At 69.3% G+C, this 55,559-nt stretch carries 60 protein-coding genes and 1 pseudogene (1 of these 61 running past the window's edge); 32 read left to right on the top strand and 29 right to left on the bottom strand.

Annotated elements, in window-relative coordinates:
* Nucleotides 1–2,152 carry the 3' portion of a glycoside hydrolase family 65 protein gene (locus tag Pth03_RS36310; protein ID WP_203949017.1) on the top strand. Its footprint begins 236 nt before the window's first position, so the window shows 2,152 of its 2,388 coding nt (coding positions 237–2,388); its start codon lies off the left edge, out of view; it ends in the stop codon at nt 2,150–2,152.
* Between the two features lie 216 nt (nt 2,153–2,368).
* On the opposite strand, the gene Pth03_RS36305 is transcribed toward Pth03_RS36310, so the two are convergent.
* Nucleotides 2,369–3,262 carry an SDR family oxidoreductase gene (locus Pth03_RS36305; protein ID WP_203949016.1) on the bottom strand — a complete coding sequence of 298 codons (894 nt, stop codon included), beginning with the start codon at nt 3,260–3,262 and terminating at the stop codon, nt 2,369–2,371.
* 206 nt (nt 3,263–3,468) lie between these two features.
* Between Pth03_RS36305 and Pth03_RS36300 the strand changes: the two genes are divergently transcribed.
* A complete protein-coding gene (locus Pth03_RS36300; RefSeq protein WP_203949015.1) occupies nt 3,469–4,527 on the top strand; it encodes an NAD(P)H-dependent amine dehydrogenase family protein in 1,059 nt (352 codons plus the stop codon).
* Between the two features lie 11 nt (nt 4,528–4,538).
* On the opposite strand, the gene Pth03_RS36295 is transcribed toward Pth03_RS36300, so the two are convergent.
* The 7 genes from Pth03_RS36295 to Pth03_RS36265 form a co-directional block, all read right to left on the bottom strand.
* Nucleotides 4,539–5,201, bottom strand: a complete 663-nt coding sequence (locus Pth03_RS36295; RefSeq protein ID WP_308442411.1) for a flavin reductase family protein — start codon at nt 5,199–5,201, stop codon at nt 4,539–4,541.
* 22 nt (nt 5,202–5,223) lie between these two features.
* The gene (locus Pth03_RS36290) at nt 5,224–5,787 is read right to left on the bottom strand and encodes an NADPH-dependent FMN reductase (protein ID WP_203949014.1); all 564 of its coding nucleotides are present in this window, start codon (nt 5,785–5,787) and stop codon (nt 5,224–5,226) included.
* A 17-nt stretch (nt 5,788–5,804) separates the two neighbouring features.
* A complete protein-coding gene (locus Pth03_RS41825; protein ID WP_239119635.1) occupies nt 5,805–6,110 on the bottom strand; it encodes a hypothetical protein in 306 nt (101 codons plus the stop codon).
* 143 nt (nt 6,111–6,253) lie between these two features.
* On the bottom strand, nt 6,254–7,333 hold the full coding sequence (locus tag Pth03_RS36280) for an MBL fold metallo-hydrolase (RefSeq protein ID WP_203949013.1): 1,080 nt from the start codon (nt 7,331–7,333) through the stop codon (nt 6,254–6,256).
* Between the two features lie 53 nt (nt 7,334–7,386).
* The gene (locus Pth03_RS36275; RefSeq protein WP_203949012.1) at nt 7,387–8,661 is read right to left on the bottom strand and encodes an MFS transporter; all 1,275 of its coding nucleotides are present in this window, start codon (nt 8,659–8,661) and stop codon (nt 7,387–7,389) included.
* Between the two features lie 545 nt (nt 8,662–9,206).
* A complete protein-coding gene (locus tag Pth03_RS36270) occupies nt 9,207–9,761 on the bottom strand; it encodes a winged helix-turn-helix domain-containing protein (RefSeq protein WP_203949011.1) in 555 nt (184 codons plus the stop codon).
* Nucleotides 9,762–9,812: 51 nt separating this feature from the next.
* Nucleotides 9,813–10,574 carry an SDR family oxidoreductase gene (locus Pth03_RS36265; protein WP_203949010.1) on the bottom strand — a complete coding sequence of 254 codons (762 nt, stop codon included), beginning with the start codon at nt 10,572–10,574 and terminating at the stop codon, nt 9,813–9,815.
* A 65-nt stretch (nt 10,575–10,639) separates the two neighbouring features.
* Between Pth03_RS36265 and Pth03_RS36260 the strand changes: the two genes are divergently transcribed.
* The 7 genes from Pth03_RS36260 (at nt 10,640) to Pth03_RS36230 (ending at nt 18,141) form a co-directional block, all read left to right on the top strand.
* On the top strand, nt 10,640–11,215 hold the full coding sequence (locus Pth03_RS36260; protein WP_203949009.1) for a TetR/AcrR family transcriptional regulator: 576 nt from the start codon (nt 10,640–10,642) through the stop codon (nt 11,213–11,215).
* 10 nt (nt 11,216–11,225) lie between these two features.
* A complete protein-coding gene (locus Pth03_RS36255) occupies nt 11,226–11,867 on the top strand; it encodes a B3/B4 domain-containing protein (protein WP_203949008.1) in 642 nt (213 codons plus the stop codon).
* A gap of 280 nt (nt 11,868–12,147) precedes the next feature.
* Nucleotides 12,148–15,846 carry a multifunctional oxoglutarate decarboxylase/oxoglutarate dehydrogenase thiamine pyrophosphate-binding subunit/dihydrolipoyllysine-residue succinyltransferase subunit gene (locus Pth03_RS36250; RefSeq protein WP_203949007.1) on the top strand — a complete coding sequence of 1,233 codons (3,699 nt, stop codon included), beginning with the start codon at nt 12,148–12,150 and terminating at the stop codon, nt 15,844–15,846.
* 78 nt (nt 15,847–15,924) lie between these two features.
* A complete protein-coding gene (locus Pth03_RS36245) occupies nt 15,925–16,101 on the top strand; it encodes a DUF6104 family protein (RefSeq protein ID WP_203949006.1) in 177 nt (58 codons plus the stop codon).
* A 290-nt stretch (nt 16,102–16,391) separates the two neighbouring features.
* Nucleotides 16,392–17,213 carry a DUF4097 family beta strand repeat-containing protein gene (locus Pth03_RS36240; protein ID WP_203949005.1) on the top strand — a complete coding sequence of 274 codons (822 nt, stop codon included), beginning with the start codon at nt 16,392–16,394 and terminating at the stop codon, nt 17,211–17,213.
* Nucleotides 17,210–17,974 carry a PadR family transcriptional regulator gene (locus Pth03_RS36235; protein ID WP_203949004.1) on the top strand — a complete coding sequence of 255 codons (765 nt, stop codon included), beginning with the start codon at nt 17,210–17,212 and terminating at the stop codon, nt 17,972–17,974. Before Pth03_RS36240 ends, Pth03_RS36235 begins: the two co-directional genes overlap by 4 nt.
* The gene (locus tag Pth03_RS36230) at nt 17,971–18,141 is read left to right on the top strand and encodes a hypothetical protein (RefSeq protein WP_203949003.1); all 171 of its coding nucleotides are present in this window, start codon (nt 17,971–17,973) and stop codon (nt 18,139–18,141) included. Before Pth03_RS36235 ends, Pth03_RS36230 begins: the two co-directional genes overlap by 4 nt.
* Here Pth03_RS36230 and Pth03_RS36225 read toward each other — a convergent pair.
* From Pth03_RS36225 to Pth03_RS36210, 4 genes are all read right to left on the bottom strand, one after another.
* Nucleotides 18,131–19,093 carry a zinc-binding dehydrogenase gene (locus tag Pth03_RS36225; RefSeq protein ID WP_203949002.1) on the bottom strand — a complete coding sequence of 321 codons (963 nt, stop codon included), beginning with the start codon at nt 19,091–19,093 and terminating at the stop codon, nt 18,131–18,133. The two genes, Pth03_RS36230 and Pth03_RS36225, sit on opposite strands and share 11 nt — an antisense overlap.
* Nucleotides 19,094–19,204: 111 nt before the next feature.
* The gene (locus tag Pth03_RS36220; protein ID WP_203949001.1) at nt 19,205–19,735 is read right to left on the bottom strand and encodes an SSI family serine proteinase inhibitor; all 531 of its coding nucleotides are present in this window, start codon (nt 19,733–19,735) and stop codon (nt 19,205–19,207) included.
* Nucleotides 19,736–20,120: 385 nt separating this feature from the next.
* Nucleotides 20,121–21,473 (bottom strand): NsdA family TPR-like regulatory protein, encoded by a 1,353-nt coding sequence (locus tag Pth03_RS36215; RefSeq protein WP_203949000.1) that lies wholly within the window; start codon nt 21,471–21,473, stop codon nt 20,121–20,123.
* A gap of 388 nt (nt 21,474–21,861) precedes the next feature.
* Nucleotides 21,862–23,025, bottom strand: coding sequence for an NAD(P)-dependent malic enzyme (locus Pth03_RS36210; RefSeq protein ID WP_239119634.1), 1,164 nt, complete (start codon nt 23,023–23,025; stop codon nt 21,862–21,864).
* Nucleotides 23,026–23,317: 292 nt separating this feature from the next.
* On the opposite strand from Pth03_RS36210, the gene Pth03_RS36205 reads away from it, so the two are divergent.
* Nucleotides 23,318–23,860: a CGNR zinc finger domain-containing protein gene (locus Pth03_RS36205; protein ID WP_203948998.1), complete on the top strand. Its 543-nt coding sequence runs from the start codon at nt 23,318–23,320 to the stop codon at nt 23,858–23,860.
* On the opposite strand, the pseudogene Pth03_RS36200 reads toward Pth03_RS36205, so the two are convergent.
* Nucleotides 23,830–24,147 (bottom strand): annotated as a pseudogene (locus Pth03_RS36200) (S24 family peptidase); the annotation flags it as partial. The gene Pth03_RS36205 and the pseudogene Pth03_RS36200 overlap by 31 nt on opposite strands.
* Before the next feature lie 60 nt (nt 24,148–24,207).
* Between Pth03_RS36200 and sodN the strand changes: the two are divergent.
* The 3 genes from sodN (at nt 24,208) to Pth03_RS36185 (ending at nt 26,058) form a co-directional block, all read left to right on the top strand.
* Nucleotides 24,208–24,612, top strand: a complete 405-nt coding sequence (gene sodN / locus Pth03_RS36195) for a superoxide dismutase, Ni (RefSeq protein WP_203948996.1) — start codon at nt 24,208–24,210, stop codon at nt 24,610–24,612.
* A gap of 223 nt (nt 24,613–24,835) precedes the next feature.
* Nucleotides 24,836–25,261 carry an ATP-binding protein gene (locus tag Pth03_RS36190; RefSeq protein WP_203948995.1) on the top strand — a complete coding sequence of 142 codons (426 nt, stop codon included), beginning with the start codon at nt 24,836–24,838 and terminating at the stop codon, nt 25,259–25,261.
* A gap of 17 nt (nt 25,262–25,278) precedes the next feature.
* Nucleotides 25,279–26,058, top strand: coding sequence for an RNA polymerase sigma factor SigF (locus Pth03_RS36185; RefSeq protein WP_203949026.1), 780 nt, complete (start codon nt 25,279–25,281; stop codon nt 26,056–26,058).
* 177 nt (nt 26,059–26,235) lie between these two features.
* Here the strand turns inward: Pth03_RS36185 and Pth03_RS36180 are convergent, their stop codons facing one another.
* Nucleotides 26,236–26,655 (bottom strand): hypothetical protein, encoded by a 420-nt coding sequence (locus Pth03_RS36180; protein WP_239119633.1) that lies wholly within the window; start codon nt 26,653–26,655, stop codon nt 26,236–26,238.
* Between the two features lie 100 nt (nt 26,656–26,755).
* On the opposite strand from Pth03_RS36180, the gene Pth03_RS36175 reads away from it, so the two are divergent.
* A complete protein-coding gene (locus tag Pth03_RS36175) occupies nt 26,756–27,742 on the top strand; it encodes a diacylglycerol/lipid kinase family protein (RefSeq protein ID WP_203948994.1) in 987 nt (328 codons plus the stop codon).
* Between the two features lie 285 nt (nt 27,743–28,027).
* Entirely contained in the window at nt 28,028–28,282 is a 255-nt protein-coding gene (locus tag Pth03_RS36170; protein ID WP_203948993.1) for a WhiB family transcriptional regulator, read from the top strand.
* A 20-nt stretch (nt 28,283–28,302) separates the two neighbouring features.
* Here the strand turns inward: Pth03_RS36170 and Pth03_RS36165 are convergent, their stop codons facing one another.
* Nucleotides 28,303–29,793 carry a PAS domain-containing sensor histidine kinase gene (locus tag Pth03_RS36165; protein ID WP_203948992.1) on the bottom strand — a complete coding sequence of 497 codons (1,491 nt, stop codon included), beginning with the start codon at nt 29,791–29,793 and terminating at the stop codon, nt 28,303–28,305.
* A gap of 69 nt (nt 29,794–29,862) precedes the next feature.
* Here Pth03_RS36165 and Pth03_RS36160 point away from each other — a divergent pair, with 69 nt between their 5' ends.
* From Pth03_RS36160 to Pth03_RS36140, 5 genes are all read left to right on the top strand, one after another.
* Nucleotides 29,863–31,014, top strand: coding sequence for an 8-amino-7-oxononanoate synthase (locus tag Pth03_RS36160; protein WP_203948991.1), 1,152 nt, complete (start codon nt 29,863–29,865; stop codon nt 31,012–31,014).
* Nucleotides 31,011–31,739, top strand: coding sequence for a GntR family transcriptional regulator (locus Pth03_RS36155; RefSeq protein ID WP_203948990.1), 729 nt, complete (start codon nt 31,011–31,013; stop codon nt 31,737–31,739). Before Pth03_RS36160 ends, Pth03_RS36155 begins: the two co-directional genes overlap by 4 nt.
* Before the next feature lie 8 nt (nt 31,740–31,747).
* Entirely contained in the window at nt 31,748–32,470 is a 723-nt protein-coding gene (gene bioD / locus Pth03_RS36150) for a dethiobiotin synthase (RefSeq protein WP_203948989.1), read from the top strand.
* 50 nt (nt 32,471–32,520) lie between these two features.
* Entirely contained in the window at nt 32,521–33,519 is a 999-nt protein-coding gene (gene bioB, locus Pth03_RS36145) for a biotin synthase BioB (RefSeq protein WP_203948988.1), read from the top strand.
* Between the two features lie 101 nt (nt 33,520–33,620).
* Nucleotides 33,621–35,267 (top strand): acetolactate synthase, encoded by a 1,647-nt coding sequence (locus tag Pth03_RS36140; protein ID WP_203948987.1) that lies wholly within the window; start codon nt 33,621–33,623, stop codon nt 35,265–35,267.
* 38 nt (nt 35,268–35,305) lie between these two features.
* On the opposite strand, the gene bsaP is transcribed toward Pth03_RS36140, so the two are convergent.
* The gene (gene bsaP, locus Pth03_RS42775; RefSeq protein WP_444544184.1) at nt 35,306–35,488 is read right to left on the bottom strand and encodes a biotin synthase auxiliary protein BsaP; all 183 of its coding nucleotides are present in this window, start codon (nt 35,486–35,488) and stop codon (nt 35,306–35,308) included.
* Nucleotides 35,489–35,527: 39 nt separating this feature from the next.
* Between bsaP and Pth03_RS36135 the strand changes: the two genes are divergently transcribed.
* Nucleotides 35,528–35,905 carry a thioesterase family protein gene (locus tag Pth03_RS36135; protein WP_239119632.1) on the top strand — a complete coding sequence of 126 codons (378 nt, stop codon included), beginning with the start codon at nt 35,528–35,530 and terminating at the stop codon, nt 35,903–35,905.
* Between the two features lie 10 nt (nt 35,906–35,915).
* Here Pth03_RS36135 and Pth03_RS36130 read toward each other — a convergent pair whose 3' ends face one another.
* The 8 genes from Pth03_RS36130 to Pth03_RS36100 all read right to left on the bottom strand — a co-directional run bounded on the left by Pth03_RS36130 (nt 35,916) and on the right by Pth03_RS36100 (nt 41,730).
* On the bottom strand, nt 35,916–36,128 hold the full coding sequence (locus Pth03_RS36130; RefSeq protein WP_203948986.1) for a biotin/lipoyl-binding carrier protein: 213 nt from the start codon (nt 36,126–36,128) through the stop codon (nt 35,916–35,918).
* 26 nt (nt 36,129–36,154) lie between these two features.
* Nucleotides 36,155–36,406 carry a hypothetical protein gene (locus tag Pth03_RS41820; RefSeq protein WP_239119631.1) on the bottom strand — a complete coding sequence of 84 codons (252 nt, stop codon included), beginning with the start codon at nt 36,404–36,406 and terminating at the stop codon, nt 36,155–36,157.
* On the bottom strand, nt 36,346–36,801 hold the full coding sequence (locus Pth03_RS36125; protein ID WP_239119630.1) for a biotin carboxylase N-terminal domain-containing protein: 456 nt from the start codon (nt 36,799–36,801) through the stop codon (nt 36,346–36,348). The genes Pth03_RS41820 and Pth03_RS36125 overlap by 61 nt, the downstream gene beginning before the upstream one ends.
* Before the next feature lie 133 nt (nt 36,802–36,934).
* Nucleotides 36,935–38,194: an HD-GYP domain-containing protein gene (locus tag Pth03_RS36120; RefSeq protein ID WP_203949023.1), complete on the bottom strand. Its 1,260-nt coding sequence runs from the start codon at nt 38,192–38,194 to the stop codon at nt 36,935–36,937.
* A gap of 11 nt (nt 38,195–38,205) precedes the next feature.
* Nucleotides 38,206–39,558 carry an HD-GYP domain-containing protein gene (locus Pth03_RS36115; RefSeq protein ID WP_203948985.1) on the bottom strand — a complete coding sequence of 451 codons (1,353 nt, stop codon included), beginning with the start codon at nt 39,556–39,558 and terminating at the stop codon, nt 38,206–38,208.
* A 324-nt stretch (nt 39,559–39,882) separates the two neighbouring features.
* Nucleotides 39,883–40,794 (bottom strand): NAD-dependent epimerase/dehydratase family protein, encoded by a 912-nt coding sequence (locus tag Pth03_RS36110; protein WP_203948984.1) that lies wholly within the window; start codon nt 40,792–40,794, stop codon nt 39,883–39,885.
* 31 nt (nt 40,795–40,825) lie between these two features.
* Nucleotides 40,826–41,092, bottom strand: coding sequence for a mycothiol system anti-sigma-R factor (rsrA, locus tag Pth03_RS36105; RefSeq protein WP_203948983.1), 267 nt, complete (start codon nt 41,090–41,092; stop codon nt 40,826–40,828).
* The gene (locus tag Pth03_RS36100) at nt 41,089–41,730 is read right to left on the bottom strand and encodes a sigma-70 family RNA polymerase sigma factor (protein WP_203949022.1); all 642 of its coding nucleotides are present in this window, start codon (nt 41,728–41,730) and stop codon (nt 41,089–41,091) included. The genes rsrA and Pth03_RS36100 overlap by 4 nt, the downstream gene beginning before the upstream one ends.
* A 212-nt stretch (nt 41,731–41,942) precedes the next feature.
* On the opposite strand from Pth03_RS36100, the gene Pth03_RS36095 reads away from it, so the two are divergent.
* Nucleotides 41,943–42,683 carry a class I SAM-dependent methyltransferase gene (locus Pth03_RS36095; RefSeq protein ID WP_203948982.1) on the top strand — a complete coding sequence of 247 codons (741 nt, stop codon included), beginning with the start codon at nt 41,943–41,945 and terminating at the stop codon, nt 42,681–42,683.
* Here Pth03_RS36095 and Pth03_RS36090 read toward each other — a convergent pair.
* Nucleotides 42,680–43,012: a TraR/DksA family transcriptional regulator gene (locus Pth03_RS36090; protein WP_203948981.1), complete on the bottom strand. Its 333-nt coding sequence runs from the start codon at nt 43,010–43,012 to the stop codon at nt 42,680–42,682. The genes Pth03_RS36095 and Pth03_RS36090 overlap by 4 nt on opposite strands.
* A 136-nt stretch (nt 43,013–43,148) precedes the next feature.
* Nucleotides 43,149–43,907, bottom strand: a complete 759-nt coding sequence (locus tag Pth03_RS36085; RefSeq protein WP_203948980.1) for an SOS response-associated peptidase — start codon at nt 43,905–43,907, stop codon at nt 43,149–43,151.
* Nucleotides 43,908–44,009: 102 nt separating this feature from the next.
* On the opposite strand from Pth03_RS36085, the gene aroA reads away from it, so the two are divergent.
* Nucleotides 44,010–45,326 carry a 3-phosphoshikimate 1-carboxyvinyltransferase gene (gene aroA, locus Pth03_RS36080; protein WP_203948979.1) on the top strand — a complete coding sequence of 439 codons (1,317 nt, stop codon included), beginning with the start codon at nt 44,010–44,012 and terminating at the stop codon, nt 45,324–45,326.
* Between the two features lie 43 nt (nt 45,327–45,369).
* The gene (rsgA, locus tag Pth03_RS36075) at nt 45,370–46,398 is read left to right on the top strand and encodes a ribosome small subunit-dependent GTPase A (RefSeq protein WP_203949021.1); all 1,029 of its coding nucleotides are present in this window, start codon (nt 45,370–45,372) and stop codon (nt 46,396–46,398) included.
* On the opposite strand, the gene Pth03_RS36070 is transcribed toward rsgA, so the two are convergent.
* Nucleotides 46,399–46,836, bottom strand: coding sequence for a DUF4442 domain-containing protein (locus Pth03_RS36070; RefSeq protein ID WP_203948978.1), 438 nt, complete (start codon nt 46,834–46,836; stop codon nt 46,399–46,401).
* Nucleotides 46,837–46,919: 83 nt separating this feature from the next.
* Between Pth03_RS36070 and hisN the strand changes: the two genes are divergently transcribed.
* Nucleotides 46,920–47,702, top strand: a complete 783-nt coding sequence (hisN, locus tag Pth03_RS36065) for a histidinol-phosphatase (protein WP_373318657.1) — start codon at nt 46,920–46,922, stop codon at nt 47,700–47,702.
* 2 nt (nt 47,703–47,704) lie between these two features.
* Here hisN and Pth03_RS36060 read toward each other — a convergent pair whose 3' ends face one another.
* Both Pth03_RS36060 and Pth03_RS36055 read right to left on the bottom strand, forming a co-directional pair.
* The gene (locus Pth03_RS36060; RefSeq protein ID WP_203948976.1) at nt 47,705–48,514 is read right to left on the bottom strand and encodes a fructosamine kinase family protein; all 810 of its coding nucleotides are present in this window, start codon (nt 48,512–48,514) and stop codon (nt 47,705–47,707) included.
* Complete coding sequence (locus Pth03_RS36055; RefSeq protein ID WP_239119629.1) at nt 48,501–48,911, bottom strand: low molecular weight protein-tyrosine-phosphatase; 411 nt, start codon at nt 48,909–48,911, stop codon at nt 48,501–48,503. Before Pth03_RS36055 ends, Pth03_RS36060 begins: the two co-directional genes overlap by 14 nt.
* 209 nt (nt 48,912–49,120) lie before the next feature.
* Between Pth03_RS36055 and pstS the strand changes: the two genes are divergently transcribed.
* The 7 genes from pstS (at nt 49,121) to Pth03_RS36020 (ending at nt 55,408) form a co-directional block, all read left to right on the top strand.
* On the top strand, nt 49,121–50,227 hold the full coding sequence (gene pstS / locus Pth03_RS36050; RefSeq protein WP_203948974.1) for a phosphate ABC transporter substrate-binding protein PstS: 1,107 nt from the start codon (nt 49,121–49,123) through the stop codon (nt 50,225–50,227).
* A gap of 5 nt (nt 50,228–50,232) precedes the next feature.
* The gene (gene pstC / locus Pth03_RS36045; RefSeq protein ID WP_203948973.1) at nt 50,233–51,213 is read left to right on the top strand and encodes a phosphate ABC transporter permease subunit PstC; all 981 of its coding nucleotides are present in this window, start codon (nt 50,233–50,235) and stop codon (nt 51,211–51,213) included.
* 5 nt (nt 51,214–51,218) lie between these two features.
* Nucleotides 51,219–52,094 (top strand): phosphate ABC transporter permease PstA, encoded by an 876-nt coding sequence (gene pstA / locus Pth03_RS36040; RefSeq protein ID WP_203948972.1) that lies wholly within the window; start codon nt 51,219–51,221, stop codon nt 52,092–52,094.
* A 3-nt stretch (nt 52,095–52,097) separates the two neighbouring features.
* On the top strand, nt 52,098–52,874 hold the full coding sequence (gene pstB / locus Pth03_RS36035) for a phosphate ABC transporter ATP-binding protein PstB (RefSeq protein ID WP_203948971.1): 777 nt from the start codon (nt 52,098–52,100) through the stop codon (nt 52,872–52,874).
* Nucleotides 52,875–52,892: 18 nt separating this feature from the next.
* Nucleotides 52,893–53,597, top strand: coding sequence for a response regulator transcription factor (locus Pth03_RS36030; RefSeq protein ID WP_239119628.1), 705 nt, complete (start codon nt 52,893–52,895; stop codon nt 53,595–53,597).
* A 270-nt stretch (nt 53,598–53,867) separates the two neighbouring features.
* Complete coding sequence (locus tag Pth03_RS36025) at nt 53,868–54,200, top strand: YciI family protein (protein ID WP_203948970.1); 333 nt, start codon at nt 53,868–53,870, stop codon at nt 54,198–54,200.
* Nucleotides 54,197–55,408: an RNA polymerase sigma factor gene (locus tag Pth03_RS36020; protein ID WP_203948969.1), complete on the top strand. Its 1,212-nt coding sequence runs from the start codon at nt 54,197–54,199 to the stop codon at nt 55,406–55,408. The genes Pth03_RS36025 and Pth03_RS36020 overlap by 4 nt, the downstream gene beginning before the upstream one ends.
* Nucleotides 55,409–55,559: the final 151 nt, after the last annotated feature.

Raw genomic sequence — 55,559 nt, 5'->3', positions numbered from 1 at the left:
CCAGACGGTTGTGAACATCACGAACGGCAAGCTCATCCGGCTGCTGGTCGGAGACGAGCCGTTCGACGTGCGGTACGGCACGCTGCACGACCACGAGCGCCGCCTCGACATGCGTGCGGGCACCCTCACCCGCAAGGTCCACTGGACCTCGCCCGCGGGAGGCGAGATCCGCCTGAGCTCGACCCGGCTCGTGTCGTTCACCCACCGGGCGGTGGCCGCGGTGCATTACGAGGTCGAACCCGTCGACCAGCCGCTCAGCGTCGTCGTGCAGTCCGAACTGGTGGCCAACGAGACCCTGCCCGGCATGGGCGAGGACCCGCGCGCGGCCGCGGCGCTGGAGGCGCCCCTGGAACTGGAGGAGAACACGCCCGGGACGTCGGGCGTGGCCGTCATGGTCCACTGCACCCGGGCCAGCCGCCTGCGTGTGGCGGCGGCGATGCGCCACGACATCGACGGCCCGACCGGCACGCGCGCGGAGGCCGACGGCGGTGACGACGTCAGCCGCTTGACGGTGGCCACCCGGCTCAAGCCGGGGGAACGGCTGCGCCTGGTCAAATACTTCGCCTACGGCTGGTCGGCCCAACGCTCCCGCCCCGCCCTCCACGACCAGGTGGTGGCCGCCCTCGCCGCGGCCCACCTCACGGGCTGGGAAGGCCTGCTGTCCGACCAACGCGCCTACCTCGACGAGTTCTGGGCCGGCGCCGACGTCGAGGTCGAGGGCGACGCGGAGGTCCAGCAGGCCGTACGGTTCGGGCTTTTCCACCTCCTCCAGTCCGGCGCCCGGCTGGAGCGCCGGCCGGTCCCCGGCAAGGGGCTGACGGGGTCCGGCTACGACGGGCACGCCTTCTGGGACACCGAGAGCTTCGTGTTGCCCGTCCTCACCTACACCCATCCCCGGTCGGCCGCCGACGCGCTGGAGTGGCGGCAGTCGATCCTTCCCAAGGCCGAGGACCGCGCCGAGCAGCTCGGGCTGCGCGGCGCCGCGTTCCCCTGGCGGACGATCAACGGCGAGGAGTGCTCCGGATACTGGCCGGCCGGCACCGCGGCGTTCCACATCAACGCCGACATCGCCGACGCCGTCGTTCGCTACGTCGACGCCACCGAGGACGCCGACTTCGAACGGGAGACGGGCGTCCCGCTGCTCGTCGCGACCGCCCGGCTGTGGTCGAGCCTCGGCCACCACGACATCGAGGGGCAGTACCGCATCGACGGCGTCACCGGTCCCGACGAGTACAGCGCCGTTTCGGACAACAACGTCTACACCAACCTCATGGCCCAGCAGAACCTGCGCGCGGCGGCCGACGCGTGCGTGCGCCACTCCGACCGGGCCCAGGAGCTCGGCGTCGGCCTGGAGGAGATCGCGATCTGGCGCGACGCCGCGTCCGCGATGGTGATCCCCTACGACGAACGGATGGCCGTGCACCCGCAGAGCGAGGGGTTCACCCGGCACGCGGTGTGGGACTTCGACTCGACCAAGCCCGAGCAGTATCCGCTGTTGCTGCACTTCCCGTATTTCGACCTCTACCGCAAGCAGGTGGTCAAGCAGGCCGACCTCGTGCTCGCCCTCCACCTGCGCGGGGACGCGTTCACCCCCGAGGAGAAGGCCCGCGACTTCGCCTACTACGAGCGCCTGACGGTCCGGGACTCGTCGTTGTCCGCGTGCACCCAGGCCGTGATCGCCGCCGAGGTGGGGCAGCTGGACCTCGCCTACGACTATCTCGGCGAGGCCGCGCTCATGGACCTCCACGACCTGGAGAAGAACACCAGGGACGGCGTCCACATGGCCTCACTGGCCGGGGCGTGGACCGCACTGGTCGCCGGATTCGGGGGCATGCGGGCGGGAAACGGCCGCATGTGCTTCTCCCCCCGGCTGCCCTCCGGCATCACCCGGCTCTGCTTCCGCATCCGCTACCGCGGGCGGCTGCTGCGTGTGACCGTCACGGCCGACACGACGACCTACGAGCTCCTCCACGGGCAGGCGCTGACCTTGTCCCACCACGGCGAGGAGTTCACCCTCGACCGCGCGCCGCTGAGGCGCACCACGCCGGTCACGCCCGTTCCGGCGACGAGGCTCCGCCAGCCTCCCGGCCGGGAGCCCATCCCCCGCCACGCCGCCCCTCCGTCCCGCGTCACCCCCTCCCCATCACCATGAACCCCCGCCGCACACCGCCCAACCTCGCCGTAAAAAAACCCGCGCCGTGATCATGCAGAAGTTCGACGCCACGCCGTACCACCTGCACGAACACCCGCCGTGATCATGCAGAAGTTCGACGCCACGCCATACGACCAGCACGAACACCCATCGTGATCATGCACAGCGGGCCGGCCCGCAGGAACCCGCGGCACCGGCCCAAAAGAAAATGCCCAGCTACAGCATGGCCGTCATGGAGGCGGTCGCCTGCTCACCCAGCTTCGTCGGCAGGTGGGGCTCCTCAACCATGATTGCGTCCCAGTTGTCGTGAATCGCCTCGATCGTGAGGTCGTCGGTACGCCAGCCCGGCCCTTCGGCGACGAAGACCCGGGCGACCCTGCCACCGCCGACGGAGAACACCTCTCCGCTGGCCTCGCAGCTCTCGTGCGCGAGGAAGGCGACGAGGGGGCTGATCCGCCCGGGGGTGAGCTTGTCCTCGAACTCGGCGGGGAACAGCGACTCGGTCATCCGGGTCCACGCGATGGGCGCGATCGCGTTGGCCTTGATGTTGGCCCGCGCACCCTCGATGGCGACCGACTTGGTCATGCCGACCAGGCCCATCTTCGCCGTCGAGTAGTTGACCTGGCCGAAGTTGCCGAACAGCCCGGCGGGCGAGGAGGTGTTGACGACCCGCCCGTACGCCTGCTCCTTCATATGGGGGAACGCGGCCCGGGTGACGAGGAACGACCCGCGCACATGTACGGCCAGGACCGCGTCGAACTCCTCCACGGTCATCTTGCCCAGCGACCTGTCCCGCAGGATGCCTGCGTTGTTGACCACGATGTCGACCCGGCCGAAGGCGTCGATCGCGGCCTGGACGACGGCCTGGGCGCCTTCGGGGGTGGCGACGTTGTCCGCGCTGGCCACGGCCTCGCCGCCGTTCTTGCCGATCAGGTCGGCGACTTCTCCGGCGGGTCCGGTGGAGGCGCCCGAACCGTCGAGTGCGCCGCCGAGGTCGTTGACGACCACCTTGGCGCCCCGCTCGGCGAGCAGCAGCGCGTGCGAACGACCGAGGCCGTGTCCGGCTCCCGTGACGACTGCGACCTTCCCGTCGAACCTCAGATCCGGCATGTCGCCCACCCTTCGAAGGAGAACAAGGTTCTAGTGCCCTGAACAATAGCGTGCGGACCTAGAAGCCAGTCGGCAACAGATCACCGCGGATCGTGATCAATCCTGTGAATTTCTGCTATAGTTCTGGGCCCCTGACGGGCGTGGGTCACCGACGACACCCCTCCCAGCACGGCCCCCGCCCTGAGCGACCTGGCTGGAGGCCACGCATGCCCTCAATTCCACCCCTGCGCGTGGTCCAGTGGGCCACCGGCGCAGTCGGGGGATACGCGATGCGGAATTTGATAACTCGTCCGGAGTTCGAGCTGGCGGGAGTGCTCGTCTACGACCCCGACAAGGTCGGGCACGACGCCGGTGAGCTGGTGGGGCTCGGCACGGTCGGAGTCACCTGCACCGACGACGTCGACCAGGTGCTGGCGATGGACGCCGACTGCGTCCTGCACATGCCCCTTCCCGCGTCCTACTTCGGCGGCGATCCCGCGACCGACCTCGAAACGATCTGCGCCCTGTTGTCGTCGGGCAAGAACGTCATCACGACCACCGGCTTCGTCTACCCCCAGGCGTACGGCCCGGGCGTGGTCGACCGGCTGGAGTCGGCCTGCGCCCGCGGCGGCACATCGCTGCACGGCACGGGCATCAATCCGGGCTTCATGAGCGACCTGCTGCCCCTGGCCCTGAGCGGCCTGTCCGACCGGCTCGACCACATCTACGTGCGCGAGTCGTCCGACTACCGCGGCCATCCGTCCCGGCAGATCGTGGCCGACCTCATGGGCTTCACCCGTACGCCGAAGGAGTACGCCGACGCCGTACGCCCCTTCCGCGCCTACCAGCGGTCCCTGTTCACCGAGAGCGTGCAACTGGTGACCTCGACGCTCGGCGTGGTGCTCGACGAGATCGAGGAGAGCGACGAATTCGAGCTGTCCGCCGAACAGTTCGAGATCGCCGCGGGCGTCGTACGGCCGGGCACGGTGTGCGCCTCCCGGTGGATCTTCACCGGGCTCGTACGGAACCGTCCGTTCATGACGGTGGAGTGCGTCTACAAGGCGGACGCCGAGAGGGTGCCACGATGGGCGGCTCCGGGGTTCGCCGTCCACATCGAGGGGCGGCCCACCATGGCCGTCACCATCGACGAGGTGTCGCACGGCCTGGCGGGCGCCGCCGCGCACGCGGTCAACTCGATAGCCGCCGTGTGCGCGGCGCCGCCGGGCATCCGCACGATCCTCGACCTGCCCCTCGCCACAGGCCGGGGCACCGCCCGTCTGGCCTGACGTTCCGCCGTTCAGTAGGGCATGAACCTGCCGAATCTGCCCTTGTGGTAGATGAGCGGGCGCCCTGCCGAGCTCACGCTCGTCGACGTCACCAGGCCGACGACGAGGATGTGGTCGCCGACCTCGACCGTGTGGTGGGGACGGCACACCAGGTGCGCCGACGCCTCGTCGAGGAACGGCAGGTCCTGCGGCCCCTCACTCCACTGGGTGGGGTGGGCGAACCGGTCGGTGTTCTTCTTCGCGAACCTCGCGGCGAGCTCCGCCTGGTGGCTCGCGAGCACGTTCACCGCGAAGTGGTCGGCCAGCCGTAACGACGGCCACGTCGTCGACGACCGGGCGACGTAGAACGAGACGAGCGGCGGCTCCAGGCTGACCGAGGAGAACGACGTCGCGGTGAGCCCGACGGGCACGCCGCCCGGCCGCGCGGTGACCACGACCACACCCGCCGCGTGTACGGCGAGCGCCCGCCGGAACTCGTCACCGCCGACCGGACCGCCGGTGACCGGCGCTCCGGCCGTCGAGCCGCCCTGGGCCGGCGCGCTTTCATCGGGGGACACCAGTTCATCGGGGGACACCAGCCGCAGGGGCGCCGCAACCGGCGCTCCAGGAGCGGAGTCCTCATGTGCCGCGGTCATCTGCCCGACCTCCCTGCCGGTCTCCGTTCCGCTTCCCATGCCTGTGTCCGTCCGCCGCCGCTCATGCCGGAAGCTCCCGGCGGTACGCCAGCAGCGGGGCCACCTGACCGGCCCACCTGTCCAGCAGCTCGTCGAGTTCGGGAGCGCTCGCGCCCTCCGCCCCCAGATCGCCCGGCAACAGGTCGCGCGGCAACACCGACTCCAGTACGGCCAGGCCGGGCGTGGGCACGAACGCGCCGAGCTCCACGAGCAAAGGCCGCAGGTGCACCTCGACCGCGAGCGAATGCTTCGGGTCCCCCATGACCAGCAGCGGGAGAGCGGCCTTGCCCGCCAGCGCCTGGTGGGGGAACCGGTCGAGGAACACCTTGAGGAGCCCGGTGTAGGTCCCCTTGTAAGTGGGGCTGGCGACCACCAGGACGTCGGCGTCGAGGGCGAGCTTGAGCGCCGTCTCCACGTCGGGGCCCGGATCGCGGGCGAGCAGGTTCGGCGCGAGGGCGGCCAGGTCGACCACGTGCCCTGACGGCGGCTGCTCCAGTTGCCTGGCCAGCTCCTCCGCCGCCCTGGCCGCCACGGCCAGCGTGCGAGAGCCCTCCCGCGGGTTTCCCACCACTGTCACGATGCTCATCGCACTTCCCTCCGTGCTCACGACGCCACCGCCAAGGAGCCGGCCGCCTCGGTGTGTGCTGCCCGTACGGCGTGGCCGCGCGCGGGCCTGGCCACGCCGTCCGTGTTTCTGAGGGTCCGCCCCTCGTGCTGGTGCCTGGCCTGGGGCTCCGACGCGCCCTCCAAGCCGGTGAACGGCACGATGGTGAATCCGCCGGCCGCGCTGTCAATCCGCTCAGGGGTGCCCGCGGTCACCCTCCGGGGATCGGTGCGGGGATGACACCATGCCGCCTCGTGGTGCCCCACGCCCATCAGAAATGTGTGGAGGTACAGCTTCCTGGACAAATGACCCTCCGCGTACAAATGGCGGCGTTTCACGATGAAATGGAACCAATGGGAAACACGCCCCCATAGGCACCCAGGATCACGGATTCGTCCCGACTCATGCCCGAAACGCTAAACGCATCCGGGCATGTAGTCAACAATTCCTACTTGGTTTGCGGGGAATCCTGCGCGGGTAGCCAGATGTCCGGCTCGCCCTCCACGCGCGCGACCAGCCCCCGGGCCTGCAGCCACACGAGGTGCGCCAGCGTCTCGTTGTTGGCCGATCTCCGCATGTACGCCGGGATCGACTCCCAGGGCCTCGACCACGTCAACCGGCTCGCGAGCTCCCAGCACGTGGCGCCGCCCGTCTCCCCCAGGGTGCGCTCCACCTCGGCCAGCCGCTCCTCGTGGTGGCCGATCACATAGTCGACCCGCTCGGCCAGCTCCAGGAACCTGAACTCATGGGCCGGCAGCACCTCGTCGACGTCGAGCTTCCCGACGGCCCTGAGCGCGTCCAGGTAGTCGGCCAACGGGTTGGGCGCCGACTGGGGATGCACCGCGACGATCGGGGTGATCTTGGCGAGCACGTGGTCGCCGGAGAACAGCAGCCTGCGCTCGGGCTCGACGAAACACAGGTGGCCAGGCGAGTGTCCCGGAGTCCAGATGGCCTTCAAATCCCAGCCGGGCAAGTCCAGGCGCTCGCCGTCCTCGATCAGGCGATCCGGAACAGCCATGGTCACGAAATTTCGTACCATCATGGACGCCCCGGCAAGCTCCTGCGCGGTCATGTCCGGCACTCCGCACCTGACCAGCAGCGTGCGCTCCCGGCTGATGAGCGCCTCTATGGCCGAGTCGTCGTACCGGTCGCGCACCAGCCTGGCGTCCGCCGGGTGCAGGCCGATCCACGCCCCCGACACGTCACGGATCCGCCCGGCCAGGCCGTAATGGTCGGGGTGGATGTGGGTGACCAGCACCGCCTTCACATCGGTGATCTCATAGCCGGCGATCCCCAGCCCGGATGCGAGCGCGTCGAAGGCCTCGTCGGTGTTCCATCCGGCGTCGATGATCGCGACGCCGCCGGGGATCTCCAGCGCGTAGACGAGCACATATCGCAGTGGATTGATCGGAATGGGCACCGGAATCGACCACAGGCCCGGCCGTACACGCTCGACCGCCGGCAGCGTCCGGGCGACCCACGCGGCGCGTTGTTCCTCGTTGGCCGCCGTCACCGTCGTCTGGCTCATCGATGGCACCCCTTTCGCACCACCCGATTGTGCCCCGCGACCCGAACAACGTTCTACTGGGGGCTTGGTGCCGGAATCGGCGTCTGAATCTTGGGGGCGGGCAGCCGTACATAGAGCAGACCCGTGGCCAGGCCGAGCACGGCCGTCACGATCCAGACGCCTCCAGTGCCCCGAACCGCCGCGAACGGGACCAGGGTGAGCGACGAGACCGCCGCGCCTGCCTGGAGCAGCAACGAGTCGACGGACATCACGGTCGCTCGCTGACCTGCGGCGATCCTCACGTGGATGAGCTCGCTGCGGAACAGGGACGCGACGGCCAGGCCGGCGAAGAGCACGACATAGGAGGCCCCGGCGGCGACCATCCCCGCCACACCGTCGAGGGCCACGGAGGCGGCGAGTGCCCCGACGGCTCCCGCCGTCACAGCCGTGGCCACCACGACCGCCCGTATGGAGCCGCCGAGCAGACGTGCGGCGGCCGGAGCGATGGAGCTGCCGATCGCGTTCGCGGCGAAGCCGGCCGCGGCCACGAGTGCGTAGACCGTACTCGCCGTCTCCGGGCTGCCGGTCAGCGCGGCCAGATGGCCGGGGGTGAGCAGCTCGATCGCGTTGAGCATCGCGCCCGCCGCCACCGCGACCAGCAGCAACCTCGCCAGGCCGCGGTCGCGCACAGCCAAGGAGAAGCCGCCGACGACGGTCGCCGGCACGCCGCGCACCACGCCGCCGAGCCGCGGGCGCACCGGCCTGGACGGCTCACGCATGATGACGAGCACGGCGACCAGGAGCACCGCCGAAACGCCCGCGCTGACCCAGATCGGCACGGCCAGCGATGTACCCCCGCCGCCGACAAGGAGCGGAAGGACGCCTCCGGCCAGCGTTCCGAGGGCGAGGGCGCTCGACGCGGCGGCCTCGCCCGCGGCCAGACCCGGCTTGAGGTCCACGGCGGGACCCTCCGTCCGGTGGAGCATGTCGACGTACCACGCCTGCGCCGGGCCGCTCGACAACGCCCTTGCGACGCCCTTGAGCAGCGACGCGGCCAGGAACAGCCCGACCGAGTCGGCCAGCGCCAGCACCGTGTAGGCCACGATGCCGGTGGCGGCGGCGGCCGCGAGCACGCCGCGCCGCCCGATGACGTCCGCCAGCCCTCCTGTGGGCAGCTCAAGTACGACGACAGTGATCGAATAGACGGCGGTGACCATTCCGATCTCGGCGATGCCCAGCCCGCGTACCGACATGAGCAGGACCATCGGCGCCATCATGAGCCCGGCGGGCAACCAGGTGAGGAATTCGACGACGGCGTACCGCCCCCTCCCTCCACTCCCCGCATCCATCCCCTGCCGCCCTTTCTCCTCTTGTCGTTTGGCGTGATCATGTTTTTTTTGGCGTGATCATGCAGAAGTTCACCCGCACGCCATCTGAGCCCCGCCGACCCTGGGCATGATCATGCAGAAGTTCGGGTGGATGCCGTCTGAACTGCGCCTTCCCGGTTGGTGATCATGCAGAAGTTCGCCCGCACGCTCCACCACCTGCACGAACACGGGGCGTGATCATGCAGAAACTCACCCCCAGGCCACCCGACCTGCGCGAACATCCATCGCGATCATGCAGAAGTTCGCGACCACCCATAAGCTGCCGTCATCGCGCAATGGCCGGCATTCGTGCATGATCACGAACTGGATCCGCCCACGTCAGCCGGCACACCACCGAAGAACTGCATGATCACGAACTGAAAACCCCCAGCTCGTACGGCATGCCGTCGAAGTTCTGCATGATCACGCACAACGTCGGGCCAGCTCAACGCCCACGTCCGCGAACTTCTGCATGATCACGCGCACGTGTGAGCGCGCACGTGTGAGCGCGTGCCCTCGGGCTCAGCTCAGGGGCGGGGGTGGGCGGCCACGAACAGGGCCACCCGGCAGGCATCGGGGGCGTCCTTGTCCTCCTCGACCGCCTCGCGCAGCAGCTCCCACACACGATCCTGCAAGGAGCGCAGGGTCGCGGGCCTGAGCCGCACCACGTCGTCGGAGATCCCGAAGGCCTCGATCCACTCCTCGCTCCAGGTGCCGCGGTCGAACGCCTCCACGTCGGCGGCGAGCACTTCCAGCTGGCGGCGCCGCAGGAACTGGGTGGCCTCCCTGCCCTCCGCCGTCGCCGTCATCTCGGTGTTGCTCCACGAGGTCCCATGGTGAACGGCCCGCCATCGCCTCTCCCTGCGATCCCGCTGGTCCAGGTCCTCCTCGACGAACCCGTACCGCGCGAGTTGCCTCAGGTGGTAGCTCGTCGACCCCGAACTCTCGCCGAAACGGGCACCCAGCTCGGTGGCCGTCGCCGGTCCGTCGGTCCGCAATGCGCCGAGCAGCCGAACCCGCAGCGGATGGGCCACCGCCTTGAGCGTCCGCGGATCGCTCACATGGAAGACCTCATCGCTCATGCCCTCACGCTAACTCTGCAAAGAGAAATTTGCAAATATTCCTTTGCAGATTCACAGGTGGCTGCCGCCCGTGGCGTCGACGGTCGTGCCGGTCACCCAGCGGGCGTCGCCGGAGGCGAGGAAGGCCACCACGTCGGCCACGTCCTCCGGCGCCCCGACCCGGCCGAGGGCGGCGCGGGCCGCCGACGCCCGCCACGCCTCGGCGTTTCCTCTGAGCCAGGCCGCATTGGTGTCGGTGTCGACGATGCCGGGGGCGACGTTGTTGACCGTGATCCCGCGTGGGCCGAGGTGCTTGGCGAGGGTGAGCGTGAACGTCTCCAGCGCACCCTTGGTCATCGCGTACGCGATGCCCTCGGGGAAGGCGATGCGGGTGACACCCGAGGTCACGATGACGATCCGGCCGCCGTCGGGGATGCGCGGCAGCGCCCGCTGGGTGACGAAGAACGCGGCCCGGGTGTTGACGGCGAACCCCCGGTCGTACATGTCCGGAGTCACCTGCTCGATCGGGGCGTGCATGCTGATTCCGGCGTTGTTGACCAGGATGTCCAGCGGGGCCTCCGCACCCAGTTCACGGTCGAAGGCGGCGAACAGCTCGTCCACGCCGGCCGGGACGCCCAGTTCGGCCCTGACCGGGAAGGCCCGGCCGCCGCGCGCCACGATGGCCTCGACCGTCTTCCCGGCCGCCGCCTCGTCACGTGCGTAGTTGACCGCCACCACCGCGCCTTCGGCGGCGAGCCGTTCGGCCGTCGCCCGCCCGATCCCTCTGCCCGCGCCCGTGACCAGCGCGATCTTGCCGCGCAGAGCCGTGCCCATCGCCTCACCCTTTCTTTAGCGATCGATACAAAACCTGAGTGTAGCGATCGCTATAGAATTCCTCCATGGGACGGACGCGGGCGTTCGATCGGGACGCCGCCCTGGAGCAGGCGCTCGAGCAGTTCTGGCAGAACGGATACGAGGCCACCTCGATCGCCGGCCTCACCGCCGCCATGGGCATCAACCCGCCCAGCCTCTACGCGGCATTCGGCGACAAGCGAAGGCTGTTCACCGAGGCCGTGGCGCGCTATCAGCAGACGCATGGCGCGTTCAGCGTCCGCGCGCTCGAGCAGGAGCCGACGGCACGGCAAGGCGTCGAGCGCCTGCTCCGTGAGGCCGCCGCGGTCTACACCGACAGCGCGCATCCGCCCGGCTGCCTGATCATCTCGGCGGGGGTGAACACCGCCGATCCCGGCGTCGTGGCCGAGCTGCGCGGGCACAGAGACCAGGCCAAGCGGGCGATCGAAGAGCGGATCGAACAGGACGTCGCCGCAGGGAGGCTGCCACCGGAGACCGACGCCTCCGGCCTGGCCGTCTACGTCGCCGCCGTCATCCAGGGCATGTCCTCCCAGGCCCGCGACGGCGCGAGCCGTACCGACCTGGAGGCCGTCGCGGCCCTCGCCATGCGGGCCTGGCCGTAGGCTGAGCGGCGTGATCGACGACATCTACGTGGACGAGGCGGTCACCGCCCTGCGTCCCGACTTCGCCGTGCTGGTGATCAGCGCGTACGGATTGCATAACGGGCCGTCCGACGACCGGTCGCGCGCATGGCTGGCCGACGCGGGCGAGCACGCGGTGCCGGTCGAGCACGACAAGATCGAGGCCTGGCGCACCGCCTACCGGGCCTTCGGCGCCAAGCCGCAGCGCACCCGGCCCTCGGTCGACGCCCTGGTGCGGCGCATGCCGCTCCCGGAGATCAATCTCGTGGTCGACGCCTACAACTCCGTGTCCGTACGGCACGGTCTGCCGATCGGCGGGGAGGATCTGCGGCGCTACGACGGTACGGCCAGGCTCGTCAGGGCGGCGGGCGACGAGCCTTCAGAGGAGGCGCTCGGCGAGCCGGCGATCGGCGAGGTGGTCTGGCGGGACGACACGGGCGTCACCTGCCGGAGGTGGAACTGGCGGCAATGCGTGCGCACGCGGATCGTCGAAGAGACCGAGGACGCCCTTTTCCTCTTGGAACGGCTGGAACCGCTGTCGCTTGAGGAATTGTCGGCCGCGGGCGAGGAGCTCTCCGCTTTGCTCACGACGATCTCCCCGGACGTCAGGATCGACTCGCGGCTCATCGACTGAAACTCGCGCAACAGGGCGGAAACAGAACGCATCGGATCACTCACGCGTAATGATTCCGCAAGAATGACACGGCCGAGACCGGGCACGGTCCAGACGTGACCATTCGGTTAGGGCCGTCTGACCACCCAGACGGACTACTCGCCCGTGACCTGTTCGATCGATCCTGCGACGATGACCGTAGCGCTGCGACCCGACGGGCGCGTGACACTGTCCGAGGCGAGTAGCCTTGGACAGGTTCTAAAACATCAACGCCGATCTGCGGAAGAAGGCGATTTCCGCCGTGTCGTCTGAGTCGTCGCGGACAAACCCACTGGCAAGCTTCGGTCAAAACGAATGGCTTGTCGACGAGCTCTATCAGAAGTACCTCGAGGATCCCGAGTCTGTGGACAAGGCCTGGTGGCACTTCTTCGCTGATTACAACGGGACGGGTAAGGCCGCCTCCCCGGCCGCTCCCCCGACGTCCCCGGCTGCTCCGGCTCCTGCGGCGGCTCCCGCCGCCGCGAACGGCACCGCCGCTCCGGTCGCACCGAAGGCCCCGCCGGCACCCGTGGTGGCCCCCTCAGTGGCCAAGGCCGCCCCTGCCGCCCAGCCGAAGCCCGCGGCCCCCGTGCCCGCAGGCGCGGCCGAGGAGAAGCTGCGCGGCGCGGCCGCCCGCACGGCCCAGAACATGGAAGCGTCACTGGCGGTGCCGACGGCCACCAGCGTGCGCGCGGTCCCCGCGAAGCTGCTGGTCGACAACCGCATCGTCATCAACAACCACCTGTCCCGCGGGCGTGGCGGCAAGATCTCCTTCACCCACGTGATCGGCTACGCGATCGTCCGGGCCCTCAAGGCCATGCCGGACATGAACTACTCCTACACGGAGGTCGACGGCAAGCCGGTCCTGGTCAAGCCCGAGCACGTCGGCCTGGGCCTGGCCATCGACGTGCAGAAGAGCGACGGCACCCGCCAGCTGCTCGTGCCGTCGATCAAGGCGGCGGAGCAGATGGACTTCCGCCAGTTCTGGGTGGCCTACGAGGACATCGTCCGCAAGGCCCGCGCGGGCAAGCTCGGCGTGGACGACTTCCAGGGCACGACGATCTCGCTGACGAACCCCGGCACCATCGGAACGGTGCATTCCGTGCCCCGCCTGATGCCTGGTCAGGGCACGATCATCGGCGTCGGCGCGATGGAGTACCCGGCGGAATACCAGGGCGCCTCCGAGGAGACGTTGTCCCGCCTGGCCATCAGCAAGGTCATGACGCTGACCTCCACGTACGACCACCGGATCATCCAGGGCGCCCAGTCGGGCGACTTCCTGCGCCGGATCCACCAGCTCCTGCTGGGCTCCGACGGCTTCTACGACGACATCTTCCAGTCGCTGCGCATCCCGTACGAGCCGATCCGCTGGGTGCAGGACATCTCGGCCACCCACGACGACGACGTGGCCAAGTCCGCCCGCGTCCTGGAGCTCATTCACGCCTACCGGGTGCGCGGCCACCTCATGGCCGACACCGATCCGCTGGACTACGAGCAGCGCAAGCACCCCGACCTCGACATCAAGTCGCACGGGCTGACCCTGTGGGACCTCGAGCGGGAGTTCGCGACGGGCGGCTTCGGCGGGCGCCCGCTGATGAAGCTGCGCGACATCCTCGGCGTCCTGCGCGACTCCTACTGCCGCACGGTCGGCATCGAGTACATGCACATCCAGAACCCCGAGGAGCGGGCCTGGATCCAGGCGCGGGTGGAGAAGCCGCACGCCAAGCCCGACCGCGAGGAGCAGCTCAACATCCTCCGCCGGCTCAACACCGCCGAGGCGTTCGAGACCTTCCTGCAGACCAAGTACGTCGGCCAGAAGCGGTTCTCGCTGGAGGGCGGCGAGTCGCTGATCCCGCTGCTCGACTCGGTGATCAGCACTGCGGCGGCCGAGAGCCTCGACGAGGTCGTCATCGGCATGGCCCACCGCGGCCGGCTGAACGTGCTCGCCAACATCGTGGGCAAGTCCTACGCCCAGGTCTTCGGCGAGTTCGAGGGCAACCTGGACCCGCGCAGCGCGCACGGCTCCGGCGACGTGAAGTACCACCTCGGCGCGGGCGGCGACTTCGTCGCCCCCGGCGGCACCAAGATCACCACCTCGGTGGTGGCCAACCCGTCGCACCTGGAGGCGGTCGACCCCGTCCTCGAGGGCGTCGTGCGCGCCAAGCAGGACCTTCTGGAGCGCGGCGAGGAGGGATTCACCGTCCTTCCCGTGCTCGTCCACGGCGACGCGGCCTTCGCCGGCCAGGGCGTGGTGGCCGAGACGCTGCACCTGTCGCAGCTGCGCGGCTACCGCACCGGCGGCACCGTGCACATCGTGGTCAACAACCAGGTGGGCTTCACCACCAGCCCGGCCAGTTCGCGCTCGTCGGTCTACGCCACCGACGTCGCCCGGATGATCCAGGCGCCGATCTTCCACGTGAACGGCGACGACCCCGAGGCGGTCGTCCGCGTCGGCCGGCTCGCGTACGAATACCGCCAGACCTTCCGCAAGGACGTGGTCATCGACCTGGTCTGCTACCGGCGGCGCGGCCACAACGAGGCCGACAACCCGAGCTTCACCCAGCCGCTGATGTACGACCTGATCGACGCCAAGCGGTCCACGCGCAAGCTGTACACCGAGGCGCTGATCGGCCGCGGCGACATCACGGTCGAAGAGGCCGAGCACGCGCTGCGCGACTACCAGGAGCAGCTGGAGCGGGCTTTCACCGAGACCCGCGAGGCCTCCAAGAAGCCGCTCGAACCCGGTTCCGTCGTGGTGCCCGAGCCCGACGAGGTGATCCCGTGGTCGCACGAGGACACCAAGACGGCCATCACCGAAGAGACGGTCAAGCGGGTCATCGACACCCAGCTCAACCTGCCCGAGGGCTTCACGGTTCACCCGCGTCTGGCGCCCGTGCTCCAGCGCCGCGGCGCCATGATCGCCGAAGACGCCGTCGACTGGGCGACGGGCGAGGCGCTGGCCGTCGGCTCGCTGCTGATCGACGGCCACCCGGTCCGCCTCGTGGGTCAGGACTCCCGCCGCGGCACCTTCGGCCAGCGCCACGCGGTGCTCGTCGACCGGGTGACCGGTGAGGACCACACGCCGCTCAAGGCGTTCAACCACGGCACCACGAAGTTCTACGTCTACGACTCGCTGCTGAGCGAGTTCGCCGCCATGGGCTTCGAGTACGGCTACAGCGTGGTCAGGCCCGACGCTCTGGTCGCCTGGGAGGCCCAGTTCGGCGACTTCGCCAACGGCGCACAGTCGATCATCGACGAGTTCATCTCCTCGGGCGAGCAGAAGTGGGGCCAGCGCTCGTCGGTCGTGCTGCTGCTGCCGCACGGCTACGAGGGCCAGGGCCCGGACCACTCCTCCGCCAGGATCGAGCGCTACCTGCAGATCTGCGCGCTGGACAACATGACCGTGGCCCAGCCCAGCACGCCGGCGAACTACTTCCACCTGCTGCGCTGGCAGGTGCTGTCGAACCGCCGCAAGCCGCTGATCGTCTTCACGCCGAAGTCGCTGCTGCGCCACAAGGCCGCGGCGTCGGCGTCGGCCGACTTCACCTCGGGGGCGTTCCAGCCGGTCATCGGCGACACGACCGTCAACCCGTCCGAGGTCACCAAGGTCGTCCTTTCCTCGGGGCGGATCTACTACGACCTGCTCACCGGCCGGGAGAAGGCCGGGCGCAGCGACGTCGCGCTGGTGCGCGTCGAGCGGCTCTACCCCTTCCCGGAGAACCCGCTCAAGGCGGAGCTGGCGCGCTACGGCAAGGACGTCGAGGTCGTCTGGGCCCAGGACGAGCCGACCAACATGGGACCGTGGCCCTACCTCGCGCTCAAGATGACCGAGAAGCCCGACCTGCTCGGGGGCCACACCCTGCACAGGGTGTCCCGCACCCCGAACTCCTCGCCGGCCACCGGGTCGCACTCCAAGCACGACACGGAGCTGGGCGGGATGCTGAAAGAACTCTTCGGCTAGTCCGAAGGCGTACGGCACGCAGGGAAGTCCCCCACGGTCTCACCGCGGGGGACTTCCCCATAACTGGAGCACCACATCATGTACTTCACGGACAGGGGCATCGAGGAGCTCGTCGAGAGGCGCGGCGACGAGGAGGTCAGCGTGAGCTGGCTGGCCGAGCGGCTGCGCGAGTTCGTCGACCTCAACCCGGAGTTCGAGATCCCCGTTGAGCGGCTGGCCACCTGGCTGGCCCGCCACGACGAGGACGACGACTGACCTTTAGGCGTGATCATGCAGAACTTCGCGCACACGCGCCCCGAGCTGGGCAATCCCGGATCGTGATCATGCAGAACTTCGCCGGCACATAGCCTGAGCTGGCCGAACACCAAGCGTGATCATGCAGAAACTCGGCCACCATCAACGCGACCAGCACAAACGGCAATCGTGATCATGCACATCCAAGGGAGCGCACAAGGAAAGCAAACGCGATACATCTTGACTTTCAGGAGACGCGACATATCGTGTTCATAGACCGTCATCGTTCGCGTTTCGAAGGGCCCCCGACAATGCCCACTTGGACGATCGAGCAACCCGAACAGCTCACGTTCGCGCCCGTCAGCCAGCTGAACGTCCGCATCGTCGCCGGACGCCTGGCCGTACTCGCCAGCGACGGCCCGCCCAGTCTGGAGGTCACCGACATCGGCACGCCGCCTCTCATCGTGACCCATGACGAGGACGGGCGCCTCACGGTGGCGTACAAGGACCTGACCTGGGACGGCGTCCTCGGCTGGCTGCGCCCCGGCTCCCGCTCGACGACGCTCACCCTCACCGTGCCGAAAGACTGCCCGGTACAGGTCGGCGTGATCTCCGCCTCCGCCGTCGTGGCCGGATTCGAGGCACGCACTAAGGTCAAGAGCGTCTCCGGCGAGATCGTCCTGGACGGCGTCAGCGGCGACGTGCACGCCGAGACGGTCTCCGGATCGGTGGAGAGCCGCGGCCTCGCCGGCGACCTGTCGTTCAGCAGCGTCTCCGGTGACCTCACCGTCGCGGGCGGGTCGCCGCACAGGCTGCGGGCCAACACGGTCTCCGGCCGGATCACCACCGACCTCGAGCTCTCCCCCACCGGCCACGTCACGCTGAACAGCGTCTCCGGCTCGGTCGTCGTACGGCTCCCGCAGACGGTCGACAGCGACGTGTCGATGCGGTCCAGCTCCGGCAGGGTCGAGTCGGCCTTCCCCGCGCTCGACCACGAGAAGCACCCGGGAATGCGATCGTTGACCGGCCGCCTCGGCGGAGGCATGGCATATGTTTCGGCCAACACGGTGTCCGGCGACGTCACCCTGCTGAGCAGGCAGGCCACAGGCACGACGAGTGAGGAGTGGGCATGAGCCCCGTTTTCGGTCACGGACGGCTCCGGCTGTACCTGCTGAAGCTGCTCGAGGAGAGCCCACGGCACGGCTACGAGGTGATCCGGCTCCTGCAGGACCGCTTCCTCGGGGTCTACTCGCCCTCCCCCGGCACGATCTATCCGCGCCTCGCGCGGCTGGAGGAGGAGGGCCTGGTCACTCACGAGGTGGTGGACGGCAAGAAGGTCTTCACGCTGACCGACCGGGGCCGGCAGGAGCTCAACGACCGCATGGACGAGCTGGCCGAGCTCGAGCAGGAGATCACCGCGTCGGTCCAGGACATCGCCCGCGAGGTCAAGGAGGACGTACGGCAGACCGTGCGCTCGCTCCGCCAGGAGCTCACGCAGATGGCCCGCGACATCAACCGCGATGTGCAGGAGCCGAGCAGCCCCGCCGGCTCGCGCGAGGCCTGGCGGGAGCAGAAGGAGGAGTGGCGCCGCCAGCGCCAGCAGGCCAAGGACGAGTGGCGTCAGCAGAAGGACGAATGGCGCCGCCACCGCCATCAGTGGCGGGAAGAGGCCGACCGCTGGCAACGCGAGTGGCGCCGCATCTGGGAGCACACGTGGTCGGCGACCGACCGCCCTCAGCCGGGGAACGCCGAGCTCGGGCAGGTTCTGGCCGGATTCATCGCGAGGGTCCGTATGGAGGCCGGGGAGGGCAGGCTGACCGACGAGGCGATCGCGGAATGCCGGGCCATCCTCGACGAGGCGGCCGACCGCATCCGCGACACGCTGCGCCCGTGACGATTCCAGAGAGGGCGACGACGATGAGTCCGTACGGCTGGCGCAACCCGTTCGTGCGCCTGACGCCCCCGCCTCCGCGCGAGACCCCGCCGGAGGACGACGCCGATCCCGCGCCGCGGGAGCCGGCGACGTGCGTCCAACGGGGTCGTGTGCCCGTCAGACCGTGAAGACGATCTTGCCGAAGACGTCGCCCCGGTGCATGGCGGCGAAGCCCTCCTCAGCCTGGGAAAGCGGAAGCACTCTGTCGATCACCGGCCGGAGGCCGGTCTGCTCCAGGAAGACGGCGAGCCTGGCGAGCTGACTCCGGGTCCCCATCGTGGACCCGATGATCGACTTCTGGAGGAAATAGATCTGGGGCAGTTGTGTAGGGGCGACGAGCCCGCTCGTCGCGCCGCAGGTCACGAGGCGCCCGCCGGGCCGCAAGGAGCCCAGCGAATGCGCCCAGGTGGCCTCGCCGACGGTCTCCATCACGGCGTCGACCCGCTCCGGCAACCGCGCCCCGGTCTCGAAGACCTGGTCGGCGCCGAGGTCGAGTGCACGGGCACGCTTGTCCTCCGAGCGGCTGGTCGCCCACATCCGGAACCCTCCGGCCCGGCCCAGCGCGATCAGGGCGGTCGCCACGCCGCCGCCCGCGCCCTGCACCAGTACCGTCGATCCGGGCTCGAGGCCCGCCTTGTCGAAGAGCATGCGGTAGGCCGTCAGCCAGGCGGTGGGCAGGCAGGCCGCCTCCTCGAACGTGATCGCCGACGGCTTGGGCACCACGTTGCCCCTGGGCACGGCGACCTTCTCGGCGAACGTGCCGTCGTAGTTCTCCGACAGGAGAGAACGCCGGGGATCGAGCGTCTCGTCTCCGTTGACCGGCGTTCCGATCACCGAGTGCACGATCACCTCGTCGCCGTTCTCGTCCAGGCCGGCGGCGTCACAGCCGAGGATGATCGGAAGGCGTTCCTGGCGGATGCCCACGCCCTTGAGGGTCCACAGATCGTGGTGGTTCAACGAGGCGGCTTTGACAGTGATCGTCGTCCAGCCCTCGGGAACGGACGGCTCTGGGCGGTCGCCCAGCGTCAGCCCCTTGAGCGGGTTGTCCGGATCGGTCTGGGTGGCGGTCACGGCGAACATGCCCGAACATTACTCCGGATCAAATGACTGGCCGCAGGGGAAGGGCGGCGAAGGTCCTCCCCGCCCTTCTCCCGTACGGCTCCCGCGGCCGGCTGAGATGCGCCGGATTCCTCAGATGTCGAAGAGGGAGCCCGTCACCGAGCGCATCTCGCAGGCATTGCCGAAGGTGCGCTCGAAGTTGACTCGACGGCCGTCCCAGACGCCGTTGGCCGTGACGGTGACCGGGCTGAACATCATCGGGCAGACGGTCCCCTGGGTGGGCTGGAGTTGGTCCAGGTCGCCTTTCACCTTCTCCACGACGGTGCAGGCCTCCGCCCTCACCGGCCGGACCCCGAGCGTCGCCGGGCAGTTGAGCATCGAGGAGCGCTGGGGCGGCCGCGCCGACTCCCCGGCGGCGTAGGTGAGATGCAGCGCCCGGGCACGGCTTCCGATGGGCCGGATCTTCCTGATCGGTATGTCGGCCCTCACCTGCTTCTCCGTCTTGGCCGGAGGCTGTGCGGCGACCGGCTTGGCCAGGGCGCCGGACGCGCCCGTGGAGACCGGACGTCCGGTGGTGGCCTGGCCGGCCGCGACCGGCGCCGTCGCAGGAGCGAGCGCCGGATCCTTGGGAGCGGTCGCGGGAACCGCGCCGGCGACCGGCAAGGCCGGAACGCCGGCCGCCGGTACGCCGGGAGCCCCCGGCAGCGCCGGAGCCGCGGGCGCGGTGGCGGACCCTACAGCAGGCTTTGTGGCGGGCTTTGTGGCGGACGCCGCGACAGGCCCCGCGACAGGAGCCGTGACAGATCCGCCGGCAGGTTGCGGCGGCCCCGGCGCCGTTGCGGCGAAGGCCGTCGCCGGACACGCGGCCAAGGCCGCGCCGGCCATCACAGTGATGAGTCTCTTCATGTCGATCCCCCGAGTTTCGGCAGGTCGCCAGCCTCTCCACAGGGCGGCTCGCGCTCAAGCCTCCACTCCGCGCCTGAGACGAAATGTGATGTCACGGTGACCCAGAGTCAGATCAACACGGGCGGTATTTCGCAATCTGCCGTCACACGGGGGCTCCGCTGTGGCTCAACACGTCCGCAACGCGCGGATCCTCCGCATAAGGCTCAAGCCGTTTGCGCAGGTCCTTTACGTACGACCTGGTCCGTACCGACTGCAGGCCGCGGGCGAGGTCGAAGGCGGACCCCGCCGCGGCGCACGCCTCTTCAAGCTCGCCCTGCTGCACCAGTGCCGACGCCAGGAGCGAGAGGTTGAACATCCTGCCCCGCACGAACCTCCCGTCCATCCGCAGCGACCTCCTGGCATGCCGTACGGCTGCCGCGCCGTCGCCGAGATCACGGAGGCAATGCGCCGACTTGGCCGCGAGATAGGCCTCGTCGAAATAGCCGATCCAACGAGGCTCGTCCTGCGGAGATCGCCGGTCGAAGGCCGTTTCGGCCTCGTGGAGCGCGGCGGCGCACGACGGCCCGTCTCCGAGCACGGCGTACGCGTGCGCCTCCTGCACGTGGGCCTCCGCCATCAGCGAGAAGATCCCCGAGCGACGCGCCGCCATCGTCGCCGCCCTCGCGAGGTCGAGACCGTGGCGCGGCTGCCCGATGTAGACGGCCTGATGGCTCATGCCGGCGAGGATCTCCCCGCCTAAACCGTGGTCGCCCGCGCCCCGGGCCAGCCCTAGCGCCTGGATGAGATAGCGCTGAGCCACGCCGTGCTGCTCGAGGTCGTAAGCCATCCACCCGGCGAGCCTGGTGAGCTCGGCCGCCGCGGTCGCGAGCGCCCTTCCGGTGGCTTCGCCGTACGAGCCGTCACGGAGAAGCGGCGCCACCGCCGTGTCCAGATATTTCACTACCGGTCCTCGGATGCTTCCGCCGCCGAACCGGTTGTCGAGCTCGCTGAACGAGCGGGTGACCTCATGAATCGCGGTCACGTCGGAAACGCCCACCCTGCGCGGGCCGCCGGCGGCCAGCCGGTCCTCCTCCGGGACCGTCAGCCAACGCGCGATCCCGGCCGAGCCCGCTCCCAGCGCGAAGGTGGAATCGAGCAGGAACCTGCGCCGCTCGACGTCGGCCCTCCACAGTGCTGTCACAGCTGCCACACCCTCCTGCCACGAATGGGGGAACTCCTGTCCGAGGTCGAGAGGGACTGCTCCGCGCGGCATGCCGATGTCCTCGGTGGACACCGGCTTCCCGAGCCGCAGCGAAAAGATCTCCGCCAGCAGGCCGGGAACCGGATCACGCGGTCGCTGACCGCCGATCCAGCGCAGCACCGAACCGTGGTCATATCTCATCCCGGTCATCCCACGGGTGGAGCCGAGATCGTTCAGCCGGCGTGCCAGGCCTTTGCGGGACAGGCCCGCTTCGGCGAGGTGCTGCTGGAGCAGCCGGTTTGGTTCGCGTCGCATCGCTCTCCTCACCAGGACAGGCATAGCCGGTAGGTAACGGAGAGCTCTCTTTATAGCACGGAGCGTGACACCCCCAAGGGATTCCCAAACTTCTGTATAGGACTCCGGGGGAAAAGACCGAGCCGCGATCCACGCATCCCAGGCGGATGCATGATCACGGCTCGGAAAAGCCCAGGCGACGGGGCTCGCGCCCGAATTTCTGCATGATCACGATTCGCGAAACCGCAGGCCGTACGGCATGCGACCGAACTTCTGCATGATCACGGGACGGGGGGCCGCAGGTCGTACGGCATGCCCGCGAAGTTCTGCATGATCACGCTCAACGTGATCACACCAACCGTGATCACCCCCAAAAGTAAAAATGATCACCACCGGAGGGGGTGGGGGGTCACTTGCGGGCGACGCCTTCGGCGTGGGCCTGCTCGGCGACGGCGGCGGCGACGGCGGGAGCCACCCTCTCATCGAAGGGTGACGGGATCACGTAGTCCTCGGAGACCTCGTCGCCCACCACGTCGGCCAGCGCCGTGGCGGCCGCCACCTTCATGCCCTCGGTGATCGTCCGCGCCCGCACGTCGAGCGCGCCGCGGAAGACCCCGGGGAAGGCGAGCACGTTGTTGATCTGGTTGGGGAAGTCCGAGCGGCCTGTGGCCACGACCCGGGCATACCTGGCCGCGACCGACGGCTGGACCTCCGGCGTCGGGTTCGACAACGCGAAGACGATCGAGTCGGGCGCCATCGCCGCCACAGCGTCCTCCGACACCGTCGACCCCGAAAGCCCGATGAAGACGTCGGCCCCGGCGAGGGCCTGCTCGGTCGAGCCGGCCAGGCCCATCTTGTTGCTGTCGCGGGCCAGCGCCTCCTTGACCGGGTGGAGGTCCTCACGCCCGGAGTGCACGATCCCCTTGGAGTCGGCCACCGCGATGTCGCCGATTCCCGCGTTGAGCAGGATGCGGGCCACGGCGACGCCGGAGGCCCCTGCTCCCGCCACGACCGCCCGCAGGTCGCCGAGCGCACGCCCGGTCACCCTGGCCGCGTTCCGCAGGGCCGCCAGCGTGACGATGGCGGTGCCGTGCTGGTCGTCATGGAAGACGGGGATGTCGAGCAGGTCGCGCAGGCGCTCTTCCACCTCGAAGCAGCGGGGGGCGCTGATGTCCTCCAGGTTGACGCCGCCGAACGAGGGGGCGAGCCGCGCGACGGTCTCGACTAGGGCGTCGACGTCGGTGCAGTCGAGGCAGATCGGCACGGCGTCGACGCCCGCGAACTGCTTGAACAGCAGCGCCTTGCCCTCCATGACAGGCATGGCCGCGGAGGGTCCGATGTCGCCGAGCCCCAGTACGGCGGTGCCGTCGGAGACCACGGCCACGACGTTGGACACCCAGGTGTAGTCGCGGGCCAGTTCGGGGGTTTCGGCGATCGCCGTACACACGCGGGCGACGCCGGGGGTGTACGCGAGGGAGAGATCGTCCGCGTCGCGGACCGGCACGCTGGACCGGACCTCCAGCTTGCCGCCGCGGTGGAGTGCGAAAGCCGGATCGAGATCCAGAGATGCCAAAGAGACAGGTGAAGCGGTCACAGCGACCCCATTGTCGTAAGGACGAATTCCTGTTGACGCCGCCAAGAGGACGAAAGCCCAGGCTTCGGTAGCCGCCGGAGGCCGTCGCCGTTGACGGTCGCCTCTTGAGGGGGTTCGGGGGTCACCCGTTTTCCGATTGTGCCACACGCCCGTGCGCCGCCGGGATGCCGGAGAACAATAGATCATCCTTGACCTGGGGATTTCCACGGCGACTCCCGGCGTGTAATACTCGAGATACGCAATCGTCTCTTACATCCCCTAGGTCGTACCAGTGGACCTGAAGTCGTACGCCGAGCTGGCCGTCCTCCTGGTCAACAGGACGGAGGCGTTGAACAGCCTCCAGGCCCTGCGCGAGCTTCTCGAGGAGACCGGGCGCACGGAGTCGGCCGCCCGGGTCACACGGCGCGATCTCGACGCGCTGCGCGAGTTGTGCGAAGAACTGGCCGGCGTGTTCGCCGCGGCCTCCTCGGGCGACGAGGCCGACGTGGTGGAGCGGCTCAACGGCCTGCTCGTCCGCCATCCGGTGCACCCGCAGATCTCGGGGCACGACGGCCAGGGCTGGCACATGCACCTGACGGAGGGCGGCAGGGTGGCCGACGCCCTCTCCGTCGGCTCGGTGATGGGGCTGGCGAGCGTGGTGACCGGGCTTGGCGCCGACCGGCTAGGCATCTGCCAGGCCACGCCGTGCCGCAACGCCTACCTCGACACCTCCTCGAACCGGTCGAGGCGCTACTGCTCCGAGCGGTGCGCCAGCCGCGCGAACGTGGCGGCCTACCGGCGGCGTCAGAACCAGCGCAACGGGCGGGGCCAGTAGCGGGCGATGACCCTGCCGACGATGTCCCCCGCCGGAAGGGCGCCGAAGTCCCAGCTGTCCTGCCTGCCCGTGGCCAGCTGATTGTCGCTCTCGACCCACCATCCCTCTTCCGTGCGCCTGAACGCCCGCTTCACGATCAGGCCATGCGGCCGCCTCGCGACGACCACGTCTCCCGGCCTGACGGCGCCCCGCCGTACGAGCAGCCAGTCGCCGGGGCGAAGAGTCGGGAGCATCGAGTCGCCCGTCACCCGGACGGCGGTGAGCACATCCCCTCCACGGATAAGAGATTTCCGGTACGAGTAAGGTCAGCTATGGACAGCGCTCCATTTTGCCAAGGAAGGATTCCGATGCTTGCACGACTGCTGCGGCCGAAGCACGAGGCGTCCGCCCACTGTGACCTGCCCTGTGGGGTCTACGACCCGGCTCAGGCTCGCATCGAGGCCGAGTCCGTCAAGGCGATCATGAAGAAGTACGCCGACAGTGACGACCCGGTCTTCAAGACTCGCGCCCTGATCATCAAGGAACAGCGCGCCGAGCTGGTCAAGCACCACCTCTGGGTGCTGTGGACCGACTACTTCAAGCCTCCGCACCTGGAGCAGTACCCCCAGCTCCACCAGCTGTTCTGGGACGCCACCAAGCTCGCCGGCGCGGCGGGCGGCAAGGGCACCGTGGACCCCGCTCAGGCCGACGAGCTTCTCGCGAAGATCGACGAAATCGCCAAGATCTTCTGGGAGACGAAGGCGGCCGCCTGAAACAGGCGATCCTCAGGCCCCGCACGGTCACCTGACCGGGCGGGGCCTGATCTTTTCCGGGTCCGAGGTGAGGCGGAGGTCACGGGCAGAGAAACCTCAGGGAATTTACGAGGAGCTACCCCCAAGATCGCCACAATCGGCGCGTCCCAGCGGAGCAACATCGGTGGAGTGGCGGTAGGTTGCAGACAACGGCACTGCGCCGGCTCGAAGGGCGAGGAGGAACGTGACCGAGGAAACCGAGACGCCTGCGGTGGATGTGACCGGGATCCGTGACGCTGTGAGCGTCCGACTGCCCGCCGTGAGCGCCTATTTGTCTGTGCTGCGCACGGCCACGGCCGGGCTCGCGGCTCGGCTCGACTTCACGCTGGATCAGATCGAGGATCTTCGTATCGCGGTCGACGAGGCCTGCGCCATGCTCCTGCGGCACGCGGTGCCCGGCACCGATCTTCAGGCCGAGTTCGAGCTCACGGGGCACGAGATGACGGTCCGTGTAGAGGTCAGCACGGTCGGCGTCAGCGCCCCCAAGCGAGACGACTTCGCCTGGATGGTGCTCACGGCGCTGGCCGACGACGTCGACGCCATCTCCGATCATCCCGATCACATGGCGATCGTGCTGCGCAAGCGGCGAGGCGCGGCGAGGCCGGCGTGACCGAAAGGACCCGTGCCATGGCCTCCGGCGACTCGGCGGTGCCCGACCGCGTGCGTGCGCGCACGTTGTTCGGGGAACTGTCGGAGTTGCCGGCCGACGACCCGCGGCGGCAGCGCATCCGTGACGAGCTGGTCGAGCTGCACCTGCCGCTGGTGGAATACCTCGCGCGGCGTTTCCGCAACCGGGGTGAGTGGCTCGACGACCTCACGCAGGTCGCCACCATCGGCCTCATCAAGTCGATCGACCGGTTCGACCTCGGCCGCGGCGTGGAGTTCTCGACGTACGCGACGCCGACCATCGTCGGCGAGATCAAGCGCCACTTCCGTGACAAGGGCTGGGCGGTCAGGGTGCCGCGCCGCCTCCAGGAGCTGAAGCTCTCGCTCACGAAGGCCATAAGCGAGCTGTCGCAGCGTGAGAGCCGGGCGCCCACGGTCGCCGAGCTCGCGGCGCATCTGCAGATGACCGAGGAAGAGGTGCTGGAGGGCCTGGAGTCGGCCAACGCCTACTCGACGGTCTCCCTCGACGCGCCCGACTCGGGTGACGACGACGCCCCGGCCGTGTCGGACTCGCTCGGCATCGTCGACGAGTCCCTCGAAGGCGTCGAATACCGCGAGTCCCTGAAGCCGCTGCTGGAGCGCCTGCCTCCGCGTGAGAAGCGCATCCTGCTGCTGCGTTTCTTCGGCAATATGACGCAGTCGCAGATCGCAACGGAGCTGGGCATCTCACAGATGCACGTCTCCCGGTTGCTGGCCAGGACCCTGGCCCAGCTCCGCGAAGGCCTGACCGCCGAAGACTGAGCAGGGCGCGGGATCCGGGCCGCGGTCGCAATACCGCGGCCCCAGGAATCACCGCGCCGTCTCATCCCGCCCGCGAATCGGCGCGGGCCCAAGGAACCAGCCGGGCCATCCTCACTCCGCCTGAGAATCAGTGCGGACCGAGGGAACCCAGCCGAGCCGTCTCACTTCGCCTGTGAATCATCGCGGACCCCGGGAACCAGCCGAACCGCCTTCGCCCATCAGCGCCTCCGTCGACTTTGGGGCCAGCAGCGCAACCAGGCCAACGACCGCGGCGACCACGAGCGGCACCCCGTAGGCGTACTGGCCGCCTCCGATCAGCGAGAACGACACCGGCAGGGCGAAGATCTGCGTCACCACGCCGGGCCCCCTGCTCCAGCGCTCGATCTGCCAGACGCCCCAGGCCACCCAGAGCAGGCCGGCGCCGATCAGCACGCCCAGGGCGGCCTCCGCGAGAGCGGTGGACATGTCGGCGGGCTGCCCGACGAGCGTCCCAATGCCGGCGTAGCATCCGAGCGCGAGGGCGAGCAGGCCCTCGGCGGCCAAGACGACCGCCGCGACGGTCAATGTGGCGGGACGTCCGGTGACATGGCTGATCACAGTGCCCCACCCTACCCGTGGGCTCTCCCGGCCGGATCGCGGGCCGATCGAGGCGGCAAGTCCCCGGCGGCGGCGGTAAAGCGTCGTCTAGCCTTCAGGCATGCGAGCTCTTCTCCTCGTGAATCCGAAAGCGACCTCCACGAACCAGCGGACCCGGGACGTGCTGATCCGGGCGCTCGGGGCCGCCGTGGATCTGTCCGTCGAGGAGACCGGCTACCGGGGGCACGCCGCGGTGCTCTCCGGCACTGCCCACGCCAAGGGATTCGACGCGGTCGCGGTGCTCGGCGGCGACGGCACGATCAACGAGGTGGTCAACGGACTGCTCGACGGGCAGCCCGCGGCGAGCGCGGCCGGGCGGCCCAAGCTGATCGTCATCCCCGGCGGCAGCGCCAACGTCTTCGCCCGCGCGCTCGGCCTGCCCAACGACCCGGTGGAGGCGACGGGCGCCGTGCTGGAGGCGCTGCGCGACGAGCGCAGCCGGACGATCGGGCTCGGCCAGGCGATCTGGCACGACGACACGGCCGGACCCGACCAGGGGCCGTCCACCGATCAGCAAGGTTCCCGATATTTCACGTTCTGCGCTGGCCTGGGATACGACGCGGAGGTCGTCAGGGCCGTGGAGGGGCTCCGCAGCGCAGGCTACAAGGCGAGTCCGACGCTGTATGTGAACACCGCGCTTCGGCACTTCTTCGTGACCGACCGCCGCCACCCCGCCATCCGGCTCGTACGGCCACGCCAGCCGGAGACCCCGGGAATCTTCATGGCGATCGTCTCGAACGCCTCCCCGTGGACCTTCGCCGGGTCCCGTCCGATCAACCCCACTCCCTGGGCGGGCTTCGAGACGGGACTCGACGTGATCGGGTTGCGGAGGATGGGGATCGCGTCGGTGCTGGGATTCATCCACCAGATCATCGGAGAGCGTTCGGGATTACCCAGGGGTAAACACCTTGTTCAGGTTCATGACGAACAGGAGTTCACATTGGCGGCCGTCCGGCCGCTCGCCTTCCAACTTGACGGCGATTACCTGGGAGAACATGAATGGGTGACATTCCGGTCTATCCCGGACGCATTACAAGTTTTGGTCTAGCTCGTTACATGTAGTCATAGTGTGACGTATCCGACAGCCAGGCCGGGCAAAACCTTGTTCCAAACCTCTTGTGTGCTCTAAGCATGGCTGAAAAGCTGAAGTACGACGTCGGAACGTAGGACCTTTACGGGAGCCACCGCCCCCGGGAGGCGTTCCGGCGATCGCGTGGACAAGCCCGGCCCGAACCACAGTGCCGGGCAAGTCCACGCATTAGCTAGTGAAAGCGTTCACAAAGTTGATGACCAGGGAGCCTCCGCCGGCTCCTGTGACGAAGGGGTGGAACGCATGGACTGGCGCCACCGCGCTGCCTGCCGTGACGTGGATCCGGAGCTGTTCTTCCCGATCGGGAACACGGGTCCCGCTCTGATGCAGATCGAAGAGGCCAAGCAGGTCTGCCGCCAGTGCTCGGTCACCGAAGCCTGCCTCAAGTGGGCTCTGGAATCCGGCCAGGACGCGGGAGTCTGGGGCGGGCTCAGCGAAGACGAGCGCCGTGCCCTCAAGCGTCGTACGGCTCGCGCCCGCGCTCGCGCAGGCGTCTGACCACCGCACACCGGGGCACGTCACCGGGGAATTCCAGCCTCGATCCGTGGTTCCGACTGAACCGGGATGCTGAGGACCACCTCGGTTCCCCCGCCTTTCCTCCGTTCGACGGCCAGGCGGCCCGAAAGCTCGCCGACGACCAGCGTCCGCACGATCTGCAGCCCGAGGCTGCCGGTGGCCTCCAGGTCGAAGTCCGGCGGCAGGCCCTTTCCGTCGTCCGCGACGATCACCTCCAGCCGGTCGGGATCACGGTGCACAATCACCTGCAGGTTTCCCGACTTGTGCGAGAAACCGTGCTCAACGGCATTCTGCAACAGCTCTGTGAGGACCATCGCGATCGGGGTGGCCACAGCGGCCGGCAACACCCCGAAGCTCCCCAATCGCTGGGGCATCACGTGGGCCAGTGAGACTTCCGCCGTCATGGCGATCACCCTGTCGGCGATGTCGTCGAACTCGACCATCTCCTCGGGCATCTGCGCGAGGATCTCGTGAACGATCGCGATCGAGCCGACCCGGCGCACGGCCTCGTTGAGCGCCTCCTGCCCCTCCGGGTTGTTCAGCCGACGCGCCTGCAGCCTCAATAGCGCCGCGACGGTCTGCAGGTTGTTCTTGACCCGATGGTGGATCTCGCGGATCGTGGCGTCCTTGGTCAGCAGCTCGCGCTCACGGCGGCGCAGCTCGGTCACGTCACGGATGAGCACCAGGGCACCGATCCTGCCCCCGCCGACGATCAGCGGGATGGCACGCAGCTGCACCACGGTCCCGCCGTGCTCGACCTCCGTCTCCCGGGGCGCCTTGCCGCTGGCGACGAGCATCAGGTCCTCGTTGATGGGCTCGTCCGAATAGCACAGGTCGGCGGTCGTCTTGCCGAGGTCGGCACCCACCAGGTCGGCGTGCAGGCCGAGGCGGCGGTAGGCCGACAGCGCGTTCGGGGAGGCGTAGGTCACCCGCCCGGCCCGGTCGAGCCGGAGCAGGCCGTCGCCGACACGAGGCGAACGCACCAGGATGGGCTCCTCCTCCGTGAAGGGGAACCGGCCCTCCGCGACCATTTGGGCGAGGTCGGAGGCGCTCTGGAGGTAGGTCAGCTCCAGCCGGGAGGGCGTGCGGGCCGACGACAGGTTGGTCGAGCGCTGGATGACGCCGATGAAGTCGCCGCCGCGGCCTCGCCGTACGGGGATCGTCTCCTCCCTGACCGGCACGCCGCTCGACCAGTCGGGATCGCCTTCACGGCAGATCCGGTGCTCGGTCCAGGCGACGTCGATCAACGGCCGGTCGCCCTTTCCCGCGATCTGGCCGACGACGTCGTCGTGGTAGACCGTCGGGCCCGTGGTCGGCCGCATCTGCGCCACCGCCACCCACCCCGAGCCGTCCTTGTGGGGCACCCACAAGATCAGATCGGCGAACGACAGGTCGGCCAGCAGCTGCCAGTCGGAGACGAGGGCATGGATCCAGTCGAGGTCGGCACGTTCGAGCGCCGTGTGACGGCATACCAGGTCGCTGAGAGTCGGCACGTCTGCATGATGCGACGCGAACGTGCCCGAACGCGAATCGACCTCTCACCACCTGACAGGATGCACTGCATGACTCGACCGCTCGACAGATTGCGCGCAGCCGCGGCCGAGCGGGAGGCGACAGGCCTGCGCCGGGCGCTGCGCCCTCGCACGCCCGACCACGACGGCATGCTCGACCTGGCCTCCAACGACTACCTGGGCCTGTCCAGGGACGAGCGGCTGGTGGAGGCCGCCGTCCGGGCGACCCGGGAGTGGGGCACCGGTTCGACCGGCTCTCGGCTGGTCACCGGCACCACGCGGCTCCACGCCGAGCTGGAGAACCGGCTGGCCGCCTTCGCGGGCGCCGAGCGCGCCCTGGTGTTCTCCTCGGGTTACCTGGCCAACCTCGGCGCGGTCGCCACGCTGGCCAGGGGCGGCCTGGTGGTCTCCGACTCCGGCAACCACGCCTCCATCGTCGACGCCTGCCGGCTGTCGCGGGCGAGGGTGGCCGTGACCCCGCACCGCGACGTCGAGGCGGTCGCCAAGGTCCTGGCCGAGCGGCGGGAGGAGCACGCGATCGTCGTCACCGACGCCGTGTTCTCCGTCGACGGCGACCTCGCGCCGCTCCTGCGGCTGCACGAGACCGCCGTACGGCACGGCGCCCTACTGGTGGTCGACGAGGCGCACGCCCTGGGGGTGATCGGAGAATCCGGCCGTGGAGCGGTGCACGAAGCCGGTCTCGCGGGGGATTGTCATGTTGTGAGAACCATCACTCTCTCCAAGTCGCTGGGATCGCAGGGCGGCGCGGTGCTGGGGGCGGCCGAGGTGACCGAGACGCTGATCGACACCGGCAGGTCGTTCATCTTCGACACCGGCCTGGCCCCCGGGTCCGTCGGCGCGGCTCTGGCCGCCCTCGACGTCATCGAGTCCACCCCCGGCCTGCCGGGACAGGCGCGGGCCCGGGCCCGCGACCTGGCCGCCATGGCCAGGGAGGCCGGCCTGGAGACGACCGACCCCGCGGCCGCCGTCGTACCCGTCGTGCTCGGGCCGCCGCAGCGCGCCCTGGCGGCCGCGAACCTGTGTGCGGAACGCGGCATACGCGTGGGATGCTTCCGTCCACCATCAGTGCCCCCTGGCCGGTCATGCCTCAGGTTGACCGCCCGGGCCAATCTGAGGTGCGATGATCTCGCGGCGGTCAGGGGCGCGCTCACCGCCGTGGCCGAACTGAAGGTGGACACGTGACGGAGCACAGCGAGGACGTTCCCAGGGTTCCGAAGTACTACGACGTGAAACGGAACCTGCTGGAGCTGACCAAGACGCTGCCCGCCGGCAGCGCGCTCCCGCCTGAGCGGACGCTGGCCGTGCGGTTCGAGACCTCCCGGACGACGGTCAGGCAGGCCCTGTCCGAGCTCGTGGTCGAGGGCAGGCTGCTGCGGATCCAGGGCAAGGGCACGTTCGTGGCCCAGCCCAAGGTCGCCCAGGTGCTCCAGCTGACCTCTTACACCGGCGACCTGCGCACGGTCGGCCTCGAACCCGACACCAAGATCCTCGACATCAGCTACGTCACAGCCGACGAGGCCCTCGGGCGCAGGCTAGCGATCAACCCCGGCGGACGGGTTCTGCGCGTGCACCGTCTGCGCCTGGCCAACGGCGAGCCCATGTCGATCGACACCACCCACCTGTCGGCCCGGCGTTTCCCCCGGCTGCGCCGGGAGCTCGAAGGTCACTCCTCCCTCTACGAGACGCTGCACAACGCCTACAACGTGCGGCTCACCGACGCCGAGGAGGTCATCGAGACCGTGCTGGCCACGCCGTACGACGCGCAGATCCTGGGGGTGGACGTCGGCCTGCCCATGCTGCTGCTGACCCGCCACGCGTTCGACGCCGACGGCAACCCGGTCGAATACGCCCAGTCGCTCTACCGGGGCGACCGATACAAGTTCGTCACCCGTCTCAGAAGGCCGTAGTTTTTCTCGTGAGCATCCTCGTTGTCACCGGGACCGACACCGGCGTCGGCAAAACCGTGGTCACCGCCGCCGTGGCCGTACTCGCCAGGCGGAGAGGGGCGGCGGTCTCCGTCGTGAAGCCCGCCCAGACGGGCGTGGCGGCCGGAGAGCCCGGGGACCTGGACGAGGTGATCAGGCTGTCGGGCGTGACCACCACGTTCGAGTTCGCCCGGTTCCCCGACCCGCTGTCCCCGGCCGCGGCCGCCCGGGTTTCCGGCCTGCCGCCGCTGTCCCTGCGCTCGGCCGCCGACCGCGTCCGGGAGCTCGCCGAGTCGCACCGGCTCGTGATCGTCGAAGGCGCCGGCGGCCTACTCGTACGGTTCGACGAAGACGGAGCCACGCTCGCCGACCTGGCGCACGACCTGGGGGCGCCGGTGCTCGTGGTGGCCAGGGCGGGTCTCGGCACGCTGAACCACACCGCGCTCACGCTGGAGGCCATGGCGGGCCGCGGCCTCGACCTGGCGGGAGTGGTGATCGGCTCGTGGCCCGCCGAGCCCGGCCTCGCGGAGCGCTGCAACGTCGCCGATCTGGAGACGCTCGCCGCCCGGCCCCTCGCGGGGGCCCTGCCCGAAGGCGCGGGAGCGCTCACGCGCGCGCGGTTCGCCGACGTCGCCCGCGCCGGCCTCGCCTCTTCCCTGGGGGGTGTGTTCGATCCTTCCGGATTCCGCTCGGCCTTTAAGCTTTCGTTGTGACCGAAACCCCTCACTCAACCTCGCAGTCGCCTGAAGCGGAACGGAGCCCGGTGGAAACCGACATCGTGGAAGTGGCCCGGGTCCAGGTGCTGGAGGAGGGCAGGGGTCTCGACGCGGCCCAGGCTCTCGCGTGCCTGACACTGCCCGACGAGCGTGTGCCTGAGCTGCTCGCGCTGGCCCATGAAGTGCGGATGAAGTGGTGCGGTCCCGAGGTCGAGGTCGAGGGGATCATCTCCCTCAAGACCGGCGGCTGCCCGGAGGACTGCCACTTTTGCTCGCAGTCAGGCCAGTTCTCCTCCCCCGTCCGCGCCGCGTGGCTGGACATCCCCTCCCTGGTCCAGGCGGCGGTCGAGACCGCGCGGACCGGCGCGACCGAATTCTGCATCGTCGCGGCCGTGCGCGGCCCCGACCGGCGGCTCATGGACCAGGTGCGCGAGGGTGTCAAGGCCATCCGTGAGGCGGTCGACATCAACGTGGCCTGCTCGCTGGGCATGCTCACCCAGGCCCAGGTGGACGAGCTCGCCGAGATGGGCGTGCACCGCTACAACCACAACCTGGAGACCGCGCGTTCGCACTTCTCCCATGTGGTGACGACCCACTCGTGGGAGGAGCGCTGGGAGACCTGCCTGATGGTCCGCGAGGCCGGCATGGAGCTGTGCTGCGGCGGCATCGTCGGCATGGGAGAGACGCTGGAGCAGCGGGCCGAGTTCGCGGCCCAGCTCGGCGAACTGGCCCCCGACGAGGTGCCGCTCAATTTCCTGAACCCGCGCCCCGGCACGCCGTTCTCCGACTATCCGCTCGTGGAGGGCACGGAGGCGCTCAAGACGATCGCGACCTTCCGGCTCGCCCTGCCGCGCACCATCCTGCGCTACGCGGGCGGGCGCGAGCTGACGCTGGGCGACCTCGGGACGCGCGACGGCATGCTGGGCGGCATCAACGCGATCATCGTCGGCAACTACCTGACGACACTCGGCCGGTCGCCGGAGCAGGACCTCGGGCTCCTGGCCGACCTGAAGATGCCGATCAAGGCGTTGTCCCAGACCCTCTAGGGACACGACCTGGCACCACGCGTGTCAACGCGTGGATTCGGGGCAGTTCTGCCAGACCGACAGCCCAGACCGGCTAAGTGACTGACTGGTAGGTTCACCGCATGGAGTCCCCCAAGCACGCAGGCGACATAGCGGTCGCCGTTTCTCAGGCCTACGGCGTCGAGACGATGTTCACGCTGTCCGGCGGCCATGTCTTCCCCCTGTACGACGGGGCCGTGCACGAAGGCATGCGCATTCTCGACGTCCGCCACGAGCAGAGCGCGGTCTTCGCCGCCGAGGCGACCGCGCGCCTGACCAGAAGACCGGGCCTCGCGGTGCTGACCGCGGGTCCGGGCATCACCAACGGCGTCTCCGGCATCGCCACCGCCCATTTCAACGGTTCACCCGTGGTCGTGCTCGGGGGGCGGGCGCCACGGTCCCGGTGGGGTTCGGGCGCGCTCCAGGAGATGGACCACCCGCCGCTGCTCGAGCCGATCACCAAGCTCGCCTTCACCGGCGGCGGCGCGGAGTCGATCGGGCAGGACGTGGAGATGGCCTTCCGTACGGCTGTCGCACCCCACCGGGGCCCGGTCTTCCTCGACTTCTACATGGACGACCTGTTCTCCCCCTCCGTGGAGCACACCACCGAGACGCTGACCCCGTCCCCGCTGGAGCCGGACACCGACGCGCTCGCCGAGATCGCCCGCCTGCTCGCCGAGGCGGAGCGGCCGGTGCTGGTGCTGGGCTCCGACGTGTGGATGGAGGGGGCGGAGGAGGCCGCGCGCGACTTCGCGGAGGAGTTCCGCCTCCCCGTGATCCCGAACGGCCAGGGCCGCGGCATCCTTCCCGCCGGTCACGAGCTGCTCGTCACGCGGGCCCGCGGCGCCGCCTTCGGGCAGGCCGACCTCGTGGTCGTCGTGGGTGCCCCGCTCGACTTCCGGCTCGGCTACGGATGGTTCGGCGGCAAGGACGGCGCTCCTCTGGCCAGGGTCGTGCACATCGGAGACGCGCCCTCGCAGATCGCCACGCACACCGGCCTGTCCGGGTCGGCCGCGGGCGACCTGTCCGTGCTCTTCTGGAGCCTCAGCGCCGCCTGCGGCTCGGCCGGCGTTAACCCCAAGGCGTACGCGCCGTGGCTGGCCAGGCTTTCGGAGACCGCAGCGGCGGCGATCGCGGCCGACGCCCCCCTGCTGGAGTCCGACTCCGACCCGATCCACCCCATGCGGATCTACGGCGAACTGGGCAAGGTGCTGGCCGACGACGCCGTCGTGATCGGCGACGGCGGCGACTTCGTCTCCTACGCGGGCAAATACGTCGAGCCGCGCCGGGCCGGCAACTGGCTCGACCCCGGCCCGTACGGCTGCCTCGGCACCGGCCTGGGCTACTCCATCGCCGCCAGGATCGCCCGCCCCTCGTCGCAGGTCGTGCTGCTCCTGGGCGACGGCGCTGCCGGGTTCTCCCTGATGGACGTGGACACGCTGGTCAGGCACAAGCTGCCCGTGGTCATGATCTGCGGCAACAACGGCATGTGGGGGCTGGAGAAGCACCCCATGCAGCTGCTGTACGGCTACGACGTGGCCGCCGAGCTCCAGCCGCAGACCCGGTACGACCAGGTGGTCACCGCTCTGGGCGGCGCGGGTGAGCTCGTGACGTCCCCGGCGGAGATCGGCCCGGCGCTGCGCAGGGCCTTCGACTCGGACGTGCCGTACATGGTCAACATCGTCACCGACCCGCAGATCGCCTACCCGCGCAACACCACCGGGCTCTGAGCGCCGGAAAGCCCGGCCTCGTCAGTGCGGGGCCGGGCTCAGCCGGCGGAAACGCCGTGCTCGGAGCACCGGGCCGACCAGTTGCGCGGGGTGACCTGAACGATCATTCGCCGGCGGCACCGCGGGCAATAACGGGGCGGCTCCATCGCCCGAGCGGCCTGGCAGAGCGTGTGATCGCCCTCGTCGGAGGAACCGCCACAGTGATCGCAGAAGGGGTCCACAGTCCTTACCCTATTCGGCGTCCTAATAGGCTGGCACGCATGACACTGGCTCCCGGCCTGCGCTCCGAGGTTCTGATCATGGTGGAGCGGGAAGACACGGCCATCAAGGTGGGCAGCGGCGACGTGCCCGTCCTGGGCACGCCGCGGCTTCTCTCGTTCGCCGAGGCCGCCACCGTCAAGGCCGTGCAACGTTACCTCGCGCCCGGCCTGACCTCCGTCGGCACGAAGATCCGTCTCGACCATCTGGCGCCGAGCCCGGTCGGGATGCATGTGGAGATCGCCGCCGAGCTCACCGAGGTGGACGGCCGCAGGCTGGTCTTCTCCATCGTGGCCGTCGACAAGAGGGGAACCCTCGTGGGCACCGGCACGATCGAGCGGGTCGTGGTCGACCGCGAACGCTTCCTCGCCAGGCTGTAGCCCCTGCGGACTACTCGATGACGGCGATCAGGTCGCCTTCCTGAATGACGTCGCCCTCGGCGACCTTCAACTGGACCACGGTTCCGGAATCCTCGGCGATGACCGGGATCTCCATCTTCATCGACTCCAGGATGACGAGCGTGTCGCCGTCCTCGACCGTGTCACCCTCAGCGACGACGATCTGCCAGACGTTCGCCACCATCTCGGCGCGCACCTCGGCCACGTGCAATCCCCTCCATCAAGATCCAACTATCGGGCTTTCCTCATCCGGGAAACCAGCCCCGTGTCGTAGTCCCCGCTCGCGAACTCCGGGTCGTCCAGCAGTTCGGCACAGAAGGGCAGATTGTTCTTGGGCCCTTCCACCCGGAACGCGGCGATCGCCGTACGGGCCCGGTCCAGCGCGTCCTTGCGGGTCGCGCCGTAGACGCAGAGCTTGGCCATCAGCGGATCATAGAACGGTGTGACGGTGTTTCCGGCCACGTGGCCCGAGTCGACGCGCACGCCCTCACCCGCAGGTTCCTCCCGTCGTGGGCGACGCCCATGCCGATTCCACCGCCGCCGCCCGCGGTCTTCACCATGACCGGGTATCCGATCCGCTCGGCCTCCCACACGGCATCCGCGAGCGCCCCCACCGGCTCACGGGTCCCGGCGGCGACCGGTTGGACGGCTTGGGCGCCGGTCGAGCGAGCGGCGGCGATGACCTTGTCCACGTCCAAATAGCTCCGCGCCGGCGCGGCCGGGCCGAGGAGGACGGCGTCGTCCGCCTCGGTCACGAAGGGCAGATCGGCGTCCGCCTCCGAATGGACCGCTATCGCGCGCAGCCCCATCCGCTGAACCGTACGGATGACCCGCCGGGCGATTTCGCCACGGTTGGCGACGAGGACTGAGTCGAACACGCAGCCACCTTATGGCGAGGCACGACTCCCGCTCCCCGACCGTTTCCAACGGAACCCGCTGAACGAATCTGTAGGGTCGCCACAAAATAGATGCCCGAAGCGCACCCCAGGACACGGTTTGGTGAGATGTCTGCTACAAGCGGGTCATGAGCCGGTCGACCACCCGAGCCATCGCGTCCACCACGGCCGCGTCGTACTCCGTCCCGCCGTCGAGGCGCAGGCGGTCCAGCGCCGCGGCCGCGCGGTCCCTGTCGGTGGAGGCGCCGACCAGGTCGTCGAAGGCGTTGGCCGCCCGGATGATCCGGCTGGCGATCGGCGGAGCCTCGCCGACCGGGTCGCACTGGCGCCTGACGATGTCGGCGACGCCGTGCAGGACGCCTGTCTGCCTGATCACCTCGGCTCCCAGCTCGGCGATGCGCCTGGCCTGCACCGGGTCGGTCAGCACGGTGGCCCCGCCGGGAATCGGGTCGCGCAGCGAGAGCTGGCCGATGTCGTGCATGAGGGCGGCGTATTCGAGCTCGAGAAGCTGAGGCTCCGACAACCCCAGTTCCCTGCCGATGGCGATCGACAGCTGGCTCACCCGGCGCGAGTGGCCTGGCTCGACGTAGCCCCCCACCTCGGTGACCCGGCTCAGCGCCCGCACGGTCTGCAGATAGGTGGCCCGGATGCCCGCGTATTTACGGAAGGCCACCTGGGTGACCAGCAGCGGAGCGGCGAAGGCCGGCAGCGCGGTCAGGTCCATGCTGTGTGAGGCGAGCGCGAGGAGCATGCCCGACGCCGCCACGGCCGCGCCCAGCGGCGCGGCCATCCTGAACTCGTCCCGTACGGCCACGCCGAACGCCGTCCTGACCTGCTCGGCCCGCAGTGCGGCGGCGATCAGCACGTCGGCGGCGAGCATGACGGCGATGAGCAGCGCCATCACCCCGAGGGCAGGCCACCAGTCCCCTGTGGTGCGGGCGATGTCGTAGAGCGAATGCGCGAACGGGCGGTAGGCGAAGGCCAGCAGTGAGCCCGCGAGAAGCCGCCTGGCCATCGCGTCCAGGCGCGGCGGGCGGCCGACGGCGACGTGCGGCAGCGCGCCGGCGATCATCCCGACCGACATCACCGCCACGACCTGCAGCGCCGACTGGGTCGCCTCACGCCCGCCGACGTCGAGCAGCAGCGCGTAGCCGAGGGAGGCCGCCGTGGAGACCGGGGCCACCTCGCGGTTTCCCGGCATGGTCAGCCTCGCCAGCTCGCCGGCGGCGATCAGCACGCCGAACCCGATCGCGACCCGGGAGTCCGCCAGGCCGGCCGCGGCCGTGTGGGAGATGCCCGCTATGGTCAGCATCCCGGCAGCGCAGATGAGCAGGAGCTGCCCGGAGTCGAGTCCCTGAGACCGCGGAGCGGCCATCCGCCGCTCGCTCACCGCTCCGACACCACTTGAATCGGCATCGTCGGGTCGTCGTGGTCCTTGACGGTCGTCTCGGCCAATTCACCGGGAGGCTCGGGAGCGGTCTGCGCCAACGGCCAGCCGTCCCTCCCCAGCGCCTTGATGAAGTTGCTGACCATGATCGGATCGAACTGCGTTCCGGCGTTCTTGAGCAGCTCGGCCACCGCCACGTCGAGCGGCTTGGCCTTCCGGTAGGCCCGGTCGGAGGTCATCGAGTCGAACGCGTCGGCCACCGCGATGATCCGGGCGAACTCCGGGATCTCCAGCCCGGCCAGGCCCATGGGATAGCCCTTCCCGTCGTGCCGCTCATGGTGGTGCATGATCCCGGCGAACGCCTCGTCGAGGAAGTCGATGCCGCGCACGATCTCCAGGCCGCGCATCGGATGGAGCTGGATGGCCGCGAACTCCTCCTCGGTGAGCTTGCCCTCCTTCTGGAGGACCTTGGTCGGCACGCCCAGCTTGCCCACGTCGTGGAGCATCCCGGCGTAGCGGATGGCGCGGAGCCGCTCGGTGCCCATCCCGATCTCCTCGGCGATCATGGAGGAGGCCGCCGACACGCGCGTGCAGTGTCCCCGCGTGTAGTAGTCCTTCGTCTCCACTGCCTGGCACAGGGCGGCGATCGTCGCGTCGTAGGAGCGCTGCTCGGCGTGGTAGTGCCCCAGCGCCCACCGGGCGACGAACAGGGGAAGCAGGACGAGCACGGTCGAGATCGACTGCACTGTGGCCCACAGGCCCGCGATGAGCAGGCCGAACGTGGCGTATCCGACGTAGGACCCGAGGAACTGGAAGATGCTGCGCAGCGCCACCTGATGCCGCCCTACCCCGCCCACGAGGAGCAGGATGGTCGCGGTCAGCACCACGTTGATCACGACGAAGGCCGCGGTGGCCGCGCCGTACGGGATGAGGATGCCGGGGAAGTCGGTGATCTGCGGGAGTCCCGGCACGCCGCCGGCTGTCTCGAAGGCCCAGCCGGCCGCGTAGCCGCAGATGACGAATTGCGCGCCGTTGAACAGCCGTTTCACGAGGGGGAGCCCGGGGCGGACGCTCAGCACGGCCATCAGGCCGACCAGCGCCGCGCCCTCAGGCCCGACGAGGACGACGGCCGCGAGCGCCGCCGAGTAGCTCACAGATACGGCGGCCTGCGGCACGTTCAGCAGCGTGGGAACGGATTCGCAGACGAGGAACAGCAACGCCAGCACGAGAAGTGTCGGCCATTCGACCCGGTCCATCCATCCCGCCACCAAGACGCAGTGCGCGAGAAGGAAGACCGCGGCCAGATTCAGCGCGACGGAGTAGACCTTGGCAGGCCACGGCAGTTCCCGCATGACGGCCACCTCGGATAAGGGACACCTCTTGATCTATCTAGCACGAAGAGGATCCGTCGGGCACGGGCTACGTCCAGGAGATTCCCGGAGTTCCCGGAAGGGTGCCGGCCAGCACGACCACCGGGGTGAGCAGCCCCACAGCCGCCAGCAGTCGGACGATGGTCTTCCCAAACATGTGCCTGCCTCCACATCGATTCGGCATTCAGGCTACAGAACGCGACACCGGCGATCGGGGATGTCGAGGCTTCGCGGCCAAACCGTAATCAAGCAATCACGCTGTGTTGAATTATCCCGATTTATCGGCCAGCTACACCGGTGAAACGGTCAATCTCTGGCCGCCCACTCGATCGTGGCCTTGAGACCGGAGGGCAGATCATGCGCCGGACGCCATCCGAGACCCTCCAGGGCGGGGGCGGGATCAACCGCCATGGCGGGCAGGTCGCCCAGGCGGGGCGGCTCGAAGGCGGGTTCGTCCGGCACCCCCGCCGCGGCGGCGACGAGCGAGTGCAGCCGCCGGTCGGTGGTCTGCACTCCCGTCCCGATGTTGAACCGGCGCCCGTCCCCCCGCTCCCCGCAGGCGCGGGCGAAGGCGTCGACCACGTCGTCGACGTACACGTAGTCGCGCGTCTGAGATCCGTCGCCGTACAGGACCGTGCGCCGCCCGGCGAGCAGGGCGTCGGTGAAGATCGCGACCACGCCCGCCTCCCCGTCGGGGGACTGCCGCGGGCCGTACACGTTGGACAACACCAAAGTGGTGTATTCAAGCCCATAGAGACCGCGATAGGCCGCCAGATACACCTCTCCGCTCAACTTGGACGCGGCGTACGGCGACCGCGGGTCGGTGGCGGCGTCCCCCGGCACGGGGATCACCGCCGGCCTGCCGTACGTGGCGACCGACGAGGCGAACACGACCTTGCGCGCCCCGGACCGGCGTGCGGCCTCAAGGACGTTGGCCGTGCCCTCGACGTTCACCTGGGCGTCCCGCACGGGGTCGGCGACGCTCTTGCGCACGCTGATCTGCGCGGCCAGATGGCAGATCACCTCGGGCCGCCACCTCTCGGCGAGCGCCCCGACCCCGGGGTCACGGACGTCGAGGACGTGCAGCGCGGCCTCCGGGTTGCGGTTGCCCCCGGACGACAGGTCGTCCACGACCGCAACCTCATGACCGCCGGTCACCAGCCGGTCGACGAGGGTCGACCCGATGAATCCCGCTCCGCCCGTGACCAGTACGCGCATGCCACGCCCTCCAAACGTCAGAGGGCAGATCCTATTCGGCCAGCTGGGCGCGCACCTGTTCGATCCGGCTCAGCACCTTTTCACGCAGGTCGTCGGGCACGGGGTCGCAGCCGCAGTGTTTGGCCACGAGCTGCTTGACGACCTTCTCCAGGCCGTATTCCTCGAGGCAGGGGTGGCACTCGTCGAGGTGCTGCCTGATGTCGGCACAACCCGACTCGTCCAGCTCGCCGTCGAGATAGGTGTAGACCCGGTCGAGTACGTCGCTACACGGGGTGTCGTGGTGGTTCCCGCAGCTCATCGCCCCTCCTGGCCAAGAGATTCGTCGTTTCCCCCGCTGCGGGAGTCCGACCGCGCCAGACCGCGGTCGCGTGCGTAGTCCTCGAGCAACGTCCGCAACTGGCGGCGGCCACGATGCAGGCGCGACATCACCGTACCGATGGGAGTGCCCATGATGTCGGCGATCTCCTTGTACGGGAAGCCCTCGACGTCCGCGAGGTAGACCGCGATGCGGAACTCCTCGGGCAGGGCGGCAAGCGCGTTCTTCACGTCGCTGTCGGGCAGGTGCTCGAGCGCCTCGATCTCGGCGGACTTGAGACCGCTCGACGTGTGCGACTCGGCCCGGGCGAGCTGCCAGTCCTCGATCTCCTCGGTCCCGGCGTGCTTGGGCTCGCGCTGCTTCTTGCGATAGCTGTTGATGAAGGTGTTGGTAAGGATGCGGTAGAGCCAGGCCTTGAGGTTCGTGCCCTCTTGGAACTGGTGAAATGACGCGAACGCCTTCGCGAAGGTCTCCTGCAGGAGATCCTCGGCGTCGGCAGGGTTACGGGTCATCCGGAGCGCGGCGGAGTAAAGCTGGTCGAGATACGGCATGACGTCGCGCTCGAACCGCTCACTGCGCTGCCCCAGAGTCTCCTCAGCTGTCTTGGAGACCGGACCCACCCCCTTCAGAACACCGTACTTAGCCGAGAATACCGGCCGGGTAGCGGCGAACCTGCCTGGGGCTTCCGGCAGCACCAACGTGTTCATGCTCACCTGTAACCGGGCGGGCGTAGAGTCTGTTCCCGGTGCAGTTTGAGGTGACGAACGCCTCCGCAAGGGGAAATACATACGTACCGGCTGGTAGCCCGGAAATCGACGTCCAGGAGCCGCTCGTGCTGCCTATTCCGGCCAACGAACTCAACGGCTCGGGCACCCTCGGGCCGTACTGGACCTTTTACCATGCGGTCGTCGCCGAGCAATTGCGCACGTGGCTTCCCGCCGAGCCCTCACTCCTCGTGGACCTTTCCGGGGGCCGGGGCCGCTGGCCCTCCCAGGCGGCCCGTGCGGGGCACCGGGTCATCGAGGTCATGGACTTCCGCAGGCCGGCGGAGCGGCGTCTGAGGGACGCCTCCGACCTCACCCAGAAGGTCAGGGCCGACGACCTCGGGTTCCTCCCCGACGCCGTCGTCGACGCCGTCGTCGCCGAGGAACGCGTGCTGTCTATCGAGATCATGGCCGAGTCGGTGATGGAGGACATCGCCCGGGTCCTCAAGCCCGGCGGGCGCGCCCTGGTCTGCGTCGACTCCCTGGTGCTGGGCATGGCGATCCTCGCCGAGCAGAACTACTGGGCGCACCTGTGCCAGACGGGCGAGGTGATGCTGGTGCCGTGGCCGGACGGCGGCATCACCCGCTGCTTCACCAGCGCCCAGGTGCGGGAGCTGGTCACCGGAGCCGGGCTCGAGGTGGAGTGGGTCCGCCCGAGGACCGTGTTGTCACCGTCCATGGTCGACCGGGTGCTCGGCTCCAACAGCCGCTCCCTGGGCTGGCTGGTCCGCACAGAACTGGAGAGCCAGCCTGCCGACGACGACACGGTGGGCATCCACCTCGTCGCGAGCGCCAGGAAACCCGGTTAGCGGCGGCGTTCCCGCTTCGACTGGCACTGGACGCACCGGGCGGCCTCGGGCCGCGCGTCCAGTCGTCCCTCGGGCACGGGGCGGCGGCAGTCGACGCACCGGCCGTAGACGCCGCCGTCGATGCGGCTCAGCGCCTCCAGCACCTCTTTGCGCTGCCGTGAGGCGACGTCGAGCATGGCCTGGGTCCTGTCGGCGTCGGTGAGGTCGGATCCGGCGTCGGCCGCGGACCTTTCCGGCACGGCGACAGGATCGCCCTTGAGAACCCTTATCGAGCGATCGAGCTCTTCGAGCATGATTTCCAGGCGCATACGCGCGGTCGCGACATCCACGAATCCGCACCTCCGGGAGTGTGGGGAACACCCGCCGAGAGCCCCGGTCTCCCGACAGGTCGGCATTTATTACGGCGAAGTGAACCGCTTTCCTCACCGGATGCCCATTTAGCGCGCTACTTACACCATTGGTGTTCTAGAAAAGCGTGCCGCCGTTCCCATTGTTGGCCGATCCGTTCCCTTCGCCCTCGACCGGAACGATCAGGGAGGCGCCGTTGTTGCGCACGTTGTTCACCGCGATGGACACGGGATGCGCCACGAGCCTGCCGGGGCTCGCGGGCACGAGGAGGTGCGCCGGGTCGGGCATCCCGGGGTCGAGCCACTCGCCCCAGCGGTCGCGCTCGACCATCATCGGCATGCGGTCGTGGATGCGGCCCAGATCGTCTTCGGCGGTCGTCGTGATCACGGTGCACGTGCACAACCATTTGAGCGGGTCGTCGTCGGCCCGGGTGGGGTCCTTCCAGAATTCGTACAGCCCGGCCATCGCGAGCACCCCGCCGTCGGCCGGGTGGATGAAATAGGGCTGCTTCTTCTTGTCCTCGGTCGGCATCCACTCGAAGTAGCCGTCGGCGGGCAGCAGGCACCGCCGCGACGCGAACGCCCTGCGGAAGGCGGGCTTGTCCCCCACCGTCTCGATCCGCGCGTTGATGAGCCGCGAGCCGATCGACGGGTCCTTGGCCCAGCTCGGCACCAGGCCCCAGCGCACCACCCGGAGCTGCCGCACCGCCCGGGCTCCCTCGATCTTGGGCACGCGGCTCATGACCGCGTAGACCTCCTTGGTGGGGGCCACGTTGTAGTCGGCTCCGAGCTCCTGGTCGGGCGCGCCGTCGAGCTCGACCTCGAACTCCTCGAGAAGCTCGTGCTTCTTGCGCGCCGACGCGTATCTCCCGCACATGGGCCCCAGCCTGCCACCACCGATGGGTGATCGTCACGACCCGGGCGCGGTGCGGGCTCGGCTGCATGGGTCCCGGGGAGGCCGCGACGATAGGCTTCTCGCATGTCCACTCCGCAGTCCGAATCGCGTGACGCGGCGGCTCTCTGGGCGGCCCCGGCCGCGGCCGAGCCGGTCCGCGCGACCGTCCGCCTGCCCGGATCCAAGTCGGTGACCAACCGCGCGCTGCTGCTCGCCGCCCTCGCCGACGGCCCCGGCGTCGTACGGCTGGCCCTGCGCAGCCGCGACGCCGATCTCATGGCGGCGGCGCTGCGATCGCTCGGCGCGGAGATGACCCCGTCGAACGAGAGCACCTCGAGCGTCGACTGGGCGATCACCCCAAGAGCGGTCCGCGGCGGGGCGACGATCGACGTCGGCCTGGCGGGCACGGTCATGCGGTTCGTTCCGGCGGTGGCCGCGCTCGCCGACGGCCCGGTGTCGTTCGACGGCGACCCGGCCGCGCGCAAGCGGCCGATGGGCCCGATCCTCGGGGCGCTGCGCGCCCTGGGCGCCACCGTGGACGGCGAGGCGCTGCCGTTCACCGTCCGGGGCCCGATCGTGGGCGGCGAGGTCGTGCTCGACGCATCCACCTCGTCCCAGATGGTCTCCGGCCTGCTCCTGGCGGCCGCGCGCTTCGAGAAGGGCGTGACCGTACGGCACAGCGGCCCCCCGGTGCCGTCGATGCCGCACATCGCGATGACCGTCCACATGCTGCGGCAGGCGGGCGTGGTGCTGGACGACTCTGCCGAGGACGTCTGGCGGGTCGAGCCGGGGCCGATCAAGGCGATGGACGTCACCGTCGAGCCCGACCTGTCCAACGCGGCCCCGTTCCTGGCCGCCGCACTCGTCACGGGCGGCACGGTCGAGATCCCCGGCTGGCCGGAGGAGACGACACAGGGCGGCGACCAGCTCCGCGACCTCCTCGCCCTGATGGGGGCGACCGTGACCCGGCTGCCCGGCGGCCTCCGCGTCACCGGCACGGGCGCGGTGAGGGGCGTCGAGGCCGACCTGCACGAGGTGAGCGAGCTGACGCCGACCGTCGCCGCGCTGGCCGCGCTCGCCGACGGACCGTCGCGCATCAGCGGGGTGGCCCATATCCGCGGGCACGAGACCGACCGCATCACCGCGCTCGCCACCGAGATCAACCGCCTCGGTGGGGACGCCAGGGAGACCGCCGACGGCCTGGAGATCCACCCCCGGCCGCTGACCGGCGGGGTCTTCCACTCCTACGAGGACCACAGGATGGCCACGGCGGGCGCCGTGATCGGCCTGGCCGTACCAGGAGTGCGGGTCGAGGACATCGCGACCACGGGCAAGACGCTGCCCGACTTCCCAGCCATGTGGGCGGCCATGCTGGGCGACACGGGGGCGGACGCGAAGTGAAGGGCCGCACGGACGTGCGCACGAGACGATCGGGGCGCGCGCGCTGAGGAAACGGCAGTACGACGAGGACGACGTCAGGGTGAGGCCGGGCAAGGGGTCCCGCCCCCGGACGCGGGTGCGCCCTGCCCATGAAGAGGCGGTCGAGGGTTTCGTCGTGGCCGTCGACCGGGGCCGTTACACCTGCCTCGTCGGGCCCGGCATCCCGGGAACGAGCCGCCGCCGCGCCAAGAGGCCCGAGCGCACGCTCGTGGTCGCGATGAAGGCGAGAGAGCTCGGCCGCAAGGGGATCGTCGTCGGCGACAAGGTCGCGATCGTCGGCGACGTCACAGGGCACCCGGACACCCTGGCCAGGATCGTGCGGGTGGAGGAGCGCGCGTCGATGTTGCGGCGCAGTGCCGACGACATCGACGACGTCGAGCGTCCGATCGTGGCCAACGCCGACCAGCTCGTGATCGTCACGGCGCTCGCCGACCCGCCGCCCCGCCCGCGGATGATCGACCGGATGCTGGTCGCCGCGTTCGACGCCGACATCGATCCGCTGTTGTGCCTCACCAAAGCCGACCTCGCCTCGCCGGAGCAGCTGGTCTCCCTCTACGATCCGCTCGGCGTGCCGTACGTCGTCGTGGAGAAGGGCGGCGACCTCGACGAGGTGCGGGAGCGGACCGCCGACCGGGTGAGCGTGCTCGTCGGCCATTCGGGGGTGGGGAAGTCGACGCTGGTCAACGCCTTGGTGCCGCAGGCCAGGAGGGCCGTGTCGCACGTCAACGCGGTGACCGGCAGGGGCAGGCACACCTCGACCTCGGCGGTGGCGCTGGAGCTGCCGGGCGGCGGATGGATCATCGACACGCCCGGGGTGCGCAGTTTCGGCCTGGCCCACGTGTCCGTGGAGACCGTGCTGGCCTCCTTCCCGGACCTCAACGAGGCCACGGTCGACTGCCCCAAGGGCTGCACCCACCTGAGCGGTGCCGGCTGCGCGCTCGACAGGTACGTCGAGGAGGGCCATGCCGATCCCGCGCGGCTGGAGTCGCTGCGCCGCCTGCTGGCCAGCCGCGAGGGATCAGACGACGACTGATCAGCGATTGGGGCGCAGCGTCCAGGAGACGGTCATCTCGGAGACGACCGCGCCGTTCGCCCCGGCGATCTCGACGGTCACGTCGAATTCGGGCCGCCTGCCCGCGTCGAGCTCGCCGACGACCTCGGCCCGGTCGGCGCGGAGGACGGCCGAGGCCGTCACCTCGCCCTCGGCGAGCTTGGCGTAGCGGATGGTGGCCTGGGTGGCGAGGGGGACGGCCCGGGAGAGCTGGTCGCCGAACGCCGAGAGCATGGCCGCGCCCGAGGCGGTTTCCGCGAGGGTGAACAGGGCGCCCGCGTGCGGCCCGCCCACGTGGTTGTGCAGATCGTCGCGGTCGGGCAGGCGGGCGACGGCCGTGCCGGCCCCTACGGAGTCGAAGGTGATGCCGAGGAGCCGCGCGAACGGCACGCTGTCGAGGAGGAAAGCCGCGATGTCCATGATCGAAGGTTACCGATCAGTACGTTTTGGAGCGATCCGGACCTGATGTAATCGGGGTCCGGCACGATAACTTGGGGCCTGTGATGGGATACAGCGACGATCTGCGACTCGCACATGTGATGGCGGACGCCGCCGACGACATCACGATGCGCCGATTCAAGGCCGTCGACCTGAAGGTCGACACCAAGCCTGACCTCACGCCGGTCAGCGACGCCGACAGGGCCGTGGAGGAGGCGATTCGCGGCACCCTGCGCCGCGCCCGGCCCCGCGACGCGGTCGTGGGCGAGGAGTTCGGCCGCACGGGGTACGGCATGCGCTCGTGGGTCATCGACCCGATCGACGGCACGAAGAACTACGTGCGCGGCGTGCCGGTGTGGGCGACCCTCATCGCGTTGATGGATGAGGGCAAGGTCGTCGTCGGCGTCGTCTCCGCTCCCGCGCTCGGCCGCCGCTGGTGGGCCGTCAAGGACGGAGGCGCCTGGACCGGCCGCAGCCTCACCAAGGCGAGCCGCTGCCAGGTGTCGGCGGTCGGCCGGCTCGGCGACGCCTCCTTCGCGTTCTCCGACCTGGAGGAATGGGAGAAGGACAACCGGCTGGACGGTTTCCTCGACCTCACCCGCCAGGTGTGGCGCAGCCGCGGCTACGGCGACTTCTGGTCGCACATGATGGTCGCCGAGGGCTCGGTCGACGTCTCCGCCGAGCCCGAGCTGTCGCCGTGGGACATGGCGGCGCTCACCGTCATCGTGGAGGAGGCCGGCGGCACCTGCACGGCGCTCGACGGCACCGGCCCCCTCGACAGCGGCAGCATGGTCTGCACGAACGGCCTGCTGCACGGCGAGGTGCTCAAGCGCCTGTCGCGTTCCTGACGTCACATGGCGAGCACGTCGGCCGCCGCGGTCAGGAGACTGCCCCGGTAGGCCTCGCCGTACAGGCAGACGTGCACGGCCAATGGGTGGAGCTGGTGCAGCGGCACCCGCTCTCGCCACCCGTCCGCCAGGGGTGCGGCCTCCCGGTACGCGCCCGTGATCGTGGCCAGGTGGGGCGCACCGAACAACGCCAGCATGGCGAGGTCGGTCTCCCTGTGCCCGCCGTGGGCGGCCGGATCGACCAGCACGACCCACCCGGAGGCGTTTCCTTCGGTCGCCCAGAGCAGGTTGCCGTTCCACAGGTCTCCGTGGATGCGGCTGGGCGGCTCGGGGGGCCCGCCCACCTCGCCCGCGCGTTCGCACGCCTCCTCCACCAGTTCGACGTCGGCCGCCGTCAGCTGCCCGGCGTCCCTGGCCTGCCGTACGAAGGGGAGGACGCGGCGGGAGACGTAGAACGACGGCCAGTCCGGGGCGGGCGTGTTGTCCATGAGTAGCTCGGCGATCGTCCCGGGCCAGGGCGCGCCGAACCCCTGCGCGCCCGAGGTGTGCAACGCGGCGAGTTCGCGGCCGAACCGCTCGGCCGCCGCGGCGGTCGCCGGTCCGGTCTCGATCCACTCCAGCACCAGATGGCCGGCCCCGGACTCGATCACCTCGGGTACGGCAACGGCCTCCGACTCGGCCAGCCAGCGCAGGCCCGCGGCCTCGGCGGTGAAGTCGCCGCCCTTCTTGACGAAGGCCCGCCGGCCGTCGGGGAGAGCGGCCTCGTGCAGGGTCCAGGCATGGCTCCGGCCGAGATCCTTAGTGATCTTCAAGGTGTTTCGCCAGCCCCTCCGCCGCCGCTTCGACCATGGCGAGCACCTCCTCGAACTCCTGCCTGCCGTCGTAGTAGGGGTCAGGGACCTCGGCCCCTTCGGGGGCGGCGGGGTCGAACGAGCGGAGAAGCCGGATATCGGCGCCGGGAGGGGCGATCCGGCGCAGGGCGCGCAGGTTGTCCTCGTCCATCACCAGGATGAGGTCGCGCTCGGCGAACCAGGACGGGTCGAACTGGCGGGCGCGGTGGGCTGAGCCGTCGTATCCGTGCGCGGCCAGGGTGGCGAGGGCACGCTCGTCCATGGGGTCGCCCGCGTGCCATCCCCCCGTGCCTGCGCTGTCGACGACCACGTCGAGCCCCCTGGCCGCGAGGACGCTCCGCAACACGACCTCGGCCATAGGGGAGCGGCAGATGTTTCCCATGCATACCAGACATACGTGCTTCATGAACCAATACTCCCGCACACCCATCGTGACCTGCTCGTTATTTGTCACGATCACCACAAGAGACCAGGCCCGTTCACTACTCGTTCACCTTTACCAAGCGATCCGGTCACCTTGGATCCCTAGTGTCCTGGGCGACGAGAAGACAAGCGGGAGGAATCACCGTGAAGTATGCAGGCCGGCTTGCCGCGGCCGCCATTATCGGCGCGCTTTCGCTCGCCGCATGCGGCACCGACAACAACAGCGGCGACTCTGGCACCTCGGCCGCCCCCTCGGGCGCTGCCACCGGTAGCAGCCTGTCGGGCACGATCAACGCCGCCGGCTCCTCCGCCCAGGCGAACGCGGTCGACGAGTGGAAGAAGGGCTTCCAGTCCGCGAACCCCGGCGTGAGCGTCAACTACAACCCCAGCGGCTCCGGCGCGGGTGTCCAGTCCTTCATCCAGGGCACCGTCGCGTTCGCCGGCTCCGACTCGGCGCTGAACGACGAGAAGGGCGAGCCCGCTCAGGCCGACGCTCGCTGCAAGACCGGCAAGGCGATCAACCTGCCCATGGTCATCGGCCCCGTCGCGGTCGTTTACAACCTGCCGGGCGTTGACGGCCTGCAGCTGTCGCCGAAGACCATCGGCGGCATCTTCAACAGCAAGATCACCAAGTGGGACGACCCGGCGATCAAGGCCGACAACCCCAGCGCCACGCTGCCCTCGACCGCCATCCAGGCGTTCCACCGCTCGGACGAGTCGGGCACCAGCGACAACTTCACCAAGTTCCTCAAGGCGACCGCCGAGTGGCCGTACGAGTCGGGCAAGGCGTGGCCGGCCGAGGCCAAGGGCCAGGGCGCCAAGGGCTCGGACCAGGTCGCCGCTTCGGTGAAGAGCACCGAGGGCGCGATCGGCTACGTCGAGATGTCCTTCGCCGAGAACTCGAGCCTGCAGACCGCCAAGGTCGCCAACGGCTCGGGCGAGTTCGTCGACCTCACCCCGGAGAACGCGGGCAAGACGGTCGAGGCCGCCGAGGTCGTGGGCACCGGCAACGACCTCAAGCTCAAGATCGACTACGCCACCAAGGCGGCGGGCGCCTACCCGATCGTCCTGGTGACCTACGAGATCACCTGTGAGAAGGGTCTCTCGGCCACGGACCTCCCGCTGGTCAAGGCCTTCCTCGGCTACACGGCGAGCGACGCCGGCCAGCAGGCCCTCACCACGCTCGGCTACGCGCCGCTGCCGGCGAGCCTCATCAGCAAGGTCCGGACCGCTGTCGAGGCGATCTCCTAACCCTGATGGCCACGTCTTTTTCGAAGACCGAAGGCGGGCCGGCGATGCGCCGGCCCGCCTTCCGGCGCAGCCGCGGCGATGGCCCGTTCCGCTTCCTGTCGACCGCCTCAGGCATAGTCCTGCTGGTGATCATGGCGGCGATCGGCGTCTTCCTCGTCGTGAAGGCGATCCCCGCTCTTCAGGCGAACACGTCGCACTTCCTGACCGAACTGACCTGGAACCCGAACGCCACCCAGCCCGTCTTCGGAATCGGCGCACTGGCCTTCGGCACCCTCATCAGCTCGTTCATCGCGCTCATCATCGCCACTCCTGTGGCGGTGGGCGTCGCCCTGTTCATCTCTCACTACGCACCCCGTCGCCTCGCCTCCGCACTCGGCTATCTGGTGGACCTGCTGGCCGCCGTCCCCAGCGTCGTCTACGGCCTGTGGGGCGTGGCCTTCCTCGTGCCCTTCATGCTGTCCCCGTCGAGCTTCCTCAACAAATACTTCGCCTGGATCCCGATCTTCGGAGGCGACCAGGTGGTGGGTAAGAGCATGCTCACGGCGTCGCTCGTGCTCGCGATCATGATCCTCCCGATCATCGCCGCGATCTCCCGAGAGGTCTTCCTCCAGGCTCCGCGGATCCAAGAGGAGGCGGCGCTCGCCCTGGGCGCCACCCGCTGGGAAATGATCAGGATGGCCGTCCTTCCCTTCGGCCGTCCCGGCGTCATCACCGCCGCGCTGCTCGGCCTCGGCCGGGCCATGGGCGAGACGATCGCCGTCGCCCTGATCTTCCCGGCGACCTTCACCATCTCGTTCCGCATCCTCAGCGCCAACGGCAACAGCATCGCCGCCAACATCGCCAACGGCTTCGGCGAGGCCACGCCCATCGGCCGCGGCGCCCTCATCGCGTCCGGTCTTGTGCTGTTCCTCATCACCCTGCTGGTGAACACGGCAGCCCGCCTCGTCATCGCCCGCCGCAAGGAATACGCGAGGGCCGCAGCGTGACAGTCGTGACCGGAATCCAACCCATCTCCGCCGGCAGGCGCGTCAAGGACCGGGCCGTCCAAGCCCTGGTCTACCTCGCGTTCGCCATCGCCGTCGTCCCGCTCGTGTCGGTTCTGTGGCTGGTCATCAGGAACGGGCTCAAGCGGTTCGACATCGAGTTCCTCACGCATTCGATGCGCAACATCGGCGCCAGAGACGCGGGCGGCGGCGCCTACCACGCGATCATCGGCACTCTCGAACAGGTGCTGCTCGCTTCACTGATCGCGGTGCCGATCGGCCTGCTCACCGCCATCTACCTGGTGGAGTACGGCAACGGCGGCAGGTTGTCGCGGATCGTCAGCTTCTTCGTGGACGTCATGACCGGCGTCCCTTCCGTCGTTTCCGGCCTTTTCATCCTGGCGTTCTGGATCCTCGCTCTCGGCATGCCGTTCTCGGGCTTCGCCGGCGCGCTTGCGCTCTCGATCCTGATGATGCCGACGGTGGTCAGATCGGCGGAGGAGATGCTGCGCCTCGTGCCGAACGAACTGCGAGAGGCGTCCTACGCGCTCGGCGTGCCCAAGTGGCGCTCGATCGTCAAGGTCGTGCTCCCGACGGCGTTCACCGGCATCGTCACGGGCGTCATGCTGGCCGTCGCCCGCGTCGCAGGCGAGACGGCTCCGTTGCTGCTCGTCGTGTTCTCCACCGACTCCATCAACAACGACCCGTTCAACGGGCCGCAGATGGGTCTTCCGCTGTACGTCTTTGATCAGGCCAGCCGCCCCAATGACACGGCCATCGACCGGGCCTGGGCCGGGGCGCTCACGCTGATCCTGATCATCATGCTGCTTAACCTGGTCGCGCGCCTCATCTCGTGGTGGCGTTCGCCCGCGAAGAGGGGATGAGAGATGGCCAAGCAGATCGAGGTCTCCGATCTCGACGCCTACTATGGGTCGCACAAGGCGATCGAGGGCATCTCGATGACCATCGAGCCGCGCTCGGTCACGGCCTTCATCGGCCCGTCCGGTTGTGGCAAGTCGACGTTCCTGCGGACCCTCAACCGTATGCATGAGGTCATCCCCGGAGCTCGTGTCGAAGGCAAGGTCCGCCTGGAGGACCAGGACCTGTACGGCCCCAGCGTCGACCCGGTGTCGGTACGCCGCACCATCGGCATGGTGTTCCAGCGCCCTAACCCGTTCCCCACGATGTCGATCTTCGACAATGTGGCGGCGGGCCTCAAGCTGAACGGCCGCTTCTCCAAGTCGCAGCTGGAAGGCGTCGTCGAGGAGTCGCTCAAGGGCGCCAACCTGTGGAACGAGGTCAAGACCCGGCTCAACAAGCCCGGTGCCGGCCTGTCCGGCGGTCAGCAGCAGCGCCTGTGCATCGCGCGGGCCATCGCGGTCAGGCCGCAGGTCCTGCTCATGGACGAGCCCTGCTCGGCCCTCGACCCGATCTCGACCCTCGCGATCGAGGATCTGATCTCCGAGCTGAAGCAGGAGTTCACGATCGTCATCGTGACGCACAACATGCAGCAGGCCGCCCGCGTCAGCGAAAAGACGGCGTTCTTCAACCTCGCCGCGCAGGGTCAGCCCGGGAAGCTCATCGAGATGGACGAGACTTCCAAGATCTTCACCAACCCGACGCAGAAAGCCACTGAGGACTACATCACCGGACGTTTCGGCTAAACCGCATAGGAGGATCGGGTGGCGGCACCCGCAGTGGAGGGGGACACTCGGTCGGCACCCATGCTTCTGGTGGCCGATCCGGACGCCGGCCTCATTCAACAGCTGGCGACGGCATTGGAGGCCGAAGGGGTCGACGTGACCGGGGCCGTGGACGGCGCTCAGGCGCTGCTCCAGGCCGGCGCGCTCAACCCTGACGCCGTGCTGATCAGTTCGTCTCTGCCCATCGTCGGCCCGGTCGAGTTCGTCCGGGCCGTACGGCTGGCCCGTGCCGTGCCGGTTCTGCTCGGTATCGACTTCGGGGGCGATACCGAGCAGGCGCTCCAGGCTCTCGAAGCCGGGGCGACCGCATGCGTGGCCCGGCCGTACCGGGTGCATGAACTGCTCCCGCTTGTGCAGGCCGCGTTCCGGCGGCAGGGCGACCATCGGGTCGTGCTGACGATCGGCGACGTGGAGCTCGACGTCTCGGCCTACCAGGTCAAGGTGGCAGGGACAATCGTCCATCTGCCGCTACGAGAGTTCGAGCTGCTGCATTACCTGATGCGCAACGCCGACAGGACCGTCACGCGCGAGCAGATCATGCGGCACGTGTGGCATTCCACGGACACCATTTCAACGAACACGATCGCCGTCCACGTCAAGCGGCTGCGTGCCCGGCTGGGCGACGACGAGGACAAGATGATTCAGACCGTCCGCGGAGTCGGGTATCGCCTCGTCTCCGGATGACCTGAATCGCCACCCGCCCGCGGGTTCCTCTAAAGCAGTTTGAGGAACCCGCGGGCGGTCGCATGTAATCCGCTTGATAGCCGGCGAGCGATTCCCGGTCGGGGCGAACGTGTCGTAGCGGAGCTCCCCGGAGCCCGTCGTCGTGGCCACGCGGCGTACGAAAATCCTCGAGAAACCTCGCAGAGTGTGTCGGATCGAGGCAGCGGCGTTCGTAGCAGGGGTGAGAGGCGGCCCGAGGGGGCGGCCACACGACCACAGGAGATGATCCCGATGGCGCAGTATCAGATGTCCGTGCTCGACGAGACGGCCGGCCTCGCCACTGCGGAGGAAATGGCCGCGATCGACGCCTTCAACGAGCAGCTCAAGGCCGACGGCCACTGGGTCTTCGCCGGGGGCCTCGCGTCGCCCAGCACGGCCACCGTCGTCGACGGCAGGGGCGGGGAGCCGGTGTTCACCGACGGGCCCTACCTGGAGTCCAAGGAGCACATCGCCGGCTTCTGGATCATCGATGCCCCCCACCTCGACGTGGCGCTGCGGCTCGCCGCCCTGGGGTCGAAGCACTGTAACCGGAGGATCGAGCTCCGGCCGTTCTTCGGCGAATGACCGACGTCGGCGAGGTGATCATCCGGGTCCACCGCGAGGAGTGGGCCCGGGTGGTCGCGACCCTGGCCAGGCGCCTCGGGGACCTCGACATCGCCGAGGAGATGGCCGCCGATGCGTTCGCGGTCGCCGTAGAGCGCTGGCCGGTCGACGGCGTCCCGCCGAATCCCGGCGCGTGGCTCATCACCACTGCCCACCGCAAGGCCATCGATCGGCTCCGGCGCGAGGTCAGGCGCGAGGAAAAGCACAAGGAGGCGCTGATGCTGTTCGACGCCCCCGAGCCGCTCGGCGCCCTCGACGACGACCGGCTCCGCCTCGTCTTCACCTGCTGCCACCCCGCTCTCGCCATGGAGGCGCGGGTTGCGCTGACCCTGCGGATGGTCGGCGGGCTCACCGTGCCCGAGATCGCCCGCGCGTTCCTGGTCGAGGAGACCGCTATGGGCCGACGGATCACCCGCGCGAAGGCGAAGATCAAGGCGGCGAAGATCCCCTATGGCGTGCCGTTACGTGAGGACCTCCCGGCTCGGGTCACCGGGGTCCTCTCCGTCCTCTACCTGATCTTCAACGAGGGCTACCTAGCCTCGGACCCCGAGAAGGAGCCGGTCCGCGGCGACCTGACCGCCGAGGCGATCCGGCTGACCCGGCTGGTCCGTGCCCTGATGCCGGCGGACGGCGAGATCGCCGGACTCCTGGCGCTGATGCTTCTGACGGAGGCCCGCGGGGCCGCGCGGGTATCGGCCAACGGTGAGCTCGTCGCCCTCGACGAGCAGGACCGCGGCGCCTGGGACCGCGAGCTGATCGCCGAGGGGCACACCCTGGTCCGTGCGCGCCTCTCCTCCGGCCAGGCGCCGGGGCGTTACCAGATCCTCGCCGCGATCAACGCTGTCCACACCGACGCCCGCGACATCCGTGACACCGAATGGCCGCAGGTCGTCGCGCTCTACGACCAGCTGGTCCGGCTCGACCCCTCGCCGATCGTGCGGCTCAACCGGGCGATCGCGGTCGCCGAGATCGACGGCCCGCAGGTCGCGCTGGCGGAGGTGGACGGTCTGCCGCTGGAGGGCTACCACGCCTTCCATGCCACCCGCGCCGACCTGCTGCGCCGGAGCGTGGAGTCACGGGCGGCGTATGACCGGGCCATCGGTCTGGCCGGCAACACCGCCGAGGCGGCGTATCTCACCCGTCGCCGCGACCAGCTGGCCGGCCCGTGAACCGCACCACCCCGGTCACCGCCTCAGCCTCATGCCCCAGCACGGCCCGCGCGTCTCGTGATACCCCGAGCCCATCTGCATCTCCGTGATCGTACGGCTCGGCCCGTGTCTTGTCTTGCGAGGGAATGTATTGCAGGGGAAAGACCCCTGG

Source organism: Planotetraspora thailandica, assembly GCF_016863335.1.
GTDB lineage: Bacteria > Actinomycetota > Actinomycetes > Streptosporangiales > Streptosporangiaceae > Planotetraspora > Planotetraspora thailandica.
The sequence above is the reverse complement of the archived record's forward strand: the minus strand, read 5'-3'. Positions and strand labels throughout refer to the sequence as shown.

Excerpts from the sequence above, each read along its gene's own strand:
- Pth03_RS36305 (WP_203949016.1), bottom strand. The coding sequence starts at position 3,262 with ATGCCGGATCTGAGGTTCGACGGGAAGGTCGCAGTCGTCACGGGAGCC.
- Pth03_RS36300 (WP_203949015.1), top strand. The coding sequence starts at position 3,469 with ATGCCCTCAATTCCACCCCTGCGCGTGGTCCAGTGGGCCACCGGCGCA.
- Pth03_RS36295 (WP_308442411.1), bottom strand. The coding sequence starts at position 5,201 with ATGGGAAGCGGAACGGAGACCGGCAGGGAGGTCGGGCAGATGACCGCG.
- Pth03_RS36290 (WP_203949014.1), bottom strand. The coding sequence starts at position 5,787 with ATGAGCATCGTGACAGTGGTGGGAAACCCGCGGGAGGGCTCTCGCACG.
- Pth03_RS36280 (WP_203949013.1), bottom strand. The coding sequence starts at position 7,333 with ATGAGCCAGACGACGGTGACGGCGGCCAACGAGGAACAACGCGCCGCG.
- Pth03_RS36275 (WP_203949012.1), bottom strand. The coding sequence starts at position 8,661 with ATGGATGCGGGGAGTGGAGGGAGGGGGCGGTACGCCGTCGTCGAATTC.
- Pth03_RS36270 (WP_203949011.1), bottom strand. The coding sequence starts at position 9,761 with ATGAGCGATGAGGTCTTCCATGTGAGCGATCCGCGGACGCTCAAGGCG.
- Pth03_RS36265 (WP_203949010.1), bottom strand. The coding sequence starts at position 10,574 with ATGGGCACGGCTCTGCGCGGCAAGATCGCGCTGGTCACGGGCGCGGGC.
- Pth03_RS36260 (WP_203949009.1), top strand. The coding sequence starts at position 10,640 with ATGGGACGGACGCGGGCGTTCGATCGGGACGCCGCCCTGGAGCAGGCG.
- Pth03_RS36245 (WP_203949006.1), top strand. The coding sequence starts at position 15,925 with ATGTACTTCACGGACAGGGGCATCGAGGAGCTCGTCGAGAGGCGCGGC.
- Pth03_RS36240 (WP_203949005.1), top strand. The coding sequence starts at position 16,392 with ATGCCCACTTGGACGATCGAGCAACCCGAACAGCTCACGTTCGCGCCC.
- Pth03_RS36235 (WP_203949004.1), top strand. The coding sequence starts at position 17,210 with ATGAGCCCCGTTTTCGGTCACGGACGGCTCCGGCTGTACCTGCTGAAG.
- Pth03_RS36225 (WP_203949002.1), bottom strand. The coding sequence starts at position 19,093 with ATGTTCGCCGTGACCGCCACCCAGACCGATCCGGACAACCCGCTCAAG.
- Pth03_RS36215 (WP_203949000.1), bottom strand. The coding sequence starts at position 21,473 with ATGCGACGCGAACCAAACCGGCTGCTCCAGCAGCACCTCGCCGAAGCG.
- sodN (WP_203948996.1), top strand. The coding sequence starts at position 24,208 with ATGCTTGCACGACTGCTGCGGCCGAAGCACGAGGCGTCCGCCCACTGT.
- Pth03_RS36185 (WP_203949026.1), top strand. The coding sequence starts at position 25,279 with ATGGCCTCCGGCGACTCGGCGGTGCCCGACCGCGTGCGTGCGCGCACG.
- Pth03_RS36175 (WP_203948994.1), top strand. The coding sequence starts at position 26,756 with ATGCGAGCTCTTCTCCTCGTGAATCCGAAAGCGACCTCCACGAACCAG.
- Pth03_RS36170 (WP_203948993.1), top strand. The coding sequence starts at position 28,028 with ATGGACTGGCGCCACCGCGCTGCCTGCCGTGACGTGGATCCGGAGCTG.
- Pth03_RS36160 (WP_203948991.1), top strand. The coding sequence starts at position 29,863 with ATGACTCGACCGCTCGACAGATTGCGCGCAGCCGCGGCCGAGCGGGAG.
- Pth03_RS36140 (WP_203948987.1), top strand. The coding sequence starts at position 33,621 with ATGGAGTCCCCCAAGCACGCAGGCGACATAGCGGTCGCCGTTTCTCAG.
- Pth03_RS36135 (WP_239119632.1), top strand. The coding sequence starts at position 35,528 with ATGACACTGGCTCCCGGCCTGCGCTCCGAGGTTCTGATCATGGTGGAG.
- Pth03_RS36120 (WP_203949023.1), bottom strand. The coding sequence starts at position 38,194 with ATGGCCGCTCCGCGGTCTCAGGGACTCGACTCCGGGCAGCTCCTGCTC.
- Pth03_RS36115 (WP_203948985.1), bottom strand. The coding sequence starts at position 39,558 with ATGCGGGAACTGCCGTGGCCTGCCAAGGTCTACTCCGTCGCGCTGAAT.
- Pth03_RS36110 (WP_203948984.1), bottom strand. The coding sequence starts at position 40,794 with ATGCGCGTACTGGTCACGGGCGGAGCGGGATTCATCGGGTCGACCCTC.
- rsrA (WP_203948983.1), bottom strand. The coding sequence starts at position 41,092 with ATGAGCTGCGGGAACCACCACGACACCCCGTGTAGCGACGTACTCGAC.
- Pth03_RS36085 (WP_203948980.1), bottom strand. The coding sequence starts at position 43,907 with ATGTGCGGGAGATACGCGTCGGCGCGCAAGAAGCACGAGCTTCTCGAG.
- aroA (WP_203948979.1), top strand. The coding sequence starts at position 44,010 with ATGTCCACTCCGCAGTCCGAATCGCGTGACGCGGCGGCTCTCTGGGCG.
- Pth03_RS36070 (WP_203948978.1), bottom strand. The coding sequence starts at position 46,836 with ATGGACATCGCGGCTTTCCTCCTCGACAGCGTGCCGTTCGCGCGGCTC.
- hisN (WP_373318657.1), top strand. The coding sequence starts at position 46,920 with ATGGGATACAGCGACGATCTGCGACTCGCACATGTGATGGCGGACGCC.
- Pth03_RS36055 (WP_239119629.1), bottom strand. The coding sequence starts at position 48,911 with ATGGCCGAGGTCGTGTTGCGGAGCGTCCTCGCGGCCAGGGGGCTCGAC.
- pstC (WP_203948973.1), top strand. The coding sequence starts at position 50,233 with ATGGCCACGTCTTTTTCGAAGACCGAAGGCGGGCCGGCGATGCGCCGG.
- pstB (WP_203948971.1), top strand. The coding sequence starts at position 52,098 with ATGGCCAAGCAGATCGAGGTCTCCGATCTCGACGCCTACTATGGGTCG.
- Pth03_RS36025 (WP_203948970.1), top strand. The coding sequence starts at position 53,868 with ATGGCGCAGTATCAGATGTCCGTGCTCGACGAGACGGCCGGCCTCGCC.
- Pth03_RS36020 (WP_203948969.1), top strand. The coding sequence starts at position 54,197 with ATGACCGACGTCGGCGAGGTGATCATCCGGGTCCACCGCGAGGAGTGG.